This window comes from Acinetobacter sp. YH12098, from assembly GCF_013419235.1.
Taxonomy (GTDB): Bacteria; Pseudomonadota; Gammaproteobacteria; order Pseudomonadales; family Moraxellaceae; genus Acinetobacter; species Acinetobacter amyesii.
Map to the genome: position 1 here is coordinate 1 of NZ_VPAO01000001.1, position 57,671 is coordinate 57,671.

A 57,671-nucleotide genomic window follows, 5' to 3' on the forward strand; every position below is an offset into this window, starting at 1 on the left:
TGTTCAAATGGCGATTCAGCGTTTAATTGGTTTTGGGAAAAAAGAAGAGTTTAAGGAAATTTTGGCAATTTTAAGAAAGCAGAATCCTGATAGGATAAGGGTTCTGTGAAATTTGTCGTGTACAGAGTTAAATTTTAAAATAAATTCAAGCCACTACAAACAATAGACTAAAATGATAAATCTTGAGAATAGAATAATTAACAAAATTAATAGCGAATACATTCAAAACCTTCCATTAGACAGTGCCATTGAACACATTCCCAGAGAACAACCCATCAGTTCATTTAGCCCAAAACAAATGAGTGATTTTGAAAGCTTATTCCACACCGAATACAATTATTTTATCACTGTCGAATGTGAAAACATTCTTAGCAAAGAAACCATAGAAGTAAGTGAAGATAATATCTTAACTATTAAACAATCGCCTTCTGCATATCGTATAAAAAACCTGAGCTTCAACTATACTTCTGCCCTCATTTTTATTGGGACGTACTATCACGACGACGTACAAGCTTTGGTCAAGGAAAACTTTAAGCCAGCAAAAATTAATACGTTGTATTTCAGCTTCTCATTCTTTACTTTAGTCATACTCGTTTATGTGTTTTTCTGGATAGATCTACCTAATAAACTTTTACTCATGTTAGTTATTGGCCTTGGCTTTTGCTGCTTAACGTATATGTATGAATCTTTAAAAGCATTACTCCCAAAGCAACAGAAAAAGAAAATGGAAGAAACTCACTTTCATATTGCGGGATATTTAGCAGCTCATCTACAGGATTTTGTCGATACAAAATTTAAATTAGATGAACAAACAAATTAAAAGCAGTCTCTTTTTTAATCAATAATTACAACTACGGAAGTTAAAGATTTACGTGAGTTGAAACCTTGTGCCATTGGACTGATGACTCACGGTGCTAAACTGCCCGTCATTGAAGCACTTGACGAATCATTGAATTATCGCCATTTTTAAATGCTCTAATTCTATGCTGAAGTGCAGAACAATATTTTTCAGATTTTATAAAGACGGAACACTCTCATGGCGAATAAATTCGAATTCAACATTCGTGTATATATTGAAGATACAGATGCAGGTGGCATTGTTTACCACGCAAATCATATTCGCTTTATGGAACGTACCCGCACAGAATGGCTGCGCGCTTCAGGTGTAGACCATTATTGGCATCAAAAAGATTACAACTTTGTCGTTCATAAAATTAATGTGAAATATTCACGTCCTATATTAATGGATGACCTGATTACTGTTACAGCAAGTGTAGTTTCGTGTAAGGCTACGTCATTTGTATTGCAACAAAATATTTATCGTGGTGATATTATGCTGGCATCAGGTGAGGTAGAATTGGCATGTATCAGTGCAGAGATGAAACCCCGTCGCCTTCCTGATGAAATACGTGAACTGATTCTGAAAGAATTGGAACAAGATTAAAAAAATTATTTGGCACATGTAGTAACTATGGCAACTCAACTAGAATCAACACTCAAAGTTTCAGACCTCATCTTACAAGCAAGTCCTGTCGTACAACTGGTAATGCTCCTGCTGCTCTTAGCTTCGTTATTCAGTTGGTATCTGATTGCCAAGTTACACATGAGTTATAAAAAAGCGCAGGCTGACGATGAACATTTCCAAAAAATCTTTTGGTCTGGCGCCGAACTCAACACTTTATACAACAATGCTCAGCTCAACTCGAAACGTGTTGGCCTTGAAGATGTCTTCTATCAAGGTTTAGGCGAGTTTTTCAAACTTAAAAAACGTAATGCCAGTGCAGAACAATCAATTGAAGGTACAGAACGTATTCTTCGCGTAGGTTTAAGCCGTGACCAAGGACATTTAGAAAATGGTTTAGGCGCGCTTGCGAGTATTGGCTCGGTTGCACCCTATGTCGGTTTATTCGGTACTGTTTGGGGCATTATGAACGCCTTTATTGGTTTAGCAGATGTTGACCAAGTCACCCTTGCTACGGTTGCTCCTGGTATTGCAGAGGCATTGATTGCAACGGCCATTGGTCTTTTTGCGGCAATTCCTGCTGTACTTGCATTTAACCATTTCACAGCCAAAGGTGAAGCCGTTTATAACGATCGTGCTCTTTTTGCCGAAGAAATGGTTGCGTTATTACAACGCCAGTCTGTAGGTTCAACTCAGGACAATGACTAATGGCTATTCAACGTTCTGGACGCTTTGAGCGCATCAAAAAACCATTAAAAAGTGACATGAACGTCGTACCTTATATTGATGTCATGTTGGTTTTATTGGTGATTTTCATGGTCACTGCACCTATGATCACCACAGGTGTCAAAGTCGACTTACCTCAGGCGAATGGCACGCCTATGCAAGCGGAAGATCGCCCTGCGATTGTTACACTTGAGGCGGATGGGACGATCAAACTCGAAGATAAAAATCATCAGAATGATGTACTCACACTCGATGAACTAAAATCTGTTTTAACTGCTTCACAAAATGAAGCGAACGAACAGAAAAAGCAAATGAGTGTCCTGATTAACGGCAGTGAATCTCGTCCTTATGGTGAAGTCATGAAGCTCATGTCTGCCCTTCAAGATGCAGGTTTAACACAAGTAGGTTTACTGACTGAGCCATTAAAATAATTTATGAAAGATTTCAAAAAGCCGCCTTTTAAACAAAAAGCCGTTGCGATTGGTTTCACACTAGGTGTGCATATCGTCGCTGTGGTTGGCTTACTTTATCTTGGCATGAGTAAACCACCTGAGCCCCCTAAAAAAATAACCACTGTTTTGGTAAAACCGGAAGATTTAAAACCTGTAACACGTGAAGTCACAGAGTTTGATGAAACCGCGCATGAAAATGTAGCTGAACAAATCACGCAAACAGCCGAACCTAGCGTTGAACCAGCACCTGAGATTCCAACGACTGCACCACCTAAGCCAGTAGAACCTCCTAAGGCAGATCCACAGATTGCTGCCCAACAGGCACGCGCTGCAGCAAAAGCACAGCAACTTGCAGAACAAAAAGCTGCGGACAGTGCGAAGCGTGCTCAAGAACAAGCTAAAGCGGCTGAAGCTGCAAAACTAAAAGCGCAACAAGAAGCCAAAGCGGATGCGGCTAAGGCAAAAGCAGATGCTACGGCGAAAGCCAATGCTGACGCAGCAAAACGTAAAGCAGATGCTGATGCAAAAGCCAAGGCTGAAAAAATCCGTGCCGATGCATTAAGAAAAGCAGAAGCTGACAAAGCCAAAGCTGCAGCAACGGCAAAAGCCAATGCAGATGCAAAAGCCAAGGCCAATGCAGATGCGGCGAAACGTAAAGCAGACGCCGATGCCAAAGCTAAAGCCAATGCGGAAGCTGCAAAACGTAAAGCAGATGCTGATGCGAAAGCCAAGGCCAATGCAGAAGCTGCAAAACGTAAAGCAGATGCCGATGCAAAAGCCAAGGCAGATGCAAAGGCTAAAGCCGATGCCGAAGCACGCGAACGTGCAGCCGAAGAAGCCAAAGCTTCATCAGCTAAAAAAGCAGCTGAAGAAGCCGCACAGAAAAAGGCTGAAGCGAAGAAGATTGCATCTACTGCAAAGAAAGATTTTGAAAATAAAATCCGTCGTGCATGGGACACACCTTCTGACTCTGCGGGTAAATCGGCAACTGCTCGGGTGACATTATCAGAAAGTGGTTCAGTCCGATCAGTTATTGTGAACTCTAGTGACCCTGATATGAAAGCCAGTATTGAAGCCGCGGTTCGTGCTGCAGCACCGTACCCAATGCCAAGCGACCCTGATGCTAGACGTGAAGCACAAAGCTTTACCTCTACATTTAGATCTTCAAATTAAGTTTGATAAATCCCTGCATTGATTGCGGGGATTTTTTTATATTTCTTCTGAATATGGCAAACTTTGGAAAATTTATTGATTAGATGGGTTCATTCACTGATTTTTTGAATGAAAAAAATTCTATTTGGTCGACACTTTTCATAAAATGACATATATATAAGTTTTACTAGCTCAGCCTAATTAAGAGCTACTTATTTCTTCTAACCATTTGATTCAAAAATTAAATTTCAACTATATAGAATTATCATTTCCAATTCAAAATGTGATGTTGTCTGCACCAATTTTAAGATAAACTTCAGTGAACTCGAATAAAATCTCTGCATTTTTCACAGTGTTATAACAGTTCAGTCATATTTTCATGCTTTTAATAATCCAAAATCATGCCATTATGTGACACAACCTAATACAGACAATAACTCACATTTTTAGAGTAGTTAGCGAATGATGGAAATGACGCGTAAACATCTTCTTTGCTTAGCCGTATTCACTGCTTTGAGCCCAGTTTTAGTGACTCAAACGCATGCGCAGCTTCACCTCGAAATCACTAAAGCTCCTGAAGAAACACCTAAAATTGCGATCGTGCCTTTTAGTAATGACTCAAATATTTATCCAGTGGTTGAAAATGACTTGAACCGCTCAGGTAAATTTACCAGTGCCTCTAAAAACTTACCTGCAACTGCAACAATAAATTCACCTAATGCAGAAGCATGGAAAGCTGCGGGCGTACCCTATGTCGTGACCGGTACATCAAAAACAACGGCAGATGGCTCTTATGAAATTCACTATCAACTGTATGATGTTGAAAAAAAACAATACCTATTAAATGAACTACTCACTGTACCTGCTTCACGTTACCGTCAAGCAGCGCATATGATCAGTGATGCAATCTATCAAGCTTTAACTGGCATTCCAGGTGACTTCAGCGGCCGTATTGCCTATGTATTGCGTAATGCAGCAACACCAGATCAGCGCTATACCCTACAAATTGCAGATACAGATGGTGAACAACCCCGTACCATTTTGACTTCACGTGATCCTATCCTTTCCCCTGCGTGGACGCCTGATGCGAAAAAGCTAGCCTATGTTTCATTTGAAACCAAGCGCCCTGCGATTTACATCCAAGACTTAGCGAGTGGGAACCGTGAAAAAGTTGCAAGTTTCCGTGGACTGAATGGTGCACCAAGCTTCTCACCTGATGGTAAATCAATGTTATTTACCGCTTCAATGCATGGCAATCCTGAAATCTATCAGATGGATTTACAGACTCGCCAATTAAAACGCATGACCAATGACACAGCGATTGATACAGAAGCACGTTATGCCCCTGACGGTAAATCATTTATTTTTACCTCTGACCGTGGTGGCTCTCCACAAATTTATACCTACAACTTAAGTGCTGAAAGTGTCAAACGTTTAACTTTCCGTGGCGCTTTCAACGCGCGTGGTACGTTAAGTGCGGACGGTAAAAAATTAGCTTTGGTGCATCGTCCTAGCGGTAGTAACTATAAAGTTGCGGTTCAAGACATTGGTTCTGGTGTAACCAATATTTTAACACCAACAAGTTTAGATGAATCCCCAAGCTTCTCACCAAATGGTCAAATGGTGGTGTATGCAACACGTGAAGCAAACCGTGGTTTGCTCTCGATCATGTCTTTAGATGGTCGTTTCCGCATGAACTTACCAAGTGAACAAGGTGAAGTTCGTGAACCAGCTTGGGCACCGAAATAAACACTGCATGATTTATTCAACAATAACTTTTTAATGAAACATCATAAATAACCGTCATGGAGATCAATATGAAAGCAATGAAACTGATTGCGCTACCTGTTTTAGCTACAGCATTAGTAATGACTGGTTGTGCCAGCCGTAAACCTGCAGCAGATGTACAAGCAGGACAAAACCCAAATGGCTCAACCACTGTAAACACTTCAGGTTTAAGTGAAGATGCAGCACTCAATGCACAAAACCTTGCGGGTGCATCATCGAAAGGTGTAACTGAAGCGAATAAAGCATTTTTAGCGAAGCGCGTAGTACACTTTGACTACGACAGTACCGAGCTTAGCAATGAAGACTTACAAACCCTTCAAGCTCATGCCCAGTTCCTTGTTGCTAATGCAAACTCACGCGTTGCTTTAACAGGTCATACCGATGAACGTGGTACTCGTGAATACAACATGGCACTTGGTGAACGTCGTGCCAAAGCTGTTGAAAGCTTCCTGATTACAACAGGTGTAAGCCCTAACCAGCTTGAAGCAGTCAGCTATGGTAAAGAAATGCCAATCAATGCGGGTCATGATGAAAATGCATGGAAAGAAAACCGCCGTGTAGAAATTAACTACGAAGCTGTTCCTCCACTACTTAAATAAGACTTGAATAAGTCTGAGCTAAAAAAAGCACTCATTGATGAGTGCTTTTTTTATTTATATCGTTTCATTTGCATCGTTCTGTGCTTTTACTCATTTTAGCCCTTTAACTCAGGATAAATTCAGTTAGCGACTTTAGAACTTTAAGAAAATATCCAATGAAAATGCAAGTGAACGACTTTAAAAACGAGATCCTTAGCTTTACCAACTAGAAAATTAGCTTAACAATCTAAATCATTATGCTTCTGCTTCTGGATGTTCAGCATTTTCTTTTTCTGTTTGCATCGACTCAATGAGATCATGTTTATTGAACTTTTTATACTCTGCTTTTGCTTCGTAACTGCTCCAAGCAGCTTTTACGGTATCCGCAGAAATATCGTCTAAATTCAATCCCTCAGTTGCAGTCGGAGTCGCATCAAATTTTTGTGTGGTCATTGTTGTGCTCCCTGTCTTTCGATTTATACATTAGATTCAACATAGCATGTTATTCAGGACTTGCAAGGGTAAAATCACGACAAATAGTCTAGTTTAATTTTTCTTTTCCTTCGTTCTCATCTAAAATGTTGCACAATCACATTTTTATCATTTTTGATAAATTAATATTTGGAGTTTTCCGGTTATGTCAAATCTCACCCTTTCCCAATTTCTACAACAACAAAGTGGTAATCTTACTCCTGCATTAGCACAAGTTATTGAAACAATTGGTAATACATGCAAAGACATCGACCTTCTTTTACAAAAAGGTGCTTTGGCTGGTGTATTGGGTAGCGCGCAACACGAAAACGTTCAAGGTGAAGAACAAAAGAAACTTGATGTCATTTCAAATGATTACCTCATCGATGCATTAAAAGTTCATCCACATGTCGGCGGTCTGGCATCTGAAGAATTAGATGAATTCACGCCAGCTCAAGAAAATGGCGATTATCTTGTCTTGTTCGACCCATTAGATGGTTCAAGCAACATCGATATCAACATGTGTGTTGGCACAATTTTCTCAATTCTTCCTGCAAAAAATGCGGTAACGCAAGCTGAAGATTTCATGCAAGCGGGTGTTAACCAAGCGGCTGCAGGTTATGTACTGTATGGCCCATCAACAATGATGGCTCTAACTGTCGGTGCTGGCGTAGTCTTCTTTACTTTTGATCCAGAAAGCAAAGAATTCTTATTAACTAAAGATGCGATTGCGGTTGCAGCAGATACTAAAGAATATGCAATTAATGCATCAAACCAGCGTCACTGGGAAGAGCCTGTAAAACGTTATATCGACGAACTTCTTGCAGGTAAAACTGGCCCGCGTGAAAAAGACTTCAATATGCGTTGGGTTGCATGCATGGTGGGTGATATTCATCGTATTCTTTGCCGTAGCGGTATTTTCATGTATCCGTACGACTTCAAAGATCCGAAAAAAGCAGGTCGTCTACGTTTAATGTACGAAGCAAATCCAATGAGTATGTTGATGGAACAAGCTGGCGGTGCGTCTACAACAGGCCGTGTCCGCATTCTAGACATCCAACCTACAGAACTTCATCAACGTGTACCTGTGATTATTGGTTCTAAAAACGAAGTTGACCTAGTTACGTCATACCATAATTAATTTCTTATAACGAAAGTCAGTATTTTTGCTGACTTTCGTGGATATCTCCCTCATGGCTCTGATTTATCTCGAATCAAAAGACAACCCAAAAATTAAGCACCTTCGTGGCTTAATCGAACAAAATGCCTACCGTAAAAAACAAGGTCAAACTGTTTTGGAAGGCACACACTTGGTGTTGTCATGGTTAGACTCAAAACGTCCAATCAAATCGATTTTCACCACTGAACAAGCAATTAACCATGCTGATTTCGACCGCATTGCGGAACAATATCAAGGTGCGGTGTTCATTCTAAGTGAATCTTTATATAAAGATATCAGTACACTTGGAACATCTATTGCTTGCTTAGCGATTGTGGATTTACCAAGTTCAAGTGAAGCGCTTAACTTCAGTGAAGACACCTTAATTTTAGACAACATTCAAGACCCCGGTAATGTAGGCACCCTACTCCGTTCTGCTGCCGCGGCGGGTATTGAGCAAGTTGTTTGTACCAAAGGCTCTGCATCGCTCTGGTCACCGCGTGTATTACGCGCAGGTATGGGCGCACATTTTTCATTAAATACCTTTGAAAATATTGCCCTTGAAGATATTTTGACGAAATTCAAAATTCCAGTGTATGCAACAAGCTCACATCAGTCTGAAAACCTATATAGCAAAAATTTACGCAAACAATGTGTGTGGATTTTAGGCAATGAAGGTCAAGGTGTTTCTGAATATGCATTACAACATGCAGAAGCCGTTGCGATTCCTCAACCGGGTGGTCAAGAATCATTAAACGTAGCCATTGCTGGATCGATCTGTTTTTTTGAAATGGTACGTCAGCGTCAGTAAAATCGTTATTTTATTGTATTTAGCGCTTAAGCCTGAAAAAAATAGACTACACTAGAAAAAATAATAATTCTTTTTGTCAACCTAACCGTTATTTCCATCGTTATTTGTATATGAATATGGAAATAATGGTGGGTATCCGATGACAGGATTTTCCATCTCTATGGATTTAGCACCCAAAAAGTCCGAGACGCAAGACAGCAGTGTTTTAAAAAGCACGGCTGAGTCTCGCCTGAAAAACTTCATGAATGAAGTGACGGGGCGTGCTTTAGTAATGATGGAAAGTGCAACGCACGGTCAACATGGCATTGCCATGGACTTGGTGCAAGAAGCCTTTATTTCCTTACATAAAGCTTATGCTGAAAAGTCCACAGAGGAATGGTATCCCCTGTTTTACACCATTTTAAATAACAAGCTGCAAGACTGGCGTCGAAAAGAAGCACGTCATTCACAGCCGTTTTCCCTATTTAGAAAAGTCAGCCTAGATGACGACGATGTCGAGATACAGGATGTGGTAGATGAAACTACACCAAACCCTTTCGACTTTCTGGATCAGGCTGTCACTGCAGAGGAAATACAAGATGCTATCGCAGAACTTCCAGTCCGCCAGCAACAAGCATTTATGTTGCGAGCTTGGGAAGGCTTTGATACGCATACAACTGCAGAAATTATGAATTGTTCCGAAGGCAGTGTGAAAACACATTACCACCGTGCCATTCAAGGTTTACGTACCGCTTTGGCACATTTGAATCCACATATGGGAGGATCATCCGAATGAAACAAGATGATTTCTTAAAGCAAGTAACTTCCAAACTTGATGGACTCGCACAGCACCATAAAGACAAAGCAACTGTCATGAATAACGTGCTTGAAGATATTCATCAGCGCGAAACTTCACGTTATGGTTTCTGGAAAATGTCTGGCTTTGCACTTGCAGCAGCAATTGCAGGTTTTGTCATTTTACCGAATGCGACTGTACTGGATGACAAACCACAAAATCAGGTGATTTCAACCCCTAAGCTCTCCCCTCAAATGGTGGAAGATCTTGAAATGTTGATGGTTCTGGGTGAGGACAAAGTTCCACATGGCAGCTAAAAAATTAGCAATTGCATTCTGTGCTTTTAGTTTTCTGCAAACCAGTTTTGCTGGCTTTGATCGCTTTTGGATATTTTCAAAAGATGCAGATACTCAAGTCAATGAAACTTGGGATTCGCTATCTGAAGCAGAACAACAGGCTTTAATTAAAAAGTATCAGGCACTCAAAGAGATTCCTGCAGATCAACGTGTCAGCTTGCAACAGCGCATGGATTGGTTCACCCAACTTCCAGATAGTGAAAAGCAGCGTATGCGCGAAACATGGCAAAAAATGAGTACTTTAGAACGTAAAGAACTCGCGACACGTATGCAAAAAGCTAGTCCTGATGAAAGACCTGCTATTCGCGATGAGTATATCAATAAATATTTACAGCCTATCGCTGTCGTTCACTAATCAATAACAACATTATCTTGTGAAAATCAAATCAATTACATTAGTAAAGTCATAAAAAAAGCCTCTTATCGAGGCTTTTTTTATTGTCTTACTTGCTCAACTGACGCTGACGATACACACCCAAACCAATTAATGCCAACAGTCCAAATACTCCCATTGAGCCACCGCCGCTAGAAGAAGAGTTGGTGTTTTTCGCGGTATTCTTAAGAGTCTGAATTGCATTGCTTGATGCAATGCCATCACTATCGACAACACTATATTCAACAGGATAGTCAAACTGACTAAAGCCATTTTTTACTGAGAAGGTAATTTTTCCACCGTAGCAAGTTTCCTTTAAATAACTTGCTGGACAGCTACCACTATACTCAGCTTCAAAGTTTAAACCTGCTGGGATTTTCGTAAAGCGAATGGGAATAATTTGGCCTTCTTCATTTTTATGCCATACCGATTTACCTGCTGGCATAGATGTAACTGGACCATCACCATCATCATTAACATTTTCTAATAAATTATTGACGGTAACAGACAAATTATTTGACGGACTAATTGTGTATTGAGCAGCTTTGGCCACTGGGGTCATATTTTTAAATGCCACACGGACCACACCAGAGGATTCCGCCTGACTCCCTGTCTTTTGTTTTAAGGTATATTTACAAAAACCGTATTCGGTAGGCGCTGTTGTTGCCCCACTAGTGCGATATATAACGATTTGTTTTATTCCCACATCCCAATCACAGTGTAGGTCATGTGGTGGATTACCCACAATACTTGCTTGGCCTGTACTAGACACTGTAATTTCACTACCAATGCCGATTGGTGAAGTCGTCACGGTATAGTTGTCAGCATTTAAGGCAATTTGTCGTGTTTCAGCACTTCCGTTCACAGACTCTTCTTGAGGTAATGATGCTGGGAATGGATCAAAATAAACTGCACGATATTTGAGGTTATTTTTTAATGCACTTAATACCGCTTCGTATTTTGTTAAATCATCCTGATTGGCAACTTTGTATTCTGCATAATCTGGATCGTCGATATCCTTTTTCAAAGCATCAATTGTATTTTGATACTTATCTTGCAGAGCTGTTAAAGACTCATTGGTAATATCTGCCATATCTGCTGCGGTTAAATTCATTAACTCAACCGAACCAATATCACATGTGTTTCTTTGCGTAGGTGATAACTGTAAAGTACCATCTGTGATCCGCAAAATGCCCCGTTGATCCGCATCACTACAGCCGTCTAAGCCAAGATTGATTAAGTCAAAACCACTGCCGATCGCTTTCGGATAATACAAAGGTAAATACAAATTATAAGCAGATTTTGTTTGTAGGGCGCTTAACAAAGTCCCCATAGCATAGCTACTTACATCATGGTTTTGCAGAAAGCTTTCCGTACTATTCAGCACACTTTCGGGTAAATCACACTGTGCGGCTGCCAGTTCAAATGCATTATTACTTGCCACAAATTTTTGACCATTATCAGGTACTGCATTATTCAGATAACGACAAGATTTTCCACCAGTATTGTAGGCCAATACATTGAAATACCAAGCCTTTGTACCATTGTTATCATAATAATAGGTACTAGCCGCATTGTTCTCGACTATTGTATTACTGGTTAAAACGAAGCTAGAAAAAGCACTTAAACGATCCGTTCCCTGAGAAATGGCACGGATAATACTACCCGTACTTGGATTTGCTTGGTTTTTTGCAATCGTATTTGCTGTCAGTTCAACCTTGGCATTTCCACAGAAGTCCATCACACTATTGCTCGTCGATGAACCATTTTGAATAATACTGCTTTGCTGGAACACAATTTCAGGCTGGGTATCCCCCAAGTTCCCGATACAATCCATAGCGACAACACTACCTTTAGGTGCGATGTTGCCCTGAACTAAACTGCTCACCAATAATGTTTTTTTCGACATATTATGCGCAACGGAGTAGATTGCACCGCCAGCAACTTTGGCTTGAGAGTTTTCAATTGCACCATTATTTAATGTAAATGCTCCCCCTAAATACAAGGCACCACCACGGTCTTCTGCCATCCCGCCAGTAAGGCGTACATTATTGACAACAAAGTTGGCTTCTGAGCGTGAAGTATTAAAAATACGCGATTTGCCTTGGGCATTAATCGTCGTTCTAATATCCTCATAGGCAGGAAATTTCTGCGTCAGTAAATTTTTTGAATCATAGTTAAAGCGACTTTTCCCCTCAATCACGATCTGATTGAGCGGAACTAACTCACCTTTAGTCAGAAGATATTCACCTGCTTCAAGTTGAATATAATCGGTCTGCCCATTATTTGGATTACCGACATTACATCCACCAAAAGATTTGTTTTTACGTGCAGTTTCAATCGCTTCACGTAAAGAACATTGATTGAGATTTTCACCATTTTCATCCTCAAAGGTCGTAACTTTGATGATATTACTTGTCGCTGCCATAGAAGACATAGCCGCAAGGACCATGACCGCCAGCAATCCTTTTTTATAATTTTTCATGTGCTGTCCTTAATTCTATCCAGACTATTTTTTAAAGCGACGAAATCCAACTAAGCCAAGCAGCGCAAAAATACTCGCCCAGCCTAGAGCACCACCAGAAGTTTTAACGGTTTTACTTTCCATTTCATTGTTTGGTTCTTGGAAAATACGCACTTCTGCTGCTAAATAATTTTTTGCCGAAGTATTAAAACGGGTTGAAGACGTCACCACACGCAATTCAAAAATATCTGCGCCATGCCAATTTCCATTTGGCGTGTATTCAAAATCACCATTCAAATTCAGTGTAAATTTACCTTTTGATTCGGTGCTTTGTACAACTATTGGACAACCATCTTGCCATGGCTCACCTGTTGGATTTGCCATACCCATCACTTTTGTACATTCTTCTTTTGGAATTAAATCACTGTCACCTAAAGCATCTAAGATATTAAACTTCGCCACTTCACCTGTACGTATGTCTTTACCTAAGCGAGGCATGCTCACAGGAACCACAATTTCGATAGCCCCACGATCACACCAAACATCATCCAAATTACGATTTTTTCCACGCTGATCAGAAGACTCACAATACACATGATGCTCATTGCCATCTGCTGTGGTCTTCCCCTTATTTAATATCAGGCTTGAGAAAATCGTTTCGTAATCTAATAAAATACGAGGACGTAAATAACCAATAAATGCATTGTTTGCTGTGGTAAATGGACAGAAAAGTGCATTACGATCTTCTGTTAAGGTTTTACAGCTACCTTCATCTTCACCCGCGATTAAACTTGTCCCAGACCACACATCATTTAAATTTGCAACAGGCCCAACAGGACAACTTGCAGCCACTAAGTTGTTATAAAAAACAGATTTGTCTGTTCCTGAGTTCACAACTTTACAATCTTGAGCGGTGCCACTGAGCGCATTACCAATCACCACACTATTGGCTAAATAAGCATGCTCAGAAGTACTATTTAGTTCAATACCACCACTGTTCTTCAGTACTGTAATATTATTGAGTGCTAAACCATCACGTAAGTTGACAGCAAAACCTTTGTTTTTGAAAAAGGTACTATTGGCAATGATATTTTGAGGATTACTGAACACCAACTTGCTGATGTCTGCGAGCCCATTTTGATTATAAACAATCGCTCGACCAGATGTGCTTTCATTATTTTTGAACAAAGATGTATAGATTTCATAAGCCGGTGCTTCTGAGTAAATTGCACCACCATCTACCGCTTTGTTGTTTTGAAAAATTGTGGTTCGCATATACAGACGGCTTGCTACAGCTGCGCCATCTTCTGAGAATCCAACATTGTAGATTGCACCACCAAGTCGTGCATAGCCATCTTCAAACTTTACATTTTCAAGTGTAAGTTTTTCATTATTAAAAATGATGCCGCCTTTATCAGCACATTGATCTTGCTTACATCCTTTAAATGAAATTTCTTTAAAATTGATCGCAAGTAGTTCTTTTTCGCCATCATTAATATTAAAAATTTGATCCTTACCCGTCATTTCAATGACGGCATTATTGAGACCGAGTACGACATCTTCATTGACGTTACTGTCATACGCCGTTTTCAGATTCAGTTCTGCTTTAATATCAATTTTTTTAGTGAGTTTATAAACTTCATTTTTTTTCAGAGAAATTGAGGCATAGGCATCTTTACCCCCGCAACCATTATATCCGGCTTCTGGCATACCATTATTGATATATTCTATGGCTTCACGAAGTGAACATTCCTTGTCATCCTTTACAACATCTTCAGTGGTTGTAACGGTAATTTCTGCGCTAAATGCATGACCTGCCATGAGAAGCATGCCAATGCCTATGCTCTGTTTGAGCATATCCATCTCCTTAAATATTTTTTATCTTTTTATTCTTAAGTTGCACAATCCTTGCAACATTAAAATATTTTTATGTACTTTGTCACAGCTTGAGTAATTACTCAAGAATTTTTATTGCTTACCGATATTCATCAATTAGGGCAAAAATTTGTCTTAAATTGGCATGACTCAATTTGACTTTTTCACCTTTTAACATCTGAATCAGTTGTTCTAAAGATCTAAGTAAAATGGATGCCTGATGCGGCCCACGTGCTAACAAGTAATCTACAATTTGTTGATCCATATGGATGCCACGTCGCGCCAAAACAGAGTTTACGAGTGCTTGTCGGTCTGCGTATAAACTACCATTTGGTACTTTTACACTGACAGCCTGAGTTAATCGAGACTGTAAATCTGGCAGTTCAAGTTTGAGTTCAATGGGCGCCAGCCGAGATGAAAAGACCAATTGACCACCTTCTTCGTTATTATAATTAATCAGGTGAAAAACAGCTTTTTGCCAATGTGGAACTCCGCTAATCGCTTCAATATCATCTAAAGCCACTAAGTCATAGCGATCGAGCGAAGTAATCGCTTCAGTGGGAGCATCTAGCAATTCAAGCAATGAAACTTGAATTGCTGATTTGCCAATTTCTAAATAGGAGTCACATATTGCAGACAGTAAATGGCTTTTTCCTGTGCCAGCTCCACCATAGATATAGAAACGATTCATTAAACCAGCATGTAACTGACGAACACCATCGATTACATGCCCCCAACTCGGCCCAGAAAAATCACTAATTCGGGCATCGAGTTGTGGTTCTATATCTAGCTGCAATTGACGCATATCTATATTTTGGCCTTATCAATCTTTATGTTCTGATCTTTCAATGTTACTCGAAATTTCAGGATCTTGCAGCGAATTTGCAGACTGATTTTTGAGCTCAATATCGACAGCAACTTGATTGGTTTCTACGTTTAAAGTGCCACTTGCAGCATCATTTACGACAAGTACATCATTTCGGTATAAATTACTTTTCTCATAATTTTCGCGTGCATGACGTAATAAAACTACAATAATCGCTGCAACGGGTAGTGCAATGAGCATTCCGAGGAGTCCTGCCAATTGCGCGCCTGCAAGGACTGCAAATACCACTGCCACAGGAGACAAACCAATTTTGTCGCCTAATAAGAAAGGCTGTAAAATATAACCTTCTATTGCCTGCCCTACCATGAATACCACCAGAACTAAGGCCAAATGCACCCAATCCAAACCGAATTGGAACAGGCAAGCCACAATTGCCGAAATAATACCTACCGCAAAACCCAAATACGGAATAATACTGGCTAGACCCGCAATCATCCCAATGATGATGCCAACCTCAATACCGATTAATTGGAGTCCAACCGCATAAACAACGCCCAATAAGAACATTACCAAGAATTGGCCTTTTACAAATGCACCTAAAACTTCATGACATTCGCCCACGATTGTGAGCGTGCTTTTTTCATATTTACGTGGAATAAGTCGACGCATGTTTTCTAACATACGCTCCCAATCTAATAAGAAATAGAAAGCTATGATTGGAATTAAGACAATCGTGCCACCAATCTGTATGAAATTCAGACCCGATTGTGCCACTTTTAACAACATGGCTTGGATACTGTCTGCACTATAGTTGGTTTGAATATACTCCATGATCGCTGCTGACATTTGCTCTGTATCAATTTCCATCGGTACAAGATTAAATGTCTCTGATAACCACGGCAGGAATGTATAGTTGACCCAATGAATATTGCTTGGAATATTGTTTTTCGCATACATCAACTGTTCCCATACCAGTGGTACGAGGAACCACATTGCAAAGAATATAGCGACACCAATTCCAATAAAGACCAAACTGATAGATAACCAGCGCGGCAAGCCAATATTATGTAATTTATCGACTAAAGGGCTAAATAAATATGCAATTAGAAATGCGCCGATAAAAGGAACAACTACAGGCTTTAATAAGTATAAAACCCATATGATCAATGCTATCCCAGCAAGAATAAATATTCGGCGCAAGGTGCGATCACCCATATAAAGTCACCTTTTTTCAATGTAATCGTTATAGAAAGGAAAATATTTTAATAAAGATAACATTTTAGTGCGAAATAGCATAAGAGTTTTGCATATTCAGGTTATAATCCCCGCGCGAATGCGGAGACTTCATTATGAGCAACTCAACTTCTACCCCAAACACTGGTTTAAGCTACAAAGATGCAGGTGTCGACATTGAAGCGGGCGACGCGTTAGTCGATCGTATCAAATCTGTCGCGAAACGTACTGCACGTCCTGAAGTAATGGGCGGTCTAGGCGGCTTCGGCGCTCTTTGTAAAATTCCTAAAGGTTATGAAGAACCTGTTCTCGTATCTGGCACAGATGGTGTTGGTACAAAATTACGTTTAGCATTGAATTTGAACCGTCATGACACAATTGGTCAAGACTTGGTTGCAATGTGCGTAAACGATCTTCTTGTATGTGGTGCTGAACCACTGTTCTTCCTTGACTACTATGCAACTGGCCACCTCAACGTTGACGTTGCAGCAAATGTTGTGACTGGTATCGGTGCGGGTTGTGAACTTGCAGGCTGTGCATTGGTTGGCGGTGAAACTGCTGAAATGCCAGGTATGTATGAAGGCGAAGACTACGACCTTGCAGGTTTCTGCGTAGGTGTCGTTGAGCAAAGCAAAATTATTGATGGCTCTAAAGTTAAAGCGGGTGACGTTTTAGTTGGTGTTGCATCTTCTGGCGCACACTCAAATGGTTACTCACTTCTTCGTAAAATTTTAGATGTGAAAAACGTTGACCTTACTCAAATCGTTGATGGTCGTCCACTTGCCGATACAGCAATGGAACCAACTCGTATTTATGTAAAACCAATACTTCAGTTATTGAAAGAAGTGGATGTACACGCAATGGCACACATCACTGGTGGTGGTTTACCGGGTAACTTACCTCGCGTACTGCCAAATGGTGCTCAAGCGGTAGTGAATGAAGCATCTTGGGAATGGCCAGAATTGTTCAAACTACTTCAAAAAGAAGGTGGTGTTGAACAATTTGAAATGTACCGCACATTTAACTGTGGCGTAGGTATGGTTCTCGTGGTTGATGCAGCAGATGCTGACAAAACTGTTGAATTACTCAACAGCCTTGGCGAAAAAGCATTCACAATGGGTCACATTGCAGACAATGCTGAATCTGTTGAAGGCGCTGACGAAAAAATCCGTGTAGTTTTCGCATAAGCAACGTTCATGATTAAAATTGCTGTACTTGTTTCAGGCAGCGGATCTAACCTGCAAGCCCTGATCGATGCCAATCTATCAGGTCAAATCGTTGGGGTGATTTCCAATAGACCTGACGCTTTTGCACTGCAACGTGCAAGAAAAGCAAAGATTGCAACTGCAGTCATTGAACATAAGCAATATCCAAGTCGTGAAGCTTTTGATGATGTGATGCATCAACAACTGCTCGACTGGGATGTTGATTTGGTCATTTTGGCAGGCTTTATGCGCATTTTAAGCGCAAAATTTGTCAAAGCATGGGAAGGAAAAATGATTAACATCCACCCTTCTCTGCTGCCAAATTATAAAGGAATGCATACTCATCAACGTGTTTTAAACACCGGTGATGTCTTCCATGGCTGTACAGTTCACTATGTGACTGCAGAGCTGGATGCTGGTCAAGCGCTTGCTCAAGGCGTACTTAAAGTCAATGAGCATGATCATGCTGAAAGTCTGGCAGATCGGGTTCACGTGCTTGAGCATGTGATTTACCCTCAAGTGGCAGAATGGATTTGTAATGGCACCATTCAACACACTGAAAATGGTGTTTTATATCGTGGCGAGCCTTTGCAACAACCTGTTCAATTCTGTAAGTTCTAAGCAACTGTATAACTTAACAATCAACGCATCTTAGGGTGCGTTTTGTTTTTTCAGTGCCAAATAAAACTCTATTTATTACTAAAATCTAAAATCTAAAATCTAAAATCTAAAATCTAAAATCTAAAATCTAAAATCTAAAATCTAAAATCTAAAATCCATTTTTGCAGAATGTTCAACTTTATGATCAATATGTAGTTTTTAGTTAAATTAAAGCTTTTAGCATCATTAAAATAATAAGCTTATATTGCAATTAGTAAACCTTATAAATCTAGAAATATTACATCCTTCAAACAAAAGTGGAGAAAATCACATGTTAAAATCCATCACACTGGCGACTTGTGCATGTATAACACTGGGTATGATTGGTTGTGCTACGACATCAAATCCGGCTACTGATCGTAATTTAGATAAATTACAAAACAAAAATTGGGTTGCGAGTGAAATTCAAGGCGTTAAGCTTGAAGCTGACCCTAACAATTCGAACGTACCCACCATCACTTTCGACGATACTCGTGTAAGTGGTTCTGATGGTTGTAATCGATTCATGGGCGGTTACGCTGTGCAAAACACAAAAATCCAATTTTCAAACCTTGCTACAACACAAAGAGCGTGTTTGACTGCGACAAATATTCCTCAACATTTTTCGCAGGCATTGAGCCAAGTTACTCATTATGATGCCTCTAAAGATCATTTGAAATTTTTAGATGCCAACAACAAAGTTGTTTTACAATTTGAAAATGCGAAATAAATCTCAAAAGTAGAATGTTTCATTCATAAAAAAAGCACTCTATAGAGTGCTTTTTTTTGTGTTGTCGTTTTTAAGCTTTAATGATGACGCTTAGGCAATTTAAGTAAATCTTTGATCAATTCAACAGTTTCCACAGGATGTTCCAATGGGAACATATGACTCCCCGCAACAACTTTAAATGGAATCCCAAATTTTTTCTCAACCTTTTGTGGAAAGTGCCGAGCTAAAAATGGCCCCTGCTCTGCAATTAACTGCTGCACAGGCACTTGTGGTTGAGTCTGAGGTAACCACCACAGTGAAGGATTGGTTCGAAAAATATGAACCTCATCATCACGTGAAATCGTCAACTCCACCCCACCACGCAGTTTATCGTCCATCAAGGCATAATCAATATAAGCTTGATAACAGTCTGGATCGAAATCTTTATAAAAACCTTTCGGCCTTAAAAGCTCCGCTGCTTGTTCACGACTGTCCCAATGATCACGACGACGTTTCGACAAGCCTGCGGGCGACATTTTATCGACAACTTTGAGTTTGAGGAGTTTTGCAATGTGCAAAGCAAAAGACTCTTTACCCATGATCATAGGCGGATCAATCATTAACACTTGTTCAAACAATTCTGGGCGTTGTAACGCAGCCTGAAATGTTAAAACCGAACCTAATGAGTGACCTAATCCAATCACCTTACGACCATTGGCCTGACGTACAATACTATCAATGACTTGCTGTGTTAAGCTCTTCCAATGGTTATCGATTGGGTAACGCTTATCTGGCCCAAGTAGCGGCACATAGATCACATCATATTCATCACTCAATAAATCAAACAATTTTTGATAAACCAGTGATGGCACGCCATTGGCGTGCGCAAAATGAATTAACGGTTTCATTGTAACTTCGTGCTGTTTTCAGATTGAACCTGTTGTGACAATGCGCTTGCCAAACCTTGACCAAATGAACTTCCCATACGACCAAGTACAGAATCAAATGGACTATTTTCAATGGTGTAGTTCACAGCTTTTTCAGTTTTCAACTCACGTTTCAGGCTATTTAAACTACCTGTACGGTCAGCAATACCCAGCTTCACAGCCTGATCACCTGTCCAAAATAAACCTGAGAAAATAGCCGGATCATTCGATTTTAATTTCTTACCGCGACCTTCTTTCACGGCATTAATAAAATGCGCATGAACGTTATCGAGTACACCTTGAACATGTGCTTTTTGTGCAGCATCGACAGGTTGAGTCATGGATAAAATCGCTTTGTTCTCACCCGAAGTCATGGTGCGATCTTCTACACCAAACTTTTGCATCAAACCACTAACGCCATAGTTCGGCATGATCACGCCAATTGAACCCACTAAACTTGAAGGATTGACAATAATTTCATCTGCGGCAGAAGCAATATAGTACGCACCTGAAGCGCCTGTATCACCAATAATGGCATACAGTTTTTTATCGGTATGGGCTTTTTTCAAGTACTGAATTTCTTGCCAGATTTCATCAGACTGAACAGGTGAACCACCCGGTGAATTAATATTTAAAACAACCGCTTTGCTTTGTTTATTTTCATAAGCTTTTTTCAAAGCTTTGATGGTATTTGCGCTGTTTACACTTTGCTTGTCCGCTGCAATGGTCCCAATGATATCAACCACGGCAATATGTGAACCCGCTGTTGCTGCAGGATCTGATGATGACATGCTGCAACTTTTCGCCATCGCAATGATAATAAATAGCAAATAAGCAAAGGTTAAAAATTTAAAAAATATACCCCATCTACGTGCTCTACGTTGTTCCTCAACGGAAGAAAGCACGGCTTTTTCTAATATTTTCCATTCATTTCCAGTTGGCTGCTGGATATTGTTTGAAGAACTTTGCTGTTTTTCTTCAGGTTTTGGTGGCCATTCGGACATAAAAAAACCCATTTGATCGTTAATTTGTAGTCATTATATACACGCTAATCGCTATAACTGTCTAATCAATTCATTTTCCCCTATAATTATTTTAAATTTTCTTTCATTTCTTTCAGACTTAAATAAGATGACCGACCAAAATTCACAGGACACCACATATCACCTGTTAAAATTTATCAGCCGTCAACCTATTCAAATTTCTAGATTAATTGCAAAAGGTTTGGCTGGGTTAGTCAATGTTTTAAAAATCTCTAAAACCTACTCTACGATTCAACGCAATCTTAAAATTGCATTGCCTGAATTATCAGAGTCAGCTCGCATTCAACTCACTAAACAAGCGATTCGAAACGAACTTTGTTCTTATTTTGAATTTTTTAACATTTGGGGTGCAAGTACAGAAAAAAATATTCAACGAATTCATCACGTACATGGCGCTGAATATTTACATGAAGCGCTCGCCCTACAAAAAGGCGTTGTACTCGTGGTACCACATTTTGGTACTTGGGAAATCATGAATGCATGGGTTGCGCAGTACACTCAAATGACCATCATGTACAAGCCGGTAAAAAGTGAATCTGCCAACAATTTTGTCCGTGCTGCTCGAAGCCGTGAGCAAGCAATATTGGTTCCTACGGATGAATCAGGTGTACGTCAAATTTTCAAAGCCTTAAAACAAGGTGGGACGACGGTGATTTTGCCAGACCATACCCCCAATGCCGGCGGTGAAATGATTCCATACTTTGGTATTCCACTAAAAACCAGCAACTTAAGTGCAAAACTAATTCAAAAAACCAAAGCACGTGCGCTCTTACTGTACGCCATTCGTAATGATAATCATGGTTTTGATATGCATATCGAACCTATCGATGACAATATTTATCAAGGTAATGCAGATGATGGCTCGATGGTTATCTTTAAAGCAGTGGAAGATTTAATCCATCGTTACCCAGAGCATTATCACTGGAGCTATAAACGCTTTAAAGCCAACCCAAAATTGAGAAATCTATACAATATTAGTGATGAAGAAGCCGCTCAACGCATTCGTGATATTCGTGAGGAATATCAAAGACTTCAAACAATAAAAAATGTGGCAGAATGACATTTTCAAGCAATATACTTGAAGTAGTTTTTCTATTCGGATTCTTTAGATAGCCTGCGATATAGATCGAGCCATTTATACTTTGTCCGCTCTTCAATTAGTTCAATTTGTTGTTTATTTTGCTTGAAATGAATACTTCCACTTTGTGCAGTTTGCAAGAGTGGAATGTCTAATTGTTTGAGCCGTGTTTGGGTCATCTTTGCAGGATGTCCATAACGATTAAAGCGACCTGCGGAAGCAATCGCCAACTTGGGCTTAAAATGGTTTAAAAACGCATAGGATGAACTGTGCCGACTACCATGGTGTCCAAGCACCAAGACATCGACTTTTAGGTCTGGATAATCACTTAACATTTGATATTCCGTCTCCCAACCCGCATCCCCCATCAATAGAAAATGTCGTGGGCCATTGACGCCTTTGACCGTGACATATAGAACACAAGAACGTTCATTGGCATTCCATTGAGCATTTGTCAGATCTTCAGGCTTTGGCGAGAGTATTTCAAAATAGACTTGCTGATCCCAATTCCACTGCTGACCACGCTGACATAAACGCTGTGGAACTTGGTTCGTGGTTTGTACTCGCTCATTACTTGAAAGCTGCCCGATATCAAGCTGTTGCTCCAATGAGAAAAAACCACCGCTATGGTCTTGATCTAAATGAGTCAATAACACCCGATCTAGTCGATGGACACCATTCACACTCAAAAATGGCCGGATGATATTTTGCCCGACACTAAATTGACTTTCATCATAGTTTCCACCGAAGTCTACCATCATATGATGATCTACAGAACGGATATAGATCGCCTGCCCTTGCCCCACATCTAAAATTGAAAGTTGAAAGTTTGCTGAATTTCTCCATGGGATAAACAGAGCAAAAAAGGCAATGACCGCCCAATATTTTGGCAAGATACCTTCAGGTAAAAATAAGATTACTACAACGAGTATCAACAGTATGATTTGAGTTGACGTCAATGCGACATCGTGCATTTTTGGTGCAAAGAGTCGATCTAAGCCATAGAGAAACACATGCAATATTTCCAAACACAGATCATTGAATAAAAAAACCAAATGCGCCAAAGGTGTAGAAATATAAGAAAGTGCCCCTCCGATGATATCTAAAGGAACCACCACAGTCCCTAACCACGGGATGGCAAATAAATTACTTAGTGGGCTAATCCAAGTCACTTGCTTGAAAAAAATCACCATCAATGGAAATAAAGCGACAAAGATTTTCCATTGTGATTCCACCATCAACCACATTGAATGCTTTAACTTTTGCCAAAAACTGGCGTCCGTTTGAGCCAGTAAATGCTTCCTTAAGGTTTGATAAATCCGCAGTAAAATAAAGCATGCGCCATAAGACAACCAAAATGCTGCGGATAAAATACTAAAGGGGTCCACTAGCAATAAAATAGCGGCACTAAAAATCAGCAGTTGAAAAGGCTGAATGGTTTGCCGTAACAAAAGCATGCTACTTGCAACTAGGCAGATCGTCAGCGTTCTCAGTGCAGGTATTTCAAAACCGGTAAATGCACAATATACAAGGACACAAAAGATAAAGGGCACGACCAAAACATACTGTTTGGGCCATTTGAGATAAATTTTGGGACAATATTTTCGAATAGCTAACTGCATCACCCAACAAAGCATGCTGGCAAAAACAAGTACATGTGGACCAGATATCGCCAGTAAATGACTCATCCCAAAGCGTTGAAATAACTCACTGGTGCCTTCAGTGAGTAAACTTTTATCACCTGTAAGCAGCGCTAACAGCAAGCCATGATTCTGCAGCGGTTGTTGGTATATAAACGCTCTTAAATATAAACGTTGTTGTTCGACTTTTATTTTGAACTGGTGTAGCACACCTTGATGTCGTTGATACTGCTGCCCATAGCCCATAGCAACCATATGTCGAGATGGTATAAGTTCGACCGACTTCACCTTTAAACTGGCATGTATATTTTGCTGTATGCTCCACCTTTCTTGGTCAAATGCACCTTCGGTCACATAGCTTTGGGTAGGTCGTAATTCACCATACATACGATAGTATTGTCCAGGGACCAACTGAATCGTCTGTTCATTATTTTGCAAAATTGACTTGGGTAAATACGCCATAAAATATTGAATCTGCTGATTCAGATTGAGCACTTCAATTTTTTGCTGAATTGCTTGGTCTTTGAGTTGGCTGATCTGTGGAATATACGCAATAAACTCGCCTTGTCTGCTCTGATGTTCAACCAATGCCAAACGCTGATCGAGTTGAGTATTGGCGAAACTAAAACCGAGAATTGAACCTATGCAAAGATTTGTACTGAGCTGTAAGATTTTCGAAAAGATACTTTTTAGTTTTGGTGAAATGTAGAGCTGTAGCACTAGCCAAATCAGGACAATAAAAAGCAACTGAGCTGTCGAGAGTTGTGGATTCCAAAACATGAACCCCATAAAAGAAATACCTAAAATCCAGCCAATACAAAAAATTTGTAACATGAGTCTTCATTATTTTTATTATGTGCTGGCAATAATAAAGCCCACCGAGGTGAGCTTCAATCAAACAATCTTAATCCACTAATTTTTTACAAAATCAATTTAGCGCTTAGTCATCTACCCATAAACCATCTTGCATATGCAAAATCGCATCAGCAGATTGAGCTAAATATTCATCATGGGTCACGATTAACATGGCCATGTTAAATTCTTTACGCAACTCAGATAGCAACTCAAAAATCTTTACTGCGGTTTTGCGGTCTAAGTTCCCTGTTGGCTCATCAGCCATCATCAACTTAGGTTTTGCTACCAATGCACGAGCCAAAGCCACACGTTGACGTTCACCGCCTGAAAGCTCACCCGGTTTGTGCGTCATACGATGCGAAAGTCCAACACGTTCCAACAGGTATTCAGCTTGCTGCTTGACTTCTTTGAAATTACTCGACTTACGTAACATTAATGGCATCGCCACATTTTCAAACGCGGTAAATTCAGGCAACAAGTGATGGAATTGGTACACAAAACCCAAATGCTCATTACGGATATATCCACGCTCTGCTTCACCTAAAGTGTCAAAGCGTTGACCATTAATCAACACTTGACCCGATGTTGGACGATCCAAGCCACCCAATACATGCAACAACGTACTTTTACCAGAGCCACTTGAACCAACAATTGAAACAAACTCACCTGCTTTGACTTGTAATGAAAGTCCGCGAATTACATCGACTGTAGACTTACCATCAGTAAAAGATTTGGTAATGTTTTGGGCATCTAAAACTAAATTACTCATAGCGTAGAGCCTCTGCAGGTTGAACTTTAGCTGCACGTAAAGCCGGATAAATAGTCGCGATAAAGCTAAGACCCAATGATAAAGATACAATCACCACAACATCTTGCCATCTTAAATAAGACGGTAAATAGTTGATGAAGTAAGCATCAAACATATTTAAGCCCAATGTTGTATTCAACCAACCGACTAAATTACTAATACTCGATGCAGCGATAATCCCTAAAATCGCCCCTGACACCGTACCAATCACCCCAATCACTGTACCTTGCACCATGAAGATCCGTGTGATTGTAGCCGGTGAAGCGCCTAGTGTACGCAAAATGGCAATATCGGATTTTTTATCAGTGACCACCATCACCAATGAAGACACGATATTAAATGCTGCAACCAATACAATCAGGAACAGCAATAAACTTACCATTGCCTTTTCCATTTGAATCGCACTGAACAGATTACCGTGCGTATAAGTCCAATCTGAAGCATAAAAGTTTGCAGGTAAATCACGCACAATTTCTTGAGATACTTGTGGTGCTGCAAAAATATCATCCAACTTCATACGGATGCCTTGTGCACCATCTGGCAGTCTTAATAAAGTCGACGCATCGTTCAGGGCCACATAGCCCATCATCGAATCAACTTCCGCACCAATACTGAAAATACCCACAATTTTAAATCGTTTAAAACGCGGAACGACCCCAGCCGGAGAAGGTGTTGCTTCAGGAAGCACCAAGGTCACACTGTCATTCAAACCTAAACCCAAGGCATCTGTCATTTGCTTGCCGAGCACAATACCAAACTCACCTTTTTTCAGATTATCGATACTGCCTTCCACCATATGGTCTTGGATAATTGATACCTTTTTTTCATACTGCGGTTCAATCCCACTGACCATAATGCCAGACACTTGACCTTGTGCCGTCAACATTCCCTGTAATTGGGTGAATGGTGCGACCCCTTGAACATGCTCATGTTGCTCAATTTTTTTTGCAAGTTCAGGCCAATTTGTTAAAATTTGTGTTGAAGAAACAGTGGCTTGAGGTATCATTCCTAAGACACGAGTTTTCAGCTCACGATCGAAACCATTCATCACAGATAAAACTGTAATAAGGACTGCCACACCAAGCGTGAGGCCGATCATGGATACCAGAGCAATAAAAGAAATAAAGTGGTTACTGCGCCGAGCGCGAGTGTATCTCAACCCTATATACAGCGAGATTGGTTTAAACATAACCATCTAGTCCGAGGTAATATATATTATGGAAAACTTACAGCATCAAAGCGTTCAAACTGAACGCCGTGTAATGTCGCGTATCGATGCTGCTTTGCGCATCAACTATCAGATTATCTCTGATGATGTTGCACTGAATGATCCTTACGATCCTAATTTTGTATTGCCGCGCTATTTTCTACTACTTGCTGAATTAGATCAATTTGATCATGCACTCAACTACGAATTAGAACAATTAGCTGAGAAAGATCAACAAATTGCTCGAATCTTATCCTTATTTAACCAAAAGTTAAACCTTATTACGGGTTCTTTATACGACGCAATTGTACAAAGCATGTTACCAGTGCCTGAGCATGTGAATTTTTCAGAGACTGGTTTGAGCTTTTTTAGCGAACGCGCGATTAAAGAAGGTACTTATATCCATGTGACCTTAAGCCACCCTGAAAATTTCTTCCATATTGCGGCAACTGCGCAAGTGGTTTATAGCCGTGAAGAAGAAAGCAACTTATACCGTACGGGTGCCTATTTTATCACACTGCTCCCTCAAGACCGCGTCAAACTTGCAGAGTGTATCGCACTGACCCAAAACAAAGAGTGATTTTTAATCAATGTTTTAATTTGTGGGCGAGCTCTCTGTTCGCCCGAAAATCTTTATAAAAATAAACAAACAAGCCTGATAATAGAATCACAGCACCAAGTAAAACCATCAATGATAATTTTTCATCATTCAGTAAAGCACCAAAGAGCATAGCAAGCATGGGTGTGAGTACCGTTGTTAAAGACAAAGTTGTCGCCTTGATGTTTTGTACCAGTTTGAAATAACAAAACATTGCAATCAATGAAGCCATAATCACTGCATAAAATAAGCCAATGAGTGCTTTGGTCGAAGGCATCTGTGTCGGTGCATATTGCCAAATAAACGGTAGCATCGCGGCAGAAAATAGTGCAGAGATAAGAATCGAACCTGTGGCTTGAGACATGGGCTGCAAAGGTGCATTGACTTTTTTCACCCAAAAAATCGACATACAGTAGACGAACACGCTCATTAACATTAAGACGATACCAACAGGCTGTACGTGCTGATCACTGCCGCCTAAGCAAATAATGGCTAAACCACAGACGGCAATCAACATCCCAATCCATTGCAAGCGATGCAGATAGGTATGAAAGAAGAAACGACCGATCAGACCCGTCATAATTGGCGCTAAACCAAACATCAGGGCAATAATGCCTGAGCTGAGATAGGCCGTTGCCATATAGGTAAAAATCTGAGAACCAATAAAACTAAACGCCCCCGCCAAATAACTGTGCAGCGAGGTTTTATCCATCGGCAGTTTATGTTTAAAAATAAACAATAATGCGACAGCCAAGGGTAATGCGATAAAAAAGCGTAATGTCAGTGCCCAAAACGCATTGATATCACTGACACTCCAAACGATGGCAAGTGGCGTGGTCGACCAAATAAAGACCAACAACGCATAGGTGGTCGCTAGATTTGTTTTAGATGGCATGGTTTTTACTTCTGCGCCGTTTTTCGTTTTTGCTTTTGAATGGTTTGATCTAAGCTACTGGAAAATTCGCGCTTATCACGTTCAGAAATCGGTGCTGGACCACCAGTTTGCACACCTGCGCCCCGTAATGTATCCATAAAGTCGCGTAAATGTAGACGAGCTTTGACATTTGCTGTGGTATAAATCTCACCGCGTGGATGTATCGCTATACCGCCCCGCTCAATCACTTCAGCAGCAAGTGGAATATCCTGTGTCATCACGATGTCGTGCTCTTTCATGCGCTGAATAATTTCTTTATCCGCTGCATCTGCCCCGCTCATGACTTGAATTGAGTTAATCCGCACCGAAGGCGTTATCCCAACATTTTGATTGGCGACAAAAGTGACTTCTAACTGGTAACGATCAGAAGCCCGAATAATTACATCACGTAAAATGCGTGGTAACGCATCTGCATCCACCCATAATTTAAATGGCAGCACTGATTTTCCATTCACTTTTAAACATGACTCATAGTAACAAATCTACATGACAATTTGGGGATCTGCATCCGCTGAATGGATCTACATTTCTCTAATCATGAGAATCGAAAAGCTGCAAATTGACTCCAACTTGGGCTTATTTTCCAATGCTTTTACATTTAAATCCTACTGAAAACATTTTTTATGCATGATTTCATGATAAATATGACGTCGGTGACTTGAAAATTTCAAATAACCCTCGATTTATTAATTATGAAACCAACCCAATATCAATTGTGCATATGAAAAAACAAAATAGCCCTGAAATTATCACTATTGAAGATCAAACTTTTGGTAGTCATGTTGAACATTGGAATTTGCTTACAGGCAACCCGACAACGGATGTACCAGTTTGGCTGGGTCAGGCATTAGATGCACCCATTATGCCGATGGGCTTATGCGCACAAGAATCTGATATGGATCAAAGTACCTGGCTGATTCAAGGTCCATCACAAGCGTCGATTCAACTGTGCCAAGTGATTGCGGTAGAAAATAATAAACCTAAAGCCGTTAAAACTGCATTTCCAAGTTTTGATAGCCCATATAAAACCAAAGCCACCATTGAACGTATTATTACCTGTAAATCCAATACACAAGCAGTGCTTTGCCTCGACTTAGGCGCAAATACCAGTGTGTATGCTTTTGATAGTTTATATAGCGTCAATCACGACCAATATGAAAAAGATGCAAGCTACAGTGTGCAACTCAATGCTTGGGCTTATGAACTCGAAGCTGTCGCAGAACATGAACAGCTTGTCGTTGACGATCCTGCATCGATTAAACATCATCGTGCTTTAAACGATATCTTGGCAGCAAATAATGGTGTTGCCCCTGCAGACTTACACGAACAGATTAAAGCGTGGCAACCGAAGTCTGAAGATGACAAAGCACCAGTCACCGTCGATTTTTCTAAAATGGTTGCATACCTATATGGTGAAAACCTCGGTCAAGAAGATGAAGCATGGTTCCAAGGGCATATAGTTGGCAAAACTGCCATGCAATTTAAAGAGCAAGACTATACGCTGTATGATGTAACCTTAATCCACGAAGAAAACCAAGAAGCGGTGATTGTTCGTGTTGCAACACGAAATCCGGCGCATAAAGATTTCAATGTTGGGCAATATATTCGTGGCAACCTGTGGATACAAGCCAATATTTACGCAAAATCTGCCTAATTTGAATTCAAAAACCCTATTTCAAATAAAAAAACTGCCTCTGGGCAGTTTTTTTACTTCTCGCTAATCATGTGTATTCGCTGAATATTTAAATGATTGAATATTTTTTATCCACAAGCCAGTCGATTTATTCTATTTTTAAATTCAAATTAAAATAACTTATCCACAATATTAAATTCAAAATAATGCTGCTAAATAAATCCATCTGCAAAAGATAAAATATAAAAATCTAATATAAATAAATAAGATAGGAAATTTATGAAACTAAATTTAGCAATTCGGTTGCTTATTTTTAAATAAACTAAATAGTTTAGTAAGTTTATGGCAGATAGTACTTTATTTAATCAAATAATTATGTTAAAAATGCGTTTAAGAAATAGTAATTAACGATAAATAGATCGGAAAGAATATCTATGAAAGTCGTGCAAGAAGAAAACTTATCGCAAGTTGACCATCACATGGAATCTCGATATCAAATCGAGCCAATGTCCTGCTTATTTTTTATGTTAGGTATGCTGATTTGTGCATACGTGTTACATACTTTTATTTTTTAATCTATTCAATAAAAAAACCGGCATTTGCCGGTTTTTTTATGCCTTTAGGATTATGCGTTGCGTTTTGCAAAGTCATCCATAAAGTTAACCAGTGCTTGAACGCCTTCTAGCGGAACAGCATTATAAATACTTGCACGCATACCACCCACTGAACGGTGACCAGCTAAATTCAGCAAGTGGTTTTCTTCAGCTTCTTTCAAGAATTGTTTTTCCAATTCTGGATTCGCCAAAGTAAATGGTACGTTCATGATTGAACGGAATTCTTTTGCAATTGGATTTGCATAGAAATCGCTTGAATCAATATAACCATAAAGTAATTCAGCTTTTGCCATATTCGCTTTATAAATTGCGTCTACACCGCCCTGCTCAAGTAACCATTCAAAAACGAGGCCAGATAAGTACCATGCATAAGTTGAAGGTGTATTCACCATTGAACCATTTTTCGCTTGAGCTGAATATTTCAAGATACTTGGAATATCTGCTTTCGCTTGATCCAATAAATCATCACGAATAATCACCAAAGTTAAACCAGCAGGACCAATATTTTTCTGAGCACCTGCATAGATTAAACCGAACTTAGATACGTCTAATGGTGCAGATAAAATGCTCGATGAAAAATCGGCAACCAATGGTTTGTCCGTTTCAGGAATGTTGGCAAACTGAAGACCACCAATAGTTTCATTATCTGCATAATGCACATAAGCCGCATCATCAGATAAGTTCCAGGTGCTTTGATCAGTAATCGCAAGTTTACCGTCAATGGTGGTACCCGCTTCAACAACATTAATGTCGCCATAACGCTGTGCTTCTTTCAACGCTTTTTCAGACCAAATACCAGTGTGGATATAGTCTGCTTTGCTGTTTTTACCCAATAGGTTTAATGGGATCGCAGAGAATTGAAGTGATGCGCCACCTTGAAGGAATAACACTTTATAGTTGTCTGGAATATTCATCAGCTTACGAAGATCAGCTTCTGCTTTCTCTGCCACAGCGACATAGTCTTTACTACGGTGGCTCATTTCCATGATCGAAAGGCCTTTGCCTTGCCAGTCAAGCATTTCAGCTTGAGCTTTTTCTAAAACGGCAGTGGGTAATGCAGCAGGACCAGCACAGAAGTTGTACGCGCGCATGAGTTTTCCTTTCAAAGTGAAACACAATAAAATGATGGCATTTAACCATATCTGACGCGTGCTTGCAGTAGTTAAAGCTGAAAATATTCCAATGCTGTCTGACATTTGAAGTCAAATTTTCAATAAAGATCAAAATTAATTCTTATTAATTCAAATTATTAGATTTACTGATATTTTTTATCCCTTGAATTGATGCTAATTTAAGGTCTTGATGTGCGAAAATGACGTGCGCTACAAAGATAAAATTTATTTACATATGTATATGAAACAATACAACAACTTAGTGAATTTACCCAACTTCATCACAATGACTATAATGAACCCATCCTAGCTGTGAGTGTGTTTTTATGCCTCTACCTCGAACAGATTATTCTATAAAAATTAAACATACATTTCGTTCAGGTTTACTGCTTGGCCTTGGTTGTTTCAGTGGCTTTTTTAGCCCTACGGTACTTGCGCAAAGTATCAGTTATAGCCAAGCAGAACAAAGTCTACTCACTAGTTCTTTTAGCACTCAGGCCAACCAAGCGCTACAACAATCTGCCGAACTTCAAGCTCAGGCCATTAAAGGCCTTGGTTTACCTCGTGTGGATTTAAACGTCCGTGCCTATGCCTTTCATAATGAACTCGATATTCCTCTCGGCGCCTTAAAAAACAACTTAGAACAAACGCTGAGTAATGGCATTAATAATAAAATTGATGAAAGCTTACCGAGTGATTTGGCAGACCCATTAAAAGACAGTCTGCAACAGCCAATCCGTGATGGTGTCGGATTAATTCCAGATTCTTCCCAAGTGGTCTTAGATGATCAAGTGATCCGCCCTACCGTTTCCGTAATGATGCCGCTGTATACCGGTGGGTTAACGTCTAGCGCCAAGGAAATTGCCAATATTCAAGCCAAACGCAGCGCGATAAGCAGTGAACAACAACAAGATGTGCAACGTTTTGAATTAATCCAAGCCTACTTCAATGCTCAATTACAAAAAAAATTAGTCGAAAGCAGCCGCTTCAATTTAAATGCGATGCAACAACACTATGCCAATGCGCTCAAAATGGAACAACAGGGTTTTATTAGCAAAGGCCAGCGTATGCAATTTGAAGTGGCGAAGAATAATGCACTCAGAACTTTTCAAAATACTGAAGCGAATCTCCGCTCTAGCTTATTTAAGTTAAACAACTTAATGCAAAGCAGCCAAATTACTGATCTTACAACGCCATTATTTATCAATCAGCAACACAATCAAAATATAACCGCCTTACTAAAAAGTTATCAGGATCAGTCTAGTTTGGTGCGTAAAATGCAATTGGACAGTCAATTGGCTGGTGCTAATGTGAAAGCCCAAAGCGCAGCAAAAAAACCCAACGTCTTTGCCTTTGGTGAATATAGTCTCGACGATAAACAAAATTGGATCGTTGGTGTTGCCGCTCGCTACAACTTATTTTCAGGTATTGATAAAAACAAATCCGTACAAGCTGCTGAACTTCAACGCTATGCATCTGAGTTAATGACTGAGCGTACCAAACAAGAAATTGAAAGTCTGATTTATAGCTCGTTTAATGAAGTCACCAGCGCTCAGCAAAGTCACCTGTTGTTACAGCAAAATCTAAAAGCCGCACAAGAAAATTTAAGAATCCAACAACTTTCATTTAAGGAAGATATGGGAACAGCCACACAAGTCATTGATGCACAAAATGCATTGAACGGGCTACAAAGTGAAATGGCGCTTAATGCTTATAAATACGTGATGTCACTCGCAACACTGCTACAAAGTCACGGGAGCATTGACCAGTTCCAAAGCTATATCAATCAATCACACACCGACTATATTCGCTAAGTTTAGCCGAGGGGAAACAATATGAATCAGGAACCAACTGATCACCAAGAAGATGCCTCTGCGAATGCTGAAACATCCCAATCCAATGTCTCGAGTTCAAACGTTTCGTCTACAGCAAATACTGCTGAGGATACTCCAAAGAAAGTGAATACCAATACTGATGCAGAGACGAAAAAAAGCTCAGTGCAAAGTCGCAATAAATCTGCTTTGATCAAGCTCGTGATTGGCATTGTCTTAGTTCTGCTTTTGGCATTGATTGCATTTGGCTTATGGAAAAGTTATCAGCCCAAGCAGGTTGAATTACAAGGTCGAGTTGAGGCTGAAACCATCCACATTAGTACCAAAGTACCTAGTCGTATTGAAGAAATATATGTGCATGACGGTGAAAAAGTACAAGCAGGTCAAGCACTGGTTCGTTTAACCAGCCCCGAAGTCGATGCAAAGAAACAACAGGCTTTAGCTGCACTTCAATCTGCGCAAGCACTGCAATCCACAGCTGAACGTGGCTCTCAACAAGAAAATATTGATAGTTTATATGCCAATTGGCAAAGTCTAAAAGCACAACAACAATTGGCGCAAACCACCTACCAACGTGGTCAAAACCTCTATAAAGAAGGTGTCATTTCACGACAACGCCGTGATGAAATGCAAGCTGCCGCAGTGTCTGCTGCACAAATGACAGAAGCGTCTTATCAACAATATGCGCGTGCAAAACGTGGCAGTACACCGCAACAACAAAGCTCGGCAGATGCCCAAGTCAAGATTGCGCAAGCCGCGTTGGCCGAAGCAAATGCACTTGAGGCTGAAACCAAATTGTTTGCACCGTCCAATGGCACCATTTCAAAAACCTATGGCAAAGTTTCAGAATTAGTTGCGATGGGTGTGCCCGTTGTAAGCCTGATTCAAGATGATAGCTTATGGATTAGCTTAAATGTCCGTGAAGACCAGTATGCTCAAGTGTATCAACTCAAGACCATGCAAGGATTTATACCGGCGCTAAACAAATCTGCCGAGTTTAAAATTGATCACATCGAAGCCGAAGGTGAATTTGCAACAATCAAAACCACGCGACAAACGGGCGGCTATGACATTCGTAGTTTTAAAGTCCAACTGAAACCCGCTCAGCCGATTGCTGACTTAAAAGTGGGTATGAGCGTTTTGTTTAAAATTGAAGAGCGTAAATAATGTTTAGGGGCATTCTGCGTGAGTTTCGCTATTTGATGCAGCATAAATGGGACTTGTGTATGGTCACACTTGCCCCTGCCCTTGTGATTTTGCTCTTTACCAATATGTTTGCTCAAGGTAAACCAGATCATTTACCCATCGCGATCATAGACCAAGATCAAAGCAGTTTAAGCCGTAACATTACTCATTTTGCGCAGCTGAACCATACCTTAAAAGTAGCCACCATTACACCCAGTATGGATGATGCTGAAAAGCTTTTAAATCAGACTCAAATTTGGGGCTATATTCATATTCCTGCTGGTGCAGAGCAACGACTGGTTCAAGCAAAAGATGCAGAAGTCAGCATTGCCTATAACCAAAGCTATTTTAGTGTCGGCAATAGTATTTCATCAGCCATGCTGCTAAGTACATTGCAAGCCATGGCCGATTTTAGTGGTCATCAGTATTTAGAAAATACAATTCCCTACCTCGATGCACCGACACCCAATGTCAAAATTTCACCTTTATATAATCCAGGTTTAAATTATGAGTTCTATTTAGAGCCGTACATGATTCCTGCGATTCTGCATTTATTACTGTGTTGCTGTGTCGCATTTTCAGTCGGTCAAGAAATCAAATATGGCACTGTAAATCAATGGGTGAAACCGACTTCTGTCTTTCAAGCTTTAATCGCTAAAAATCTCAGTTATGTTTTCATTTTTACCGCTTGGACATGGGCATGGATGTTCTGGCTAATCGTGTTTCGAGGGTGGTTTGTTCAGGGTTCATTACTGCTAATTTTGCTCGGGCAATTGTTTTTTTATACAGCCTATGCCTTTATCAGTTCTACTGTAGTTTTGGCGACACGTGATCTCACCAAATCTTTTGGTTTTATTGCGGTATATGGTGGCTCATCACTGAGTTTTGCAGGGGTGACATTGCCGCTGAATAACGCGCCGATGTTTACAAAATTCTGGGCCAATATTATTCCCTATACGCCTTATGCCAAATTACAAACAGAACAATGGGTCATTGGTAGCCCAATCTCCATTTCAATCACACCGCTTGTCACCCTGATCATTTACTGTCTGTTCTATTTGGTTCTTGCCAGCTTCTTTTTACGTAAAGTACTGAAGGAACAAATCATATGAATAAAATCGCGTTATTTATAACAGCTTTGCTCAGACACTATATTCAAACATTTAAAGATATTGTGAAGCACAGTTCGATTTTTACCACCTTAGTGCTTTCTGTTTTTCTTTACAGTTTTTTTTATCCCATTGCCTATCAAGCGGAACACGCAGAATCGCTCCCTATCATTGTGGTGGATGAGGAACAAAGCATACTCACCAATACGATTATTGGTGCTGTAGCCAATAGTCCCAATGTAGAAATTCAAGCTGTGACTGGTAATTTTGCTGAGGCTGAAAATATGCTCAGAAGTCAGCAAGCTGACGGGATTTTACTGTTGCCGAGTAATCTTTCAAATAGCATTCGCCGTGGTGAAACCGGTGGAATTGGTTTATATCTCAGTGCTGCAAACTTTCTAAAGACTCAAAAAATTGGCTTAGGTTTAGCCAGTTCTATGGAAAATGCCCTCGTCGAATATGCAGAAAAATTCCAGAACATATCTGATTTTAGCCCCGCTTTGTCGATTCATAAGATTCCATTATTTAATCCACTTTCAGGCTATGGCAGCTATATTTTCCCAGCGGTTGCTCCCTTAATTATTCATCAGACGATTTTATTGGGTCTGTGCATGCTGATTGCGACCTATCGACAAAACACCACATGGCGTCCAAGCTATTCACAATTAGCTGGCATTTTCTTGTGTATTTTGACTATCGGGACTTTAGGGTGCTTCTATTTATTTGGTTTTACCTTTTGGCTGAACGACTATCCACGGGGTGGAAATTTTTGGGGCATGTTCATTGCTGTGCCCATCTTCCTCAGTTGTATTATTGCGATGACACTCTTTCTAGCCACCTTTCTTGACCTGCCAGAACGTGCAGGACATCTCATCGTTTTTAGTTCTATTCCGCTATTTCTACTTTCGGGAACGGCATGGCCACATGCAGCTATGCCTAAATGGATGCAAATACTCGCTCAAGCATTACCTTCGACCCAAGGCATTCAAATGTTCCTTCAACTCAATCAGATGGGTGTGCCTACAGTAATCGTCATCCCAAAACTGCTTTATCTCACAAGTATTGGACTGATTTTTTTATGTCTTGCTGTCTGGCGTTTAAAGTTTGCCAAAAGATAAAACTGTTTGTGCTGTAAGACATGTCTGGTCTCAAGCGAAATGCGTTCAAACCTATTCATCATAGACTCGACCGCTTTGTATCTAATCATGTCTCAAATTTAAATTCTTGCTGTCATCTATTAGCTGTATGCATTTGGCGTGACAGTCGATGCTTCATCCACTTGAATATTAAAATCATCTGCATCTGAGGTGATCTCAGTAACCAAATCATCTGATTCTTTTTCTGCAGCGTTTTCGAGCCAGAATCCTTTCACTTTATCGTTCCCATCATGACCTGCAAAGACCACACTCATATACAGTTCTTTTTGCGGATAATCATATTTATACACAATTGTTGTGGTCTTACCTTCTCCCAGCCGAGTATTTGCCATTCGCTGAATTACTTCCGCCTCAGCACTAGGTTGACCTGCAGGAATCAGCTTTTTCATACGTGAAAACAGCTCTGGATCTGCTAGCATCGCATCACGAACATTTTCTTCAACCAATACCAAAAAGCTGTCTTGATGGGGTTGGTGTAGTGCTGCGAATAATTTTTCTGACTTGATACGCTGTGAGCTTGTCTCACTTGGTAGGCTTGATTCGAATTTTGCAATCAAGAAATCGCCGATTTTTTCACAAGCCGTTATAGGTAAGATTAAAGCAATGATGACGACTAATTTTTTCAACACCGTACAAGCCCTCTGGTTATTATTAAAATATATAAAGTTAAAATTTATTTCGGATAATCTGTGTGATTTATAGAATTTTCACTGATTTATCTGCTTCACAAGTATAAAGCAAACTTCTATATAAAAATGAAAAATACAGGCTCACATTTAGTTTTTTCGATCTTTCTAGGTAAATCAGAGATTTTGTGAAGTGTTTATTAATAACTCAATTTTATTCGTTTTATAAATTAAATTTAACAATAAAATCGTTTATACGACTAAAAATGATAATTTATCGATCAAACAGTTTGGTTTTGATCAAAATCGTTGGCTGTATTCTCATATAAACTGCAAAATATTATCGTATTTATCTCCCAAATTATTCAGAACTTTTTGTCATGGCGGATTCAGTCTATCTGCAACATTTGTTCGTGGATGACTGTGGGCTTTTTTCTCCCAAATCTGACATAAGAGCTGATGTATGAAAAAGATTAAGGTGAGCCTTGCCTGGCAAATCGTGATTGCTCTCATTCTAGGTATACTTGTTGGTGCTTTCCTACACTATTCTCCTGAATATCGTGATGCTTTAGTTAATAACTTTTTGACGCCTTTGGGCTCAATTTTTATTAACCTCATTAAGATGATCGTTATTCCGCTTGTTGTGTCGATGCTTATTTTAGGTATTGCCAATACAAGTCACGGTAGTAACTTAGGTAAACTTGGTTTCAAAACAATTATTTATTTTGAAATCATTACCACCGTTGCTATTTTAGTCGGTTTAGTTGCAGCCAACGTATTCCAACCTGGTGCCGGCATTGATATGTCTGCATTGACGCAAGTCGATATTTCAAAGTATCAAGAAACAACACATGAAGTCAGTGAACATTCTCATGGTTTGATTCAAACAATACTTTCACTTATTCCATCTAACTTTTTTGCAGCTTTGACGAGTGGTCAAATGCTCCCAATCATCTTTTTCTCTGTGATGTTTGGTGTAGGTTTAGGTGCGCTTGATCAGGAAGTAAAACAACCTTTAATTAAAGTGTTGACCGCTGTTTCTGAAACGATGTTTAAAGTTACGCACATGATCATGATGTTTGCACCTATTGGTGTATTCGGCCTGATTGCAGCGACTGTTGCGAATTTCGGCTTCAGCTCTCTTGTGCCACTGCTTAAGCTCGCAGTTTTAGTTTATGGTGCAATATTCTTCTTTATTTTTATAGTATTAGGTGCCGTTGCCAAGTTCTGTGGCTTCAGTGTTTGGGCCATTATCAAGATCTTAAAAGATGAATTGATTCTCGCGTATTCAACTGCAAGTTCTGAAACTGTCCTCCCCCGTATTATGGAAAAAATGGAAGCTTACGGTGCTCCGAAACCGATTACCAGTTTCGTGATTCCAATTGGCTATTCATTTAACCTCGATGGTTCGACCCTATATCAAAGTATTGCAGCTATCTTTATTGCTCAGCTTTACGGGATTGATCTGACAATCACCCAACAAGTGATTCTAGTACTGACCTTGATGATTACCTCTAAAGGGATTGCAGGTGTACCTGGCGTTTCTTTCGTGGTCTTGCTGGCGACTCTCGGCAGTGTCGGTATTCCTCTCGAAGGTCTGGCATTCATTGCAGGTATTGACCGTATTTTAGATATGGCACGTACTGTACTGAATGTGATTGGTAACGCGCTTGCGGTACTGGTGATCAGTAAATGGGAAGGCCAATTTGATACTGAAAAACAAAAAAATTATGCCGCTAATCTAAAAGATGCCGCTTAATTTTATGCCATAAAAAAGGACGCTTCGGCGTCCTTTTTTACAGCTTTGTTTTATTTTTTACCAAACTTTATTTATTTTTTTCACCAAACACTGAAATATTAAAATCTCGAATTTTGTTAGTTCCTGCCGGCTTATCAAAACTTACATCATACTGTACAAGGTTTTTATTGGTATAACCGTACTCATAAGTGACCGTATATAAAGACGGTTTTTCAGTCGATTTTTCAATGTGCTTAGCCACTATATTTTTGCGTGAGTAATCTTGTTTCGGAATACCTCGTGCAAATTTACGCAGCTCTTTTTCATTCTGTTCAAACTTGGCTTTGAGTTCTGGTTCAAAGTAGGTGTACAGCTTTTCAAAATTGCCTTCACGCAACTGATCATAGGCAGCTTGGGCAACTTCAGTCTGTTCAGCACTTGGGTCTGGGATTGCATTTAAGGCTTTTTGACCAATTTGGTCACAGCCGCCAAGCCCAATAAGTGAAGCCATTGCAAAATATTTTAATTTCATATTGTACTCATCAATCTAAAATTATCTGTCTATAAAAAAGGACGCCGTAGCGCCCTCTTTTCTCAAACTTCAATTAGTCTTCTTCAGGCTCATTGAGATCTGATTCATTGTCATTTTGATCAATAATCGTTGAGTCATCGACAAGCTGCTCAGTTTCGATTGCTTCCACTTCTTCAAAAGTTTCGTCTTCTTCAACTGCTTCGATCGCAACAACACCGACCAAGATTTCGCTTTCACCTAAACGGATCAGACGAACACCTTGAGCATTACGACCTGTTTGTGCCACTTCAGACGCACGTGTACGAACCAACGTACCACCATCTGAAATTAACATTAGCTCTTTAGACGCATCAATCGCTACCGCACCAACAAGTTCGCCGTTACGTTCAGATGTTTTGATTGCAATAACACCTTTACCGCCACGTTTCTTGGTTGGGAAATCATCTACTGGTGTACGTTTACCATAACCATTAGCTGAAGCACAAAGTACTTCACCGGTTTCCGGAACAACCACCAATGACACTATACGGCTAATGAGAGCTGAATCAGAGGTATCGTCATCATCCGACTCGACATCCGCATCCTCAGCGTCTTCAGCTTGAGCTGCCGCACCAATGGTCACGCGCATACCACGGACACCTTTGGCAGAACGGCCCATTGAACGCACGTCAGTTTCTGCAAAACGAATGGCTTTACCTTCGTTTGAGAACAACATGATTTGTTGTTCGCCATCAGTAATAGCAACACCAATTAAGGTGTCATCACCATTGAGTTCAATCGCACGTAGACCGTTAGAACGAACATTCGAGAATTGTTCTAACTCAACACGTTTAATCGTACCGTATTCTGTTGCCATAAATACGTAGAAGTTTTTACGAACGGCTTCTGCTTGCTGTGCAAAGTCATTGATGATTTCATCATCAAGATCAGTGGTAGATAACTCTAGACCCAATTGTTTCAACTGAATACGAAGTGCGTCAGATAAATCATCTGCACCGTCTTCAGTCTCAGCAAGTGCAGCTTCTAAGCCTGCAAAATGACTGTTAATCACTTCATTGGTTTGTAGCTGTGCACTATTGGCTTTTACAAATGCTTTAAAGTCAGCCAAACGTTCTTTAAATTTCTTCGGCGCATCGACCACTGGTAAAATAGCGGTGATGGTCTCGTTTTCATCTAATGGCAATAAGTTCACCATCGGACGACCTTTCGCACCACGAGATGCTTGAGGTACTTCATACACTTTCAAACGATAAACTTTACCCACATTGGTAAAGCAAAGCACTGTTGCGTGGTTTGAAGTCACGATCAAATGCTGGATGTAATCGTCTTCTTTCATTGAAGTTGCAGACTTACCACGTCCACCACGACGCTGTGCAGCGTAGTCTGACAATGGTTGAGTTTTTGCATAGCCTGATTTAGAAACAGTTAGTACCATTTGCTCTTCAGGGATTAAATCTTCACGAGAGAAGTCGATACGTGATTCCACGATATCGGTACGACGTGCATCGCCATATTGTTGAAGGATTAAAGCTAATTCTTCTTTAATTACATTCATCAATAAGTTGAAATCGTTCAAAATTGCAGTGTATTCAGCAATTTGACCAAGAATTTCTGTATATTCAGCTTGTAACTTGTCTTGTTCTAGACCAGTTAAACGATGTAAACGAAGTTCTAAGATCGCACCTACTTGAGTTGGAGACAGACGATAAATATCACCTGTTAAACCAAATGGACGTGCTGGATCTTCGCCTTCAATTTCATCTGGACGGACAGATACCGCGCCTGCTTTTTCAAGCAATGCAACGACACCACCGCCTGCCCACTCGCCCGCTTGTAAACGTTCGCGTGCTTCGCTTGGGTTTGCAGATGTTTTGATGGTTTCAATGATCGCATCGATGTTTGCAAGTGCAACCGTCAAACCTTCTAAGATATGTCCACGTTCACGTGCTTTACGCAATTCGAACATGGTACGGCGTGTAACCACTTCCTGACGGTGACGGATAAACGCTGCAATAATATCTTTCAAGTTCATTAACTTAGGCTGACCATTATCGAGGCAGACCATGTTAATACTGAATGAATTTTCTAATTGGGTATTTTGGAATAGGTTATTTACAATCACTTCAGCGTTTTCACCACGCTTCAAGTCAATTGCAATACGCATCCCTTCTTTATCTGATTCATCACGAAGTTCAGAAATACCTTCAAGTTTTTTCTCTTTGACCAACTCAGCAATACGTTCAATGGTTTTTGCTTTGTTAACTTGATAAGGAATTTCAGTGAAGACAATCGTGCTACGGCCCGATTTTTGGTCTTCTTCAATGTGATATTTACCACGGATATGCAAACGGCCTTTACCAGTACGGTACGCATCGACAATGCCAGATTTACCATAAATGATGCCGCCTGTAGGGAAGTCTGGACCAGAAATGTGTTCCATTAACCCTTCAATGCTAATGTGCGGATCGTTAGCATAAGCAAGACATGCATTAATGACTTCTGTCATGTTATGCGGAGCCATGTTGGTTGCCATACCTACAGCAATACCAGCTACACCGTTAATCAACAAGTTAGGCACACGTGTTGGCATTACTTGTGGAATACGTTCAGAACCGTCGTAGTTGTCTTCCCACTCTACGGTATCTTTCTCAAGATCCGCTAAAAGTTCGTGAGTCAATTTACGCATACGAACTTCGGTATAACGCATTGCTGCTGCACTGTCACCATCGACAGAACCGAAGTTACCCTGACCATCAACCAATTGATAGCGTAAGCTGAAATCTTGAGCCATACGAACAATGGTTTCGTATACAGCTAAGTCACCATGTGGGTGATATTTACCGATGACGTCACCGACTACACGGGCAGACTTTTTGTAAGCTTTGTTGTAGTCATTGCCCAATTCGTGCATTGCAAAAAGCACACGACGGTGAACAGGTTTGAGACCATCTCGGACATCTGGCAACGCACGTGACACAATCACGCTCATTGCATAATCGAGATATGAGCTCTTCAGTTCATCCTCAATGGCAATCGGTCTAATTTCCGATACGCTCATGCATACTCCTTGTTATACAAGCAGAATTCTGCCCGCATTTATATATCGTAAATCTGTAAAAATTAGTTCAAAAAACACTGAACCAATATCAAAAATCAAGTCGGACAGTATAGCATAAAAACCCTGATTTTTGTGCCAATCATCTTGCACTAGAACCATGATTTTTTGTATTTATTTTAAGCATTTTGATTTTATTTGCTGTGAAAAAAACCTCTACGAATAGAGGTTGTTTAATGTTCAAAATATTTCTTTTCGAAGCTTCAAATTTAGCCCTATAAATGTGATAAAAATCACACTTTATGATATTGCATGACCTCTAATTCTTGAGGCACATGATCATGCTGCAACCATGGGTATGCTGTTAGAAACAAACCAAAAATAAGCGGAAATTCATAAACTTCTTCGATGAAATCTTTATAAGCCAAATCGTACAAAAATAAAAAACTAAGACTTCGACTATGCTCAACTGCATCAGAAATAAGTAAGCCCAATATCACCAAGCCCAATGGCCAAATTGGTAAAGCCAAGGTTTTTAGCTTACGTGCAATTTCTTGGCGTAAATACGGCGAAAACAGCATAAAGACGACAGGTGCAATCATGAATACCGAAATTAAACGAAAATACAGTTTAGGCACATCAGGAAAATAGTCACGCCCCCAACTAATACTACGACCAAATAGCAACAACCACCATGCAACAGCCCACAACCAAAATTGTTTCTTTCCATCTTGCATTTCAAGTGGTCGAATATAGAAAAAAGTAAAAATCGCAAAAAACAGCAATAACAATGCTTGGACCGATTCAACTGCTGTAACAGTCATTCCATCAAATAAAGGAAAAGAGATACTTTGTAAAACAGGAAAAAGTAAACAACAGATCATCAGCACCAATACACTGATTGGTAACTGAAAATCAAATTTCAAAGGGAGACTCCGCCTAAAGGCAAGTTCAATAAAAAAGCAATGTTAACACAAAATATACAATCCTTTAAGCTTGCTTTAAGTTTAAGGTTCAAACTTGAAGAATAGATTTTTATTGTTTTTTTAAATCTTTGTATTTTTTATAATTTTTTAATTTCCATCCTATTACTAAGCGATCACTCCTGCATACTTACCATTTAAGTTTCAACATACACATAGCTTACGCTACAGTAGTGTCTAATACTGACAATAAGAAATCATATCGTAAGAATATTGAAGTACGAAATTAAGAATCCACCAATCTCATAAATATGAAAAATAAAAGTGCAATGCATATTTATGTACATTCACGTATGGTTAATCGATTAAGCATGATCAAGAAGATCTACCAGACTATTCATTCCGCAATAAAAAAACGCTCCTAAGCCATCAGCTTAGGAGCGCCTTGAACTGTGTTCAGTAATTAGATTTTAGATACTAATTCTGGAACTACAGTGTTCAAGTCACCTACTAACCAGTAGTCAGCTACTGAGTTAATTGGCGCTTCTTCATCTTTGTTGATCGCAACGATCACTTTAGATTCTTTCATACCTGCCAAGTGCTGAATCGCACCTGAGATACCCACCGCGATGTACAAGTCAGGAGCAACGATTTTACCTGTTTGACCAACTTGCATATCGTTTGGTACGAAACCAGCATCAACTGCTGCACGAGATGCACCTTGAGCAGCACCAAGCTTGTCCGCTAATGGGTCAAGTACAGTGTGATAGTTTTCACCTGAACCAACACCACGACCGCCTGAAACAACAATACGCGCAGCTGTTAATTCTGGACGTTCAGATTTCACGATTTCTTCAGAAACGAAATTAGAAATACCAGCATCACCAGTAGATGCAACAGCTTCAACTGCAGCAGAGCCGCCTTCGCTTGCAACAGCATCAAATGCAGTACCACGAACAGTCGCAACTACAACAGACTCGCCAGACTCTACAGTTGCAATCGCGTTGCCTGCATAGATTGGACGTTTGAAAGTTTTAGGACCTTCAACAGCAATGATGTCAGTGATCATGCTTACGTCAAGTAGCGCAGCAGCACGTGGAAGTACGTTTTTGCCCGTTGTCGTAGAAGCAGCAAGGATGTGAGTGTAACCCGCACCGATAGAAGCAACTAATTTAGCAACGTTTTCAGCCAATTGATTAGCATAAGCAGCGTCGTCAGCAAGTAATACTTTGCTTACACCCGCAACTTTAGCTGCTTGGTCTGCAACTGCTTGAGCGCCTGAACCAGCTACTAATACAGTGATATCACCACCGATTTTTTGCGCTGCAGCAACAACATTAAGAGTTGCACCATTTAGTGCTTTGTTGTCGTGCTCAGCGATAACTAAAATACTCATGATTTTTATCCTTCTGTATTAGATCACTTTCGCTTCGTTTTTCAATTTATCTACAAGCTCGTCTACAGACTTCACTTGTATGCCCGCTTTACGTTCTGCAGGAGCTTCAACTTTAACAGTTTTAAGCTTAGTCGCAGGTGAAACGCCATAATCAGCAGGTGACTTAGTATCAAGCGGTTTTTTACGCGCTTTCATGATGTTTGGAAGAGCAGCATAACGTGGCTCATTCAAACGTAAGTCAGTTGTGATGATTGCAGGAAGTGCAAGTTCAACAGTTTGTAAACCACCGTCGATTTCACGAGTCACTTGTACTTTATCGCCTTCAACTTTAACTTCTGAAGCGAAAGTACCTTGGCCAGCACCTAAAAGCGCACCAAGCATCTGACCAACTTGGTTAGAGTCGTCATCAATTGCTTGTTTACCAAGAAGGATCAATTGAGGTTGTTCAGCGTCTACAACACCTTTTAGGATTTTTGCAACTTCAAGTGCACCTAACTGGCTGTCGTCAGCCTCAACAAGGATACCGCGGTCTGCACCAAGCGCCATAGAAGAACGGATTTGTTCTTGAGCTTCTTTAGGACCAATAGAAACAACAACGATTTCTGAAACAGTTCCTTTTTCTTTTAAACGAACCGCTTCTTCCACTGCGATTTCACAGAATGGGTTAATTGACATTTTAACGTTCGTTAAGTCAACACCACTGTTGTCCGGCTTAACGCGAACTTTAACGTTGGCATCAACCACACGTTTTACAGCAACAAGAGCCTTCATGTAATCCTCGGCTGTTTTAGCAAATGTAAATGTTGAGAAAAGTTATATTAACTCTTCACTTTAAATTTTTTAGGTGCCCTATCTTGCAATGTGTACGGCATTTCGGTCAAGTCACAATTATCGAAAGACCTGTAAAAAAGCGTAATTTCCTTGAACTTATCGTTCACATTTTTTAAAGAATGGTTCAGTTATCCAAAAAAACGCATTATTCAGTTATTTTTTAAGCATTGATTTTTATTATTTTTTTACTTGATTTAGCTCATCAAAAGATCTGATTTAATATCAATTTTCGATCAATCTTTCTGAAATAGAGCTTTCCCTCTACACATTCGGCAACATATCTAAACTTGTCATTTAAGATAGAAGCATAATGAATTTAGTGCTGATTTCACTTTTCTGAAGCTAATTGGCGTGTTTTTCTCCATTTATCATTCTTAATATCTGTCAAAAGTCAGCACATATAAAAAACCTTCGCTTTCACGAAGGTTTTAGTTAAGGCATTTATTTCTATTTACATTTGCTGTTTTTAATTGGCAATTAACCACGTCGCAGCAAGAGCCAATAAACCGCCTGATGTACCATCGATCCACTTTTGTTTGCGTTCATCAATTTCAGTTTTTTGTGTAATACGTGCAAAGACCACACTCAAACTACAATACACTACAAAAATTAGCCCAATAAAAATGAAGGACAAAATCAAACCTTGACTCACGGTACTCGCTGATTTATCGATAAATTGCGGCAAAATTGCAAAATATATCAACATTCCTTTCGGGTTCAGTAAAGCCGTAAAAAAGCCTTTTTTAATCGGGTTGGACGCTGACTTTTTCTCAATACTTAATTTTTTACTGCTAAATACTGAACGTAGCAAATGCGTTGCCAAATATAAAAGATAAGCAATCCCCAACCAGCGGATTATTTCAAAGAGTAGTGGAAATGACACGATAATCGCAGCAATACCCAATGCCACCAAAATCGAGTGAACCAAGTAACCTGAGCATACCCCCACTGTTGCCATCATGCCTGCTTTTGCATCCTTACCCATCACTTGTGACAGGATAAAAAGCATATCGGGTCCTGGTGTGAAAATAAGGGGAATTACCGTTAAGGCAAACAAAGCAAATACAGACATTTCAATTTTCCCTTTCTATGTCCTGAAAGTGAAATTAGTATGTTTGAATCGCTTTAAAATAGGATATCAAATATTCTATAATAGATATTATTTTTAGAATTATATTCTATTTTATGAAGACATCTTCTAAGTCAATTCTAGTTAAACTAGATCGTATTGATAAAAATATCATTCGCGCACTTCAAAATAATGGCCGCATGCAAAATAATGACTTAGCCAAGGAAATTGGACTCTCGCCTTCTTCTTGTTTACGTCGGGTCAAATTACTCGAAGAAGCAGGTGTGATTCAGAATTACACCACCGTGGTCGATCCACAAAAGATTGGCTTTCAATTGATTTTATTCTCTCGTATTTGGTTGACTGGGCAAGATGCTGAAACCATCGATACTTTTATCGAAGCGATGAAAGAACTTCCTCAAGTCATGGAGTGCTACATTATTTTGGGTGAGTGCGATGCAATGCTCAAAGTTGTAGTTCCTGACCTAGAAAGTTACCGTAAATTTCAGTCTACTCACTTAACCAAGAAAAATGGCATCACTAGTGTAAAGACTGATTTACCTAGCCAAATCATCAAACAAAGCTTCCAGTTACCGTTAGAATATTTGTAACCAAACAATTGATCTGCCAACGAGCAACTCAAGCATTAGAAACGACGAGGCTGATACTACAAGAATGACAACGTAGTAACGCAGTTATTCACAGCCTCGAATGCAAAAACCTAGCTATGCGGTATTTCATTATATTTTAAGCAAAGAAAAATAATGATTTGCGGCAAATGAACGAACACAATCTAAGGAGCCTTTGAGCTTAATTTCTTAAACAAGAATACGACTGATTGGATTTACAGGCTCTCGCTATCAAAACTGAGCGAATTGATTACTAAGCAGCGAAACGGATTGGCATTTAGAAATTTTTGTTTAGGCAACTAAGCTATGCAAAGAAGATCAATACTCTAACGCGCTGCACAAAAGCAAATCAAGATGTCATGCTGTAAGTAATATAAGGGCTAAACATCCAAATCCAATGAAGATAGCCCATGAGTTGTATATTTTCCGGATAGTTTAGGCTGGCTGATTTTCCAAAAAGTCACGATGGATGTGGCTTAGGTCAATAAGTTCATATTGTGCCAAATCAAAAATACGCCAAATGGTGAGGGCATCTTCTTTACTGTCAAATTTAGCAGTTGCTTTATTGGTAAGCTGCCATTGTTTATCCGAAATCCAAATAAAGTATTGGCCCGTCGCCGCATTAAACGCCTGAACTTTACCATCGGCATTAATCCCTTGTAGCTGCGCACCTTCAGGCAATACAGCTTCTACTTCAGGCAAACTGATTTCAACAAAGTGTTTGATCTGGCGTAAGCCGTATCCTGCAAAAATTTCTTTTTGCTGACCATTTAACTGGTCATATTTTTCTTGAATATCTGAAATCATGGTATGGCCTATATATTTTTAACGGTACAGCAATTTAGTAAATGGCGAATTTCACTTCGGCACTTACGTCAATTCAATAATGGACAATTTTTATACCCGATAATTTGAATTTTTATAATGCGACAATAGTTCAAAATGTCGGTCAATTTTACCAATATTTTTTCACATCCTTATTTAATTTTCATGAAGTAGACCACTTTAGGATGCAAAATGTGAAATCTAGCCTGTGAATTTAAGCAAAATTTAGACCACTGAGTACCAAAGTCGTTTTTGCAATTGTTACGAATCTTTATGCTGTGCCCTTGGATGGGCCTGATCATACACTTGTGCCAATCGATCAAAATCCACATGGGTATAAATTTGTGTAGTGGTTAAATTACTATGACCCAACATTTCTTGTACAGCACGCAAGTCACCGCTATTGGACAACATATGGCTAGCGAAGCAATGTCGTAATAAATGCGGATGTAAATCGACATTTACACCTGCACGTCGAGCTTGAAATTTAACTCGATTTTCTATTTGTCTTACCCCCAGTGGATTACCTTTTTGAGTGATAAAAACTTGGGCTTCTGGGACAAAATCACCATGCCATGCAGGATATAATTGCAACCAATGCATCACAGCCTCTTTGGCTTTAGAACCAAAAGGTACAATGCGCGTTTTATTCCCTTTACCCGTAATACGTAACAGTTGGCGATTAAAATCAATATCTCGAATGGTTAAGCCCTGCACTTCAGCCAAACGTAAACCACTTGAATAGAGCAGCTCCAAAATCGCTTTATCACGTATCCAAAGCTGCCGTTGAGTTTCACTTTCCGGCTCAGGCTGTTCCATGATTTGTTTAATGGTTTCAATATCGACCAATCCAGGTAAAGGACGTGATTGGCGTTTGAGCTGAAAATCATCTGCAGGATTAAAATTGAGATAATTTCCTTGTTCTGCCCATTTCATAAATTGGCGTATCGAAGATAACATGCGCTGCAAACTACTTGGACTGAGCTGAAACTGTTCCACTTTATGAGCAACAAATTCACGCAGATCTGACTTTTCGACATCATGCAGTGGCAAGTTGCGTATTGTACAAAATTGGAGAAAATCACTGACATCGCGCTCATACGCTTGCAAGGTATGTTTAGACTGATTTTGAATTTCACGTTCCTTCAACCACATAGTCAGTAGTTGACTCTGATCCATCGTCATCTGTCTTCTCCCATTTCAACATGTGCTTTAGCGTTGCAGTACGTTCACTAAAGCGATTTTACATATCTATTTTATGAAAAGAGTCTAGCAAAGAACCCCTTAGGCTTACCATCAACACGTTGGTAAAAAGCTTGCGTTTCATTAAGCAAATACCCTTCTACACCATCCACACTGTGCGGATTGACATGGATCAGATCCACTGGGCATTGCTCTTTTAAACTATCCTGTGTGATACGACCAATTTTACTGTGCAATTCTTGAATTTGTTGTTCAGATAATCCTGCTTCTAAATCTAATCCGATCAACAAAGTCGGTGAATCATCTCGAGCTTGATTCAGCATTTGCGCTAAATAAGCAGCTTTTACCACACGCTCTGTGCCGAAAAAAATGCTTAATTGATCAATCATAAACTGCGGATATTCCGCCGGCTGACCAATTAAAACTTCCGTATCTTCCGTAACTTCATAGTTTTCTGAGGGCTGAATATACTGCCCGTTCAGCAAATGTTGAATTTCTTCTGGTACAAAGTCCTTCGTCGCATCAGGTGATTGTGGATTCAATACAAGCCTTGCTCCTAAAGTCATTTCAAATAATGCCTTGGTTGGTAGCCGGATATACGACTCCTCTTCAGATATTGCTAAACGCATTTTTTCCAAGGACGTAAAAAATGGAATGACGCAATCATATGTTTCATCTTCCCATGATTTCAATTGAATACGGTCGCCTTCATCCAAGATCAAATCTTCGGCAATACGTGAATCACGTCCCCCTGTTGTTCCCACACAATACACATTGGCTGCCAATAACTGAGCTAAAAATTCGGGTCGATACGCGGGTTCATGTAAGGCTTTATGAAAAAGTTGTTCTAAGATTTCTTCTTTTATTTCTTCGTTTATTTGTTCCATGTTGATTCCAATCCAATTGAATTATAATTTTTTATTCACTTTTTATTTTATGAAAAAAGCCCTGAATGAATCAGGGCTTTGATTTTAACCTTGGAAGTAACTTAAATCTAAGCGTCCTTCGTAAACTGTTGCAGTTGGTCCAGTCATCCAAACCACACCACCTTCTTGCCACTCAATTTGCAGCTTACCACCTGCCAACTCTATTTCGACCGAATTAGCTAATAAACCACGACGCATACCTGATACTGCCGCTGCACAAGCACCTGTACCACAGGCCATAGTTTCACCGACACCACGTTCAAATACACGTAAGCGTGCATGTTTCTCGTCCACAATTTGCATAAAACCTGCATTTACACGCTGTGGAAAACGCTCATGCGATTCGACTTGTGGACCAATTTTAGCAACGTCTGCGGTAATAACATCAGGAACGATCGTCACTGCATGCGGATTACCCATACTCACCACATCAATGGTGAGTTGTTCATTATTCGCCAATGCAATGTCGTATAAGTTTTCAGGCTCTTCCGCAATAAATGGAATTTCATGCGGCAAAAAGCGTGGATAACCCATGTTGACGCGCACCCAACCATTCGCACCTAATTCAGGCTCTACGATACCTGACTTGGTTTGTACTTTGATTTTGGTTTTGCTGGTCAACTTACGTTCATGCACAAAGCGCGCAAAACAACGTACGCCATTACCGCATTGTTCAACTTCCGAACCATCTGCATTAAAAATACGATATTTAAAATCGACATTAGGCAAATCAGGTGGCTCTACAATCAAAAGCTGATCAAAACCAATACCAAAATGACGGTCAGCCAAACGCTGAATCGTCACTGTATCTAAATAAGCCCGTTGGCTAATTAGATCGACCACCATAAAGTCATTGCCAAGGCCATGCATTTTGGTAAATTCTAATAACATCTCGAATTTCTCCTTAAGGCAATAAACGTTCACGTTCCCATAAGGATTCGATGGTTTCACGCTCACGAATCAAATGAGACTGATCACCATCAACCATCACTTCAGCAGCACGTCCGCGGCTGTTGTAGTTTGAGCTCATGACAAAACCATAAGCACCCGCACCCAATACTGCAAGCACATCATTTTCTTGAATCGCCAAATGACGTTGCTTTCCGAGGAAATCTCCGGTTTCACAAATCGCACCAACAACATCCCAGTCTTTCTTTTCTGTATCAGTACGAGGCGTTACTTCCTGAATATCCATCCATGCTTCATATAAAGCGGGACGGATTAAGTCGTTCATAGCAGCATCAATAATGGCAAAATTACGATGATTGGTCGGTTTGAGTAAATCAACTTTGGTTAACAACACACCTGCATTTGCAGAAATACTACGCCCCGGCTCCATATATACCTTAAGGCCTAATTTTTCTAAAGCCGGACGCATTGCCTGAGCATATTCTTCAACAGTTGGCGGAACTTCGTCTTTGTAAGTCACGCCTAAACCACCACCAATATCGATGTGTTTTAGATGAATACCCATCTCTTTCAGTTGATTGATCATTACAATGACACGATCAAGTGCATCAACAAAAGGCTGAGTTTCAGTCAACTGTGAGCCGATATGACAATCAATCCCGATAATCTCAAGATTTGGCAATGATGCCGCATACGCATAAGTTTCAAAAACGCTGTCTGAAGGAATACCGAATTTATTTTCTTTTAAACCCGTAGAGATATAAGGATGGGTTTTAGCATCCACATCTGGATTTACACGCAATGAAATCGGTGCTTTCTTACCCATTGCAGCAGCAACTTTTTGGATTCGATCCAACTCTGCATGTGATTCAACGTTAAAACATGCAATACCCACGTCCAATGCTTTTTGGATATCGGCTTCAGTTTTACCCAAACCTGAGAATACAATTTTAGAAGCTTCACCACCGGCTTTTAACACACGTGCGAGTTCTCCACCCGTCACGATATCAAAACCAGCGCCCTGCTTGGCAAGTACGTTTAACACCGCAAGATTAGAGTTTGACTTTACCGCAAAACAAATTTGATGGTCGATAAAGCTAAATGCACGATCCATATCTGAATAATGCTTTTCAAAAGTAGCTTTTGAATAAACATAAAGCGGTGTGCCATATTGCTGTGCAAGCTGTTGTAAAGAACATTGCTCTGCATGCAATACCCCATTCGTACGGGTGAAACTCATGAAAGTATCCTTTCTATAAAAGCATTAAGGTGTAGGGTTAGAATTTGAAGATTCCGATTCAGTTGCAACAGGAGCCGCTTGTTTTTCCTGCTTTTGCTGTGCAGGCGTATCTGGATAAATCAGATATTTTGCGCGCTTATCTGCATTTGCATCTGAAGGTAAATGCAATGCACCAGACTGACCACAAGCGGTCAGCAGCACAGCACTTGCTAATACAATAATTTTATAATTCATAAAACGATACATAAACGTACCTAATGAAAAGATTTTTCCGAGTATAACGTGATCAACCCGCGGATAAAAGAAAAGCCCTGTAATTCCAAGTGAGCTTTTTGCCATTCTGCACTAAATTTAAGCAAAATTTGATGGTGCTGTTTTCAATCCTTATTTGTCTTTATTTCTAGCTCGATCAGGCTATTGATTTCACTGAAATAGCATATCAATTTGAATGCTGTTTAATACAAATCGAAACGCTAATAAACAGTCTGTTTTAACTTAAAATAAGTCCATATCCAAATAAAAAAGCTGCCCCCTCAGGAGCAGCTTTTTATGTTTTTACATCAGATTAAAAATGTAAATTAATGGTGCTTTTTCTTATAAAAACCGAAATAGCCAATAATCAATATGATGAACCAAATCGGGCTCACCATGAGCGCTTTCATGGTATCTGCTTCTAGCGACAAGACATAAATCATGCCGATGAAGAAGATAATCACGAGCCAACAGGTATATAAACCACCCGGTAGTTTAAAGGTTGATTTCGCATGCAACTCAGGACGAGTTTTATAGTAAACGATATAACTCCAGATAATCATGAGCCATACGCAGATAAATAAAATCGTCGACAGTGTAGTTGCTAAAGTGAAGGCTTCAACCGTGTTCGGTACGAAATACTGTAATGCCGCACCCAACAGTAAACAAACTGCCGAGAAATACAACGCATTTGCCGGAACTGCACGTGAGTTTAGACGGCCAAACGCTTTTGGACCTTGCTCTTCACGAGATAAACCAAACAACATACGTGAAGTCGAGAACACACCACTATTCATCGATGACATAACTGATGACAACACAACCAAGTTCATAATAATCGCAGCAGCAGCAATACCGGCTTGGCTAAACAAGTTCACGAATGGTGAAATGCTTGGGTCAATGGCATTCCATGGCGTAACGGACATCACAATCACAAGTGCCAGCACATAGAAAATAATGATACGAATCGGAATCGAGTTCACAGCTTTAGGCAAGTTGTGTTCTGGATCTTTGGTTTCTGCTGCCGTAGTACCCACGAGTTCTACGCCGACAAAGGCAAAAATGGCGATTTGGAAACCTGCCAAGAAGCCAGTTACTCCTGTTGGGAATAGACCACCATGTGACCATAAATGTGTGAATGATGCGATTTCACCTGTCGATGAGGTAAAACCGGTAAAGATCATCCAAAGACCGACACCAATGAGCACCACGATTGCAATAATCTTAATCAGTGCAAACCAAAACTCTAATTCACCAAAAAGTTTAACCGTAACAAGGTTTAAACCCATGATAAAAACAATGGCGGCAACACTGATCATCACCCCTTCTTCGGGCGAGAACGGGTTACCTCCATTAAAGAATTGCAGGTAATAAATGATGGCCGATAAATCAGCAATCCCTATAGTGATCCAGCACAGCCAATAGGTCCAACCCACAAAATAGCCTGCCCACGGGCCGATTAAGTCGGTTGCAAAATCGATAAAAGATTTATATTCAAGATTTGATAGTAATAACTCGCCTAATGCACGCATGACGAGGAAAACCATAAAACCAATAATCATATAGATAATAAGGATGGACGGACCAGCTAAACTGATGGTCTTTCCTGACCCCATAAATAAACCTGTACCAATCGCACCACCAATCGCAATCAATTGCAGGTGTCGGTTGGACAAGCTTCGTTTCAAATCGCCGCTATCAGCGTGCGATCCATGAATTTCATTTGACATTATTTAATTCAACTTCGCGTTCCAATTGCGACAAATTAACGTAAAAATTTCAGAAAATACAAAATTATTTCTCATCATCTATATTTTCGGATTAAGTGACAAAGTTAATTTATTTTTCTTATATATAAAAATCTTAACCTCTATCCCAAATTCAAAGCGACAAACAAAACAACAATTTACTTGTAAAAACTTCAATTCTATGCAAAAAATATTTTCCCAACGATAAAAAATTTATGCCAAAAATCATGGAAGTTTCTAACAATGGCATATCAATTGCTACAGATATCAAAAATGTAGCATTCACTCACTCAGGGCCGATAAGAAGAAGATACTATGCAAGAAATTCAAAATATCATGGAAACACTCAGTGGATGGGTCTGGGGCCCATACATGTTGGTCCTCATTGTTGGAACAGGTGTATTCCTCACCTTCCGTTTACTATTCTGGCAATTCCGCATGTTGCCTTTAGCATTTAAACAAGTGTTTGGAAGGCATGAACATGCCAAATCACATGAAGGCGATATTTCACATTTTGCCTCACTTATGACCGCACTTTCAGCCACCATTGGTACAGGTAATATTGCCGGTGTAGCCACCGCTTGTGTGCTCGGTGGTCCGGGCGCAGTGTTTTGGATGTGGATGACAGCCCTCTTTGGTATGGCAACCAAATATGGTGAAGGCGTACTCGCAGTCAAATATCGCGTAAAAAATGAAAATGGCGAAATGAGCGGCGGTCCAATGTACTACATTGAACGTGGACTGAAGTGGAAATGGCTCGCTGTCATTTTTGCCCTCTTTGGTACTTTAGCCTCTTTCGGCATTGGCAGTTCAGTACAGTCCAATACGGTTGCCCTCGCTGTTGAAAATAGTCTCGGACTTGAAACGTGGATTACAGGTATTGTTATTACTATTCTGTCTGCTTTAGTAATTCTCGGCGGAATTAAATCCATCTCTAAAGCATCCTCTTATATCGTACCTATTATGGCTGTCGGTTATGTATTGGGTGGACTAATCATCATTTTAAATAATCTTGAATTGGTCATTCCTTCTCTCAAATTAATCTTTACCTATGCATTTACTGGCGAAGCTGCGGCAGGTGGTGCGATTGGTGCGGCTATTCGTTATGGTGTTGCCCGTGGTGTTTTCTCTAACGAAGCAGGTATGGGTTCTGCACCTATTGCCGCGGCTGCTGCGAAAACGGATCACCCTGCACGTCAAGGTTTAGTTTCAATGACAGGTACATTTATCGATACGATTATCGTGTGTTCTATCACCGGGATTGTTTTGGTCATGGGCTTTATTATGGCAGGCAACAGTTTTGGCGACCAAACTGGTGCAGTTTTAACTATCAGCGTATTTGATAAATTATTACCGGGTTTTGGCGGCTTGATCGTCACCTTCGGGATTATTTTCTTTGCATACTCAACCATTTTAGGTTGGAGTTACTATGGTGAAAAATGCTGTACTTACTTACTTGGTGAAAAGTTTGTCTTGATTTACCGTTTGATTTACATCGCTTCAGTCTTTGTAGGCTGTGTGGCGACTCTTGATCTTGTGTGGTTATTTGCCGATACCTTTAACGGTTTGATGGCTGTACCAAACTTAATTGCGCTGTTGTTACTTTCTGGTGTTATTGCCAAAGAATCGAAAGATTTTATTGCACGTCGTAAATCAGGTGAACTGTACTAATCCTTTCACGCTACTAAACAAAAAGCCACGTGAATTCACGTGGCTTTTTTATTCGGACTGATAATCGATATTTACTTATTGAATCGTACCGATTTGACCATCATCAAATTTGTCGTTTTTCGTGTTGCTTTCATTGGATTCATCCTTTTGATCTGACTCAGCATCTTCAATAAAGCCTTCGCCAAATTGGTCACCAAACTCATTTTCAGCATATTCAGAATCTACAGCACTGGCTTCCATCAGATCCGCTTCGATTTCTAAGGCAATTTCCAAGGATAAAGAAAAGAACAATACCCCCTGAATTTTCATGTTCCCTTGTTCATCTTCAAGATATTCACTGAGAGTTTTATATGCAGGGCTGCTTTCATCAAAAGGTACGTCAAGGTATAAATCACCTGTATAGCTATCGATCAAAGACTCACCTTCTAGCCCCATACAAGGGAAATACTCGAGATTTTGCAGGTCAAACCAGTGCATAACGTCATTACGTACCGTATTTTTCTCAGGATGTTGATGATCATATTCTTCAAAATGCACAAATAACACATCACGATTTTTTTCACGTGCAATGGCATCGATATGTCGTAATAGTTCAGTCATGTGGTGACCCATTTCAAAAAATATAATGCGCTATTATAAAGTGCTTACTATATAAAAGTGCAGCTATTGAAAATAAAACGACATCAATTGACCTTCAACAGTCATTTCATGCGATAAAAACTTGGTTTTTCGATGTATTCACCGCTATGCTGTGACTCAATTTGAGTTTGTGCACAGTAAATATTATGGCGAAAGCAAAAAGTGTCTATCGATGTGAACAATGTGGTGCTGATCATCCCAAATGGGCCGGTCAATGTACCGAATGTGGTGAATGGAATTCATTAGTCGAAGTCAATATTGCACCCGCCGTTACACACCGTGCACAGCCTAAAATGGGCGGTGGCTATGCAGGTCAAGCCGCTGCTGTGACCACCTTAAATCAAGTTTCTGTTTCGCATGAAACCCGAATGGCAACAGGTATTGGTGAATTTGACCGTGTACTCGGTGGTGGACTGGTCACAGGTTCAGTTGTGCTGATTGGTGGTGACCCCGGCATTGGTAAATCCACTATTTTGCTACAAACCGCAACCTATATGGCGGCGAGTAAAAGTTCTGCCTTATATGTCACAGGTGAGGAATCTTTGTCTCAGGTGGCGCTACGTGCCCAGCGCCTAGATTTGCCGACCGATCAACTTAAAGTCATGGCAGAAACCTGTGTCGAGCGTATTTGCGAAGTATTGGCACATGAACGCCCTGCCGTGGCCATTTTAGAT

General features: G+C 40.0%; 53 protein-coding genes and 1 pseudogene (1 of these 54 running past the window's edge). 26 read left to right on the forward strand and 28 right to left on the reverse strand.

Annotated elements, in window-relative coordinates:
- Positions 1 to 172 precede the first annotated feature (172 nt).
- The 7 genes from FTU38_RS00005 to pal all read left to right on the forward strand — a co-directional run bounded on the left by FTU38_RS00005 (position 173) and on the right by pal (position 6,179).
- Positions 173 to 820 carry a hypothetical protein gene (locus FTU38_RS00005; protein WP_180003295.1) on the forward strand — a complete coding sequence of 216 codons (648 nt, stop codon included), beginning with the start codon at positions 173 to 175 and terminating at the stop codon, positions 818 to 820.
- A 216-nt stretch (positions 821 to 1,036) separates the two neighbouring features.
- Positions 1,037 to 1,444 carry a tol-pal system-associated acyl-CoA thioesterase gene (ybgC, locus tag FTU38_RS00010; protein ID WP_078190367.1) on the forward strand — a complete coding sequence of 136 codons (408 nt, stop codon included), beginning with the start codon at positions 1,037 to 1,039 and terminating at the stop codon, positions 1,442 to 1,444.
- Positions 1,445 to 1,471: 27 nt separating this feature from the next.
- Entirely contained in the window at positions 1,472 to 2,170 is a 699-nt protein-coding gene (gene tolQ / locus FTU38_RS00015) for a protein TolQ (RefSeq protein WP_078192037.1), read from the forward strand.
- A complete protein-coding gene (gene tolR, locus FTU38_RS00020; RefSeq protein ID WP_078190369.1) occupies positions 2,170 to 2,619 on the forward strand; it encodes a protein TolR in 450 nt (149 codons plus the stop codon). Before tolQ ends, tolR begins: the two co-directional genes overlap by 1 nt.
- Before the next feature lie 3 nt (positions 2,620 to 2,622).
- Positions 2,623 to 3,813: a cell envelope integrity protein TolA gene (tolA, locus tag FTU38_RS00025; protein ID WP_180003297.1), complete on the forward strand. Its 1,191-nt coding sequence runs from the start codon at positions 2,623 to 2,625 to the stop codon at positions 3,811 to 3,813.
- Between the two features lie 444 nt (positions 3,814 to 4,257).
- The gene (gene tolB / locus FTU38_RS00030) at positions 4,258 to 5,541 is read left to right on the forward strand and encodes a Tol-Pal system beta propeller repeat protein TolB (protein WP_180003388.1); all 1,284 of its coding nucleotides are present in this window, start codon (positions 4,258 to 4,260) and stop codon (positions 5,539 to 5,541) included.
- A gap of 68 nt (positions 5,542 to 5,609) precedes the next feature.
- Positions 5,610 to 6,179, forward strand: a complete 570-nt coding sequence (pal, locus tag FTU38_RS00035; protein WP_168378062.1) for a peptidoglycan-associated lipoprotein Pal — start codon at positions 5,610 to 5,612, stop codon at positions 6,177 to 6,179.
- A gap of 234 nt (positions 6,180 to 6,413) precedes the next feature.
- Here the strand turns inward: pal and FTU38_RS00040 are convergent, their stop codons facing one another.
- Positions 6,414 to 6,611 (reverse strand): NF038105 family protein, encoded by a 198-nt coding sequence (locus FTU38_RS00040; RefSeq protein ID WP_078190373.1) that lies wholly within the window; start codon positions 6,609 to 6,611, stop codon positions 6,414 to 6,416.
- A gap of 184 nt (positions 6,612 to 6,795) precedes the next feature.
- Between FTU38_RS00040 and FTU38_RS00045 the strand changes: the two genes are divergently transcribed.
- The 5 genes from FTU38_RS00045 to FTU38_RS00065 all read left to right on the forward strand — a co-directional run bounded on the left by FTU38_RS00045 (position 6,796) and on the right by FTU38_RS00065 (position 10,085).
- The gene (locus tag FTU38_RS00045) at positions 6,796 to 7,770 is read left to right on the forward strand and encodes a class 1 fructose-bisphosphatase (RefSeq protein ID WP_078192041.1); all 975 of its coding nucleotides are present in this window, start codon (positions 6,796 to 6,798) and stop codon (positions 7,768 to 7,770) included.
- Positions 7,771 to 7,822: 52 nt separating this feature from the next.
- Positions 7,823 to 8,599, forward strand: a complete 777-nt coding sequence (locus FTU38_RS00050; RefSeq protein WP_078192042.1) for an RNA methyltransferase — start codon at positions 7,823 to 7,825, stop codon at positions 8,597 to 8,599.
- A 160-nt stretch (positions 8,600 to 8,759) separates the two neighbouring features.
- Positions 8,760 to 9,374 (forward strand): RNA polymerase sigma factor, encoded by a 615-nt coding sequence (locus tag FTU38_RS00055; RefSeq protein WP_180003389.1) that lies wholly within the window; start codon positions 8,760 to 8,762, stop codon positions 9,372 to 9,374.
- Complete coding sequence (locus tag FTU38_RS00060; RefSeq protein WP_078190377.1) at positions 9,371 to 9,691, forward strand: hypothetical protein; 321 nt, start codon at positions 9,371 to 9,373, stop codon at positions 9,689 to 9,691. Before FTU38_RS00055 ends, FTU38_RS00060 begins: the two co-directional genes overlap by 4 nt.
- The gene (locus FTU38_RS00065; RefSeq protein WP_078190378.1) at positions 9,681 to 10,085 is read left to right on the forward strand and encodes a DUF3106 domain-containing protein; all 405 of its coding nucleotides are present in this window, start codon (positions 9,681 to 9,683) and stop codon (positions 10,083 to 10,085) included. The genes FTU38_RS00060 and FTU38_RS00065 overlap by 11 nt, the downstream gene beginning before the upstream one ends.
- A gap of 88 nt (positions 10,086 to 10,173) precedes the next feature.
- Here the strand turns inward: FTU38_RS00065 and FTU38_RS00070 are convergent, their stop codons facing one another.
- The 4 genes from FTU38_RS00070 to cxpE form a co-directional block, all read right to left on the reverse strand.
- Positions 10,174 to 12,588, reverse strand: coding sequence for a CSLREA domain-containing protein (locus FTU38_RS00070; RefSeq protein ID WP_180110348.1), 2,415 nt, complete (start codon positions 12,586 to 12,588; stop codon positions 10,174 to 10,176).
- A 24-nt stretch (positions 12,589 to 12,612) separates the two neighbouring features.
- Entirely contained in the window at positions 12,613 to 14,424 is a 1,812-nt protein-coding gene (gene rbtA / locus FTU38_RS00075; RefSeq protein WP_180110349.1) for a rhombotarget A, read from the reverse strand.
- Between the two features lie 118 nt (positions 14,425 to 14,542).
- The gene (gene hda / locus FTU38_RS00080; protein WP_180003303.1) at positions 14,543 to 15,247 is read right to left on the reverse strand and encodes a DnaA regulatory inactivator Hda; all 705 of its coding nucleotides are present in this window, start codon (positions 15,245 to 15,247) and stop codon (positions 14,543 to 14,545) included.
- A gap of 18 nt (positions 15,248 to 15,265) precedes the next feature.
- On the reverse strand, positions 15,266 to 16,483 hold the full coding sequence (gene cxpE, locus FTU38_RS00085) for a chloramphenicol efflux transporter CxpE (protein ID WP_180003305.1): 1,218 nt from the start codon (positions 16,481 to 16,483) through the stop codon (positions 15,266 to 15,268).
- Positions 16,484 to 16,617: 134 nt separating this feature from the next.
- Between cxpE and purM the strand changes: the two genes are divergently transcribed.
- From purM to FTU38_RS00100, 3 genes are all read left to right on the forward strand, one after another.
- Positions 16,618 to 17,688 carry a phosphoribosylformylglycinamidine cyclo-ligase gene (purM, locus tag FTU38_RS00090; protein WP_078190382.1) on the forward strand — a complete coding sequence of 357 codons (1,071 nt, stop codon included), beginning with the start codon at positions 16,618 to 16,620 and terminating at the stop codon, positions 17,686 to 17,688.
- A gap of 9 nt (positions 17,689 to 17,697) precedes the next feature.
- Positions 17,698 to 18,327, forward strand: a complete 630-nt coding sequence (gene purN / locus FTU38_RS00095) for a phosphoribosylglycinamide formyltransferase (protein WP_180003308.1) — start codon at positions 17,698 to 17,700, stop codon at positions 18,325 to 18,327.
- A gap of 310 nt (positions 18,328 to 18,637) precedes the next feature.
- Positions 18,638 to 19,075, forward strand: coding sequence for an META domain-containing protein (locus FTU38_RS00100; RefSeq protein ID WP_078192049.1), 438 nt, complete (start codon positions 18,638 to 18,640; stop codon positions 19,073 to 19,075).
- A 77-nt stretch (positions 19,076 to 19,152) separates the two neighbouring features.
- On the opposite strand, the gene FTU38_RS00105 is transcribed toward FTU38_RS00100, so the two are convergent.
- Positions 19,153 to 19,962, reverse strand: a complete 810-nt coding sequence (locus FTU38_RS00105) for an alpha/beta fold hydrolase (RefSeq protein WP_180008952.1) — start codon at positions 19,960 to 19,962, stop codon at positions 19,153 to 19,155.
- The gene (gene sppA, locus FTU38_RS00110) at positions 19,959 to 20,984 is read right to left on the reverse strand and encodes a signal peptide peptidase SppA (protein ID WP_078190385.1); all 1,026 of its coding nucleotides are present in this window, start codon (positions 20,982 to 20,984) and stop codon (positions 19,959 to 19,961) included. Before sppA ends, FTU38_RS00105 begins: the two co-directional genes overlap by 4 nt.
- A gap of 127 nt (positions 20,985 to 21,111) precedes the next feature.
- Between sppA and FTU38_RS00115 the strand changes: the two genes are divergently transcribed.
- Positions 21,112 to 22,083: a lysophospholipid acyltransferase family protein gene (locus FTU38_RS00115; RefSeq protein WP_180003312.1), complete on the forward strand. Its 972-nt coding sequence runs from the start codon at positions 21,112 to 21,114 to the stop codon at positions 22,081 to 22,083.
- A 32-nt stretch (positions 22,084 to 22,115) separates the two neighbouring features.
- On the opposite strand, the gene FTU38_RS00120 is transcribed toward FTU38_RS00115, so the two are convergent.
- The 3 genes from FTU38_RS00120 to FTU38_RS00130 all read right to left on the reverse strand — a co-directional run bounded on the left by FTU38_RS00120 (position 22,116) and on the right by FTU38_RS00130 (position 26,593).
- Positions 22,116 to 24,575: a DNA internalization-related competence protein ComEC/Rec2 gene (locus FTU38_RS00120; protein WP_180110350.1), complete on the reverse strand. Its 2,460-nt coding sequence runs from the start codon at positions 24,573 to 24,575 to the stop codon at positions 22,116 to 22,118.
- A 106-nt stretch (positions 24,576 to 24,681) separates the two neighbouring features.
- A complete protein-coding gene (lolD, locus tag FTU38_RS00125; protein ID WP_111883937.1) occupies positions 24,682 to 25,365 on the reverse strand; it encodes a lipoprotein-releasing ABC transporter ATP-binding protein LolD in 684 nt (227 codons plus the stop codon).
- Positions 25,358 to 26,593 carry a lipoprotein-releasing ABC transporter permease subunit gene (locus FTU38_RS00130; protein WP_078190389.1) on the reverse strand — a complete coding sequence of 412 codons (1,236 nt, stop codon included), beginning with the start codon at positions 26,591 to 26,593 and terminating at the stop codon, positions 25,358 to 25,360. The genes lolD and FTU38_RS00130 overlap by 8 nt, the downstream gene beginning before the upstream one ends.
- A 28-nt stretch (positions 26,594 to 26,621) precedes the next feature.
- Between FTU38_RS00130 and FTU38_RS00135 the strand changes: the two genes are divergently transcribed.
- Complete coding sequence (locus tag FTU38_RS00135; protein WP_078192054.1) at positions 26,622 to 27,191, forward strand: PilZ domain-containing protein; 570 nt, start codon at positions 26,622 to 26,624, stop codon at positions 27,189 to 27,191.
- Between the two features lie 7 nt (positions 27,192 to 27,198).
- Here the strand turns inward: FTU38_RS00135 and FTU38_RS00140 are convergent, their stop codons facing one another.
- Both FTU38_RS00140 and FTU38_RS00145 read right to left on the reverse strand, forming a co-directional pair.
- On the reverse strand, positions 27,199 to 28,104 hold the full coding sequence (locus FTU38_RS00140; RefSeq protein WP_168378072.1) for a DMT family transporter: 906 nt from the start codon (positions 28,102 to 28,104) through the stop codon (positions 27,199 to 27,201).
- A gap of 5 nt (positions 28,105 to 28,109) precedes the next feature.
- On the reverse strand, positions 28,110 to 28,598 hold the full coding sequence (locus tag FTU38_RS00145) for a YaiI/YqxD family protein (protein ID WP_372491130.1): 489 nt from the start codon (positions 28,596 to 28,598) through the stop codon (positions 28,110 to 28,112).
- A 266-nt stretch (positions 28,599 to 28,864) separates the two neighbouring features.
- On the opposite strand from FTU38_RS00145, the gene FTU38_RS00150 reads away from it, so the two are divergent.
- The gene (locus FTU38_RS00150) at positions 28,865 to 29,797 is read left to right on the forward strand and encodes a hypothetical protein (RefSeq protein ID WP_180009976.1); all 933 of its coding nucleotides are present in this window, start codon (positions 28,865 to 28,867) and stop codon (positions 29,795 to 29,797) included.
- A 604-nt stretch (positions 29,798 to 30,401) separates the two neighbouring features.
- Here FTU38_RS00150 and serC read toward each other — a convergent pair.
- Positions 30,402 to 31,481, reverse strand: a complete 1,080-nt coding sequence (gene serC, locus FTU38_RS00155; protein ID WP_078192058.1) for a 3-phosphoserine/phosphohydroxythreonine transaminase — start codon at positions 31,479 to 31,481, stop codon at positions 30,402 to 30,404.
- A 347-nt stretch (positions 31,482 to 31,828) separates the two neighbouring features.
- Between serC and FTU38_RS00160 the strand changes: the two genes are divergently transcribed.
- Genes FTU38_RS00160 through FTU38_RS00175 form a run of 4 tightly spaced genes read left to right on the forward strand, consistent with a single transcriptional unit; the run spans position 31,829 to position 36,746 of the window.
- Positions 31,829 to 33,316 (forward strand): TolC family protein, encoded by a 1,488-nt coding sequence (locus FTU38_RS00160; RefSeq protein WP_180003318.1) that lies wholly within the window; start codon positions 31,829 to 31,831, stop codon positions 33,314 to 33,316.
- A gap of 21 nt (positions 33,317 to 33,337) precedes the next feature.
- On the forward strand, positions 33,338 to 34,501 hold the full coding sequence (locus FTU38_RS00165) for an HlyD family secretion protein (RefSeq protein ID WP_111883932.1): 1,164 nt from the start codon (positions 33,338 to 33,340) through the stop codon (positions 34,499 to 34,501).
- Positions 34,501 to 35,631 (forward strand): ABC transporter permease, encoded by a 1,131-nt coding sequence (locus tag FTU38_RS00170; RefSeq protein ID WP_180110351.1) that lies wholly within the window; start codon positions 34,501 to 34,503, stop codon positions 35,629 to 35,631. The genes FTU38_RS00165 and FTU38_RS00170 overlap by 1 nt, the downstream gene beginning before the upstream one ends.
- A 17-nt stretch (positions 35,632 to 35,648) precedes the next feature.
- Positions 35,649 to 36,746, forward strand: a complete 1,098-nt coding sequence (locus FTU38_RS00175; protein ID WP_373683958.1) for an ABC transporter permease — start codon at positions 35,649 to 35,651, stop codon at positions 36,744 to 36,746.
- Between the two features lie 119 nt (positions 36,747 to 36,865).
- Here the strand turns inward: FTU38_RS00175 and FTU38_RS00180 are convergent, their stop codons facing one another.
- On the reverse strand, positions 36,866 to 37,414 hold the full coding sequence (locus FTU38_RS00180) for a hypothetical protein (protein WP_180110353.1): 549 nt from the start codon (positions 37,412 to 37,414) through the stop codon (positions 36,866 to 36,868).
- Positions 37,415 to 37,874: 460 nt separating this feature from the next.
- On the opposite strand from FTU38_RS00180, the gene gltP reads away from it, so the two are divergent.
- Positions 37,875 to 39,170, forward strand: a complete 1,296-nt coding sequence (gltP, locus tag FTU38_RS00185) for a glutamate/aspartate:proton symporter GltP (RefSeq protein ID WP_078190399.1) — start codon at positions 37,875 to 37,877, stop codon at positions 39,168 to 39,170.
- A 67-nt stretch (positions 39,171 to 39,237) separates the two neighbouring features.
- Here gltP and FTU38_RS00190 read toward each other — a convergent pair whose 3' ends face one another.
- The 6 genes from FTU38_RS00190 to FTU38_RS00215 all read right to left on the reverse strand — a co-directional run bounded on the left by FTU38_RS00190 (position 39,238) and on the right by FTU38_RS00215 (position 46,958).
- Positions 39,238 to 39,681, reverse strand: a complete 444-nt coding sequence (locus FTU38_RS00190; RefSeq protein WP_180110354.1) for a DUF3887 domain-containing protein — start codon at positions 39,679 to 39,681, stop codon at positions 39,238 to 39,240.
- A gap of 73 nt (positions 39,682 to 39,754) precedes the next feature.
- Positions 39,755 to 42,739: a DNA gyrase subunit A gene (gyrA, locus tag FTU38_RS00195; RefSeq protein ID WP_180034397.1), complete on the reverse strand. Its 2,985-nt coding sequence runs from the start codon at positions 42,737 to 42,739 to the stop codon at positions 39,755 to 39,757.
- Between the two features lie 290 nt (positions 42,740 to 43,029).
- Entirely contained in the window at positions 43,030 to 43,662 is a 633-nt protein-coding gene (locus tag FTU38_RS00200; RefSeq protein ID WP_180110355.1) for a hypothetical protein, read from the reverse strand.
- Positions 43,663 to 44,122: 460 nt separating this feature from the next.
- Positions 44,123 to 45,055 (reverse strand): FAD-binding protein, encoded by a 933-nt coding sequence (locus FTU38_RS00205; RefSeq protein ID WP_180003338.1) that lies wholly within the window; start codon positions 45,053 to 45,055, stop codon positions 44,123 to 44,125.
- A gap of 18 nt (positions 45,056 to 45,073) precedes the next feature.
- Positions 45,074 to 45,826, reverse strand: a complete 753-nt coding sequence (locus tag FTU38_RS00210) for an electron transfer flavoprotein subunit beta/FixA family protein (RefSeq protein ID WP_180003340.1) — start codon at positions 45,824 to 45,826, stop codon at positions 45,074 to 45,076.
- A 526-nt stretch (positions 45,827 to 46,352) separates the two neighbouring features.
- Positions 46,353 to 46,958 carry a LysE family translocator gene (locus FTU38_RS00215; protein ID WP_180003342.1) on the reverse strand — a complete coding sequence of 202 codons (606 nt, stop codon included), beginning with the start codon at positions 46,956 to 46,958 and terminating at the stop codon, positions 46,353 to 46,355.
- Positions 46,959 to 47,071: 113 nt separating this feature from the next.
- Here FTU38_RS00215 and FTU38_RS00220 point away from each other — a divergent pair, with 113 nt between their 5' ends.
- A complete protein-coding gene (locus FTU38_RS00220; protein ID WP_180110356.1) occupies positions 47,072 to 47,566 on the forward strand; it encodes an Lrp/AsnC family transcriptional regulator in 495 nt (164 codons plus the stop codon).
- Positions 47,567 to 48,019: 453 nt separating this feature from the next.
- Here the strand turns inward: FTU38_RS00220 and FTU38_RS00225 are convergent, their stop codons facing one another.
- The 7 genes from FTU38_RS00225 to FTU38_RS00255 form a co-directional block, all read right to left on the reverse strand.
- Complete coding sequence (locus FTU38_RS00225; RefSeq protein ID WP_218949190.1) at positions 48,020 to 48,391, reverse strand: hypothetical protein; 372 nt, start codon at positions 48,389 to 48,391, stop codon at positions 48,020 to 48,022.
- A gap of 279 nt (positions 48,392 to 48,670) precedes the next feature.
- Entirely contained in the window at positions 48,671 to 49,594 is a 924-nt protein-coding gene (locus tag FTU38_RS00230; RefSeq protein WP_180003344.1) for a tyrosine recombinase XerC, read from the reverse strand.
- A gap of 71 nt (positions 49,595 to 49,665) precedes the next feature.
- Positions 49,666 to 50,499 carry an enhanced serine sensitivity protein SseB C-terminal domain-containing protein gene (locus FTU38_RS00235; protein ID WP_168378269.1) on the reverse strand — a complete coding sequence of 278 codons (834 nt, stop codon included), beginning with the start codon at positions 50,497 to 50,499 and terminating at the stop codon, positions 49,666 to 49,668.
- An 84-nt stretch (positions 50,500 to 50,583) separates the two neighbouring features.
- Positions 50,584 to 51,429: a diaminopimelate epimerase gene (gene dapF / locus FTU38_RS00240; RefSeq protein WP_111883917.1), complete on the reverse strand. Its 846-nt coding sequence runs from the start codon at positions 51,427 to 51,429 to the stop codon at positions 50,584 to 50,586.
- A 13-nt stretch (positions 51,430 to 51,442) separates the two neighbouring features.
- The gene (lysA, locus tag FTU38_RS00245; protein ID WP_180003346.1) at positions 51,443 to 52,687 is read right to left on the reverse strand and encodes a diaminopimelate decarboxylase; all 1,245 of its coding nucleotides are present in this window, start codon (positions 52,685 to 52,687) and stop codon (positions 51,443 to 51,445) included.
- A gap of 24 nt (positions 52,688 to 52,711) precedes the next feature.
- Positions 52,712 to 52,921 carry a lipoprotein gene (locus FTU38_RS00250; protein WP_372491094.1) on the reverse strand — a complete coding sequence of 70 codons (210 nt, stop codon included), beginning with the start codon at positions 52,919 to 52,921 and terminating at the stop codon, positions 52,712 to 52,714.
- Positions 52,922 to 53,265: 344 nt separating this feature from the next.
- A complete protein-coding gene (locus FTU38_RS00255; RefSeq protein WP_078192075.1) occupies positions 53,266 to 54,669 on the reverse strand; it encodes an amino acid permease in 1,404 nt (467 codons plus the stop codon).
- A 333-nt stretch (positions 54,670 to 55,002) separates the two neighbouring features.
- Between FTU38_RS00255 and FTU38_RS00260 the strand changes: the two genes are divergently transcribed.
- Positions 55,003 to 56,358, forward strand: coding sequence for a sodium:alanine symporter family protein (locus FTU38_RS00260; RefSeq protein WP_180003348.1), 1,356 nt, complete (start codon positions 55,003 to 55,005; stop codon positions 56,356 to 56,358).
- Between the two features lie 243 nt (positions 56,359 to 56,601).
- On the opposite strand, the pseudogene FTU38_RS00265 reads toward FTU38_RS00260, so the two are convergent.
- Positions 56,602 to 56,958 (reverse strand): annotated as a pseudogene (locus tag FTU38_RS00265) (hypothetical protein); the annotation flags it as partial.
- A gap of 185 nt (positions 56,959 to 57,143) precedes the next feature.
- On the opposite strand from FTU38_RS00265, the gene radA reads away from it, so the two are divergent.
- Positions 57,144 to 57,671, forward strand: the 5' end (the start) of a protein-coding gene (gene radA / locus FTU38_RS00270) for a DNA repair protein RadA (protein ID WP_180003350.1). 861 nt of this gene lie beyond the right edge of the window; the window shows 528 of its 1,389 coding nt (coding positions 1-528); it begins with the start codon at positions 57,144 to 57,146; its stop codon lies beyond the right edge, outside the window.

Bases quoted from the DNA above. Each gene is read 5' to 3' on its own strand.
- cxpE (WP_180003305.1), bottom strand. From the start codon at position 16,483: ATGGGTGATCGCACCTTGCGCCGAATATTTATTCTTGCTGGGATAGCA.
- FTU38_RS00140 (WP_168378072.1), bottom strand. From the start codon at position 28,104: ATGCCATCTAAAACAAATCTAGCGACCACCTATGCGTTGTTGGTCTTT.
- FTU38_RS00250 (WP_372491094.1), bottom strand. From the start codon at position 52,921: ATGAATTATAAAATTATTGTATTAGCAAGTGCTGTGCTGCTGACCGCT.
- tolB (WP_180003388.1), top strand. From the start codon at position 4,258: ATGGAAATGACGCGTAAACATCTTCTTTGCTTAGCCGTATTCACTGCT.
- FTU38_RS00210 (WP_180003340.1), bottom strand. From the start codon at position 45,826: ATGAAGGCTCTTGTTGCTGTAAAACGTGTGGTTGATGCCAACGTTAAA.
- hda (WP_180003303.1), bottom strand. From the start codon at position 15,247: ATGCGTCAATTGCAGCTAGATATAGAACCACAACTCGATGCCCGAATT.
- FTU38_RS00205 (WP_180003338.1), bottom strand. From the start codon at position 45,055: ATGAGTATTTTAGTTATCGCTGAGCACGACAACAAAGCACTAAATGGT.
- FTU38_RS00160 (WP_180003318.1), top strand. From the start codon at position 31,829: ATGCCTCTACCTCGAACAGATTATTCTATAAAAATTAAACATACATTT.
- FTU38_RS00070 (WP_180110348.1), bottom strand. From the start codon at position 12,588: ATGAAAAATTATAAAAAAGGATTGCTGGCGGTCATGGTCCTTGCGGCT.
- FTU38_RS00120 (WP_180110350.1), bottom strand. From the start codon at position 24,575: ATGTTACAAATTTTTTGTATTGGCTGGATTTTAGGTATTTCTTTTATG.
- FTU38_RS00220 (WP_180110356.1), top strand. From the start codon at position 47,072: ATGAAGACATCTTCTAAGTCAATTCTAGTTAAACTAGATCGTATTGAT.
- serC (WP_078192058.1), bottom strand. From the start codon at position 31,481: ATGCGCGCGTACAACTTCTGTGCTGGTCCTGCTGCATTACCCACTGCC.
- tolR (WP_078190369.1), top strand. From the start codon at position 2,170: ATGGCTATTCAACGTTCTGGACGCTTTGAGCGCATCAAAAAACCATTA.
- lysA (WP_180003346.1), bottom strand. From the start codon at position 52,687: ATGAGTTTCACCCGTACGAATGGGGTATTGCATGCAGAGCAATGTTCT.
- FTU38_RS00150 (WP_180009976.1), top strand. From the start codon at position 28,865: ATGAAAAAACAAAATAGCCCTGAAATTATCACTATTGAAGATCAAACT.
- rbtA (WP_180110349.1), bottom strand. From the start codon at position 14,424: ATGCTCAAACAGAGCATAGGCATTGGCATGCTTCTCATGGCAGGTCAT.
- FTU38_RS00260 (WP_180003348.1), top strand. From the start codon at position 55,003: ATGCAAGAAATTCAAAATATCATGGAAACACTCAGTGGATGGGTCTGG.
- FTU38_RS00115 (WP_180003312.1), top strand. From the start codon at position 21,112: ATGACCGACCAAAATTCACAGGACACCACATATCACCTGTTAAAATTT.
- FTU38_RS00055 (WP_180003389.1), top strand. From the start codon at position 8,760: ATGGATTTAGCACCCAAAAAGTCCGAGACGCAAGACAGCAGTGTTTTA.
- FTU38_RS00105 (WP_180008952.1), bottom strand. From the start codon at position 19,962: ATGAAACCGTTAATTCATTTTGCGCACGCCAATGGCGTGCCATCACTG.
- FTU38_RS00050 (WP_078192042.1), top strand. From the start codon at position 7,823: ATGGCTCTGATTTATCTCGAATCAAAAGACAACCCAAAAATTAAGCAC.
- FTU38_RS00215 (WP_180003342.1), bottom strand. From the start codon at position 46,958: ATGTCTGTATTTGCTTTGTTTGCCTTAACGGTAATTCCCCTTATTTTC.
- tolA (WP_180003297.1), top strand. From the start codon at position 2,623: ATGAAAGATTTCAAAAAGCCGCCTTTTAAACAAAAAGCCGTTGCGATT.
- purN (WP_180003308.1), top strand. From the start codon at position 17,698: ATGATTAAAATTGCTGTACTTGTTTCAGGCAGCGGATCTAACCTGCAA.
- ybgC (WP_078190367.1), top strand. From the start codon at position 1,037: ATGGCGAATAAATTCGAATTCAACATTCGTGTATATATTGAAGATACA.
- gltP (WP_078190399.1), top strand. From the start codon at position 37,875: ATGAAAAAGATTAAGGTGAGCCTTGCCTGGCAAATCGTGATTGCTCTC.
- pal (WP_168378062.1), top strand. From the start codon at position 5,610: ATGAAAGCAATGAAACTGATTGCGCTACCTGTTTTAGCTACAGCATTA.
- tolQ (WP_078192037.1), top strand. From the start codon at position 1,472: ATGGCAACTCAACTAGAATCAACACTCAAAGTTTCAGACCTCATCTTA.
- FTU38_RS00190 (WP_180110354.1), bottom strand. From the start codon at position 39,681: ATGAAATTAAAATATTTTGCAATGGCTTCACTTATTGGGCTTGGCGGC.
- FTU38_RS00230 (WP_180003344.1), bottom strand. From the start codon at position 49,594: ATGACGATGGATCAGAGTCAACTACTGACTATGTGGTTGAAGGAACGT.
- purM (WP_078190382.1), top strand. From the start codon at position 16,618: ATGAGCAACTCAACTTCTACCCCAAACACTGGTTTAAGCTACAAAGAT.
- gyrA (WP_180034397.1), bottom strand. From the start codon at position 42,739: ATGAGCGTATCGGAAATTAGACCGATTGCCATTGAGGATGAACTGAAG.
- FTU38_RS00060 (WP_078190377.1), top strand. From the start codon at position 9,371: ATGAAACAAGATGATTTCTTAAAGCAAGTAACTTCCAAACTTGATGGA.
- FTU38_RS00225 (WP_218949190.1), bottom strand. From the start codon at position 48,391: ATGATTTCAGATATTCAAGAAAAATATGACCAGTTAAATGGTCAGCAA.
- dapF (WP_111883917.1), bottom strand. From the start codon at position 51,429: ATGTTATTAGAATTTACCAAAATGCATGGCCTTGGCAATGACTTTATG.
- FTU38_RS00045 (WP_078192041.1), top strand. From the start codon at position 6,796: ATGTCAAATCTCACCCTTTCCCAATTTCTACAACAACAAAGTGGTAAT.
- lolD (WP_111883937.1), bottom strand. From the start codon at position 25,365: ATGAGTAATTTAGTTTTAGATGCCCAAAACATTACCAAATCTTTTACT.
- FTU38_RS00130 (WP_078190389.1), bottom strand. From the start codon at position 26,593: ATGTTTAAACCAATCTCGCTGTATATAGGGTTGAGATACACTCGCGCT.
- FTU38_RS00100 (WP_078192049.1), top strand. From the start codon at position 18,638: ATGTTAAAATCCATCACACTGGCGACTTGTGCATGTATAACACTGGGT.
- FTU38_RS00065 (WP_078190378.1), top strand. From the start codon at position 9,681: ATGGCAGCTAAAAAATTAGCAATTGCATTCTGTGCTTTTAGTTTTCTG.
- FTU38_RS00235 (WP_168378269.1), bottom strand. From the start codon at position 50,499: ATGGAACAAATAAACGAAGAAATAAAAGAAGAAATCTTAGAACAACTT.
- FTU38_RS00040 (WP_078190373.1), bottom strand. From the start codon at position 6,611: ATGACCACACAAAAATTTGATGCGACTCCGACTGCAACTGAGGGATTG.
- FTU38_RS00005 (WP_180003295.1), top strand. From the start codon at position 173: ATGATAAATCTTGAGAATAGAATAATTAACAAAATTAATAGCGAATAC.
- FTU38_RS00165 (WP_111883932.1), top strand. From the start codon at position 33,338: ATGAATCAGGAACCAACTGATCACCAAGAAGATGCCTCTGCGAATGCT.
- sppA (WP_078190385.1), bottom strand. From the start codon at position 20,984: ATGTCCGAATGGCCACCAAAACCTGAAGAAAAACAGCAAAGTTCTTCA.
- FTU38_RS00135 (WP_078192054.1), top strand. From the start codon at position 26,622: ATGGAAAACTTACAGCATCAAAGCGTTCAAACTGAACGCCGTGTAATG.
- FTU38_RS00255 (WP_078192075.1), bottom strand. From the start codon at position 54,669: ATGTCAAATGAAATTCATGGATCGCACGCTGATAGCGGCGATTTGAAA.
- FTU38_RS00170 (WP_180110351.1), top strand. From the start codon at position 34,501: ATGTTTAGGGGCATTCTGCGTGAGTTTCGCTATTTGATGCAGCATAAA.